Origin of the sequence: Citreicoccus inhibens (assembly GCF_019039035.1) — a bacterium.
Taxonomy (GTDB): Bacteria; Myxococcota; Myxococcia; order Myxococcales; family Myxococcaceae; genus Citreicoccus; species Citreicoccus inhibens.
Genome location: NZ_JAHNZT010000005.1, coordinates 1 through 56393, shown reverse-complemented (window position 1 = coordinate 56393; position 56393 = coordinate 1). Strand labels below are relative to the sequence as shown.

The window sequence follows — 56393 nt, the reverse complement described above, 5'->3', positions numbered from 1 at the left end:
GGAGCACGTCCACGTCGGGCACGCCCTGGGCAATCTGTACGGCCTCGTTCTCGCCCGGGAGGTTGCCGCGGTCAGCCCACTTCGTGGGGTCCGCATAGTCCGCGAGCCACGAGTCCGCGTTGCTGGCGTTCCCGGTGGGCTGCTTGTCCGGTCCACTGTGAATGGCCACCACGATGACGTCAGCGCCCGCCCTCTTCAGCCGAGGCACGTAGGTCTTCGCGGTTGCCAGCGGAGCATCGAACCGCAGGTCCGGGATGTTCTCCGAGCGCTCCCACGTGGTGACACCTGGGGTAACGAGTCCCAGGATGCCCACGGTGACGCCACACACATTCCGGAGGACATAGGGCGTGAAGGCCTCGGAGCCGTCGAGCGCGTGGCGCACGTTGGCGCCAAGGATGGGGAAGTGAACCTCGCCCTTGAATTTCCCGAGGACGTCGAGCCCGTAGTTGAACTCGTGATTGCCGAGCGCCATGGCGGCGTAGCCCAGCTCGTTCATGGCGGTGGCCATGGGGTGCTGGGGCTTGTTGTCGACGAGGGCGTAATACGTGCCGAGCGGCGTGCCCTGGAGGGTGTCACCGGTATCGATGAGCAGGGTGCAGTCGGGGTTCCTGGCGCGCTCTTGCTTGATGAGCGAGGCGACCTTGGCCAGGCCACGTTTCGCGTCGGCGTTCCCGGTGAAGTAGTCCCACGCGAAGATGTTGGAGTGCAGGTCGCTGGTCTGGAGGACGGTGAGCGTCCGCGGCGAGAAGTCAGCCGCCTGGGGAACGACGGTGACGGGCGGGGGTCCTCCCGAGTCGTCGCATCCGGTCAGGAGGGGACAGACACCGACGAGACAAGAAATCGTGGCACGCAGTGAACGCGCCAGACGGGGGGAACGCATCATGAGACCTCCGAGGATGGTGACTCGGAACCCTACGTGTCCGTCGGGCAGTGTCTCGCCAACACTCCGCGACGCAAGGGTCCCGGCTCCGTCACATCCCCGAGTGTTCGATGTCTGGCTTCACCCCCACGTCCGAGCGTGTGCTTTCAATCGACAGCGGCTCAGACACTGCCTGAGTCATCTCGCGACTCGTGGCGTCCCCGGGCGCAGCACCTGTCCGAGCCGCCACACCTCGCCACAGGCGAAGCGGCCGGCCCGCCGCATCGCCTACCCCTCGCGCCTGTCCTGCTCGGCGCCCCGAGGGAGTTGAGCGTGGGGCGCCCAGGGACCACTGGACCCCAGACATCGCCGACAGGTCTCCAACGGTGTCTCTCGCTCCAGATAGCCGAGCATCCGCGCGAGCAACTCTGGACCGTCCAGGGATACGCCATCCACCTCCGACAACGCAGGCAACTCCGGATGCTCGCGCCGCACCACGGTCTCGACATGCGGAGGCCGCGTGCACAGGTAGAAGCGACCTTGGTGCACCAGGTGGCACCGCGTCTTGAGCCAGCAACGCGCGAAGACCTCTCGCGTCTGTGCCTCCGAGGCCCAGGGTGAATCGGGGGTGAGCTGCTGGAACGCGTCGATGCGCTTCACCGTGAGATAGATGCCGTGCTGCTCGCACCGCTCCGTGATGCGCGCAATGGAGCGCTCCGGCAACGGCCGCGACGAATAGACAGACAACGTCATCCGGTCGAGCCGCTCGTAGACCGCATCCGGCGCGCTCTGCGCGAGGAACCCGTTCGTGGTGACGGAGAACTGCTCGCTGATGCCCGAGGCCCGCGCCACATCAAGCAACGCCGGCAGGTCCGGATGCAGAAAGGGCTCGCCTCCCGTGAACTTGAACACCTGCGGCTTGAGGACACGGGCCAGGGTCCGCAGCTCATCCCCGAGCCGCTCGGGCGACACGGTCCAGGCAGGCAAGTGGGGAGACAAGGGGCAGCACTGCACGCAGCGCAGGTTGCAGTGCGTGGCGGCGTGCGCCTCCAGCGCCCAGGTGAGGATGCGACCGTCGTGGAGGTCGTAATGCACGGCCGCATCCTGCCAGGGTTGCCCTGAACCTCGCGCGCCTGCACCATCGCCCCGTGCCGCATCCTCTCGGAGAAACGCGCGGGCCCCTCGCCCGACTGCCCTCGTGGCGAGCCACCGAAAGGGCCGAGCCCGGGCTCGCCCCCGCGTCCGTCGCGGCCCTCCTGCGTCACGCGCTCCCTCCCACCACGAGCCTGTTCCGAGGCTCCCAATGCCTCCCAGTCCCTCCTCCCGACATCGCGCGAAGCGAGGACACGCCACGTGACGAGGACGCGCTGGCCGATGCCCTGCTCGCGCACGCCGAGCAAGCCGTCCGAGCCCAGCTCGACACAGGCACGCGCGACGTGAGCCTCAGCGGCGGGGTCGACAGCGCGGCGCTCTGCGCCATGGCCGCGAGCCACGCTCCGGGACGAATCCGCGCGTGGACCATGGACGTCCACTTCGCGGATGCAGCCGAGCGCGCCAACGCCCGACTCATGGCCCGCGTGGCCGGAGTCGAACAGGTGGACGTGCCCATCCCCGATGGCTGTCTGCCCGACCTGTTCGAGCCCGCGGTGCTCGCCAACCGACGCGTCATCCTCAATGCCCGCGCCATCGCCAGCTTCGCCTTCTACGCGGAGGCCAAGCGACGCGGTGTCGGTCCGGCCCTGCTCAGCGGCGCGGGCGCGGACGAAGTGATGCTTGGCAATCCGAGGGCCCGCGCCAACACCCGCGCCCAGGTGGAAGAGGACCGGAGGCTCGCGTCCCAGGTGCTCCGCCCCAGCGCGCATGGCCCCGTCTCGGACGCCGCGACCATGCCGTGGGACCTCGCGCCGTGGGAGTCGCGGCTCTCCGACGAAGTCCGCCACGCGGCCTGGATTCTACAAGAGCGGGTCTTGCCGCCCGAGCTGTGCGGCGCCCGCGCCCACGGCCTCACCGTCCACACGCCGTACCTGGAGGAGACGTTCTCCCGCTTCGTGCTCGCGCTCCCGACCTCGGCGCTGATGCGAGGTGACCTGGGCAAGTGGCTCTTCCGTCACGCGGTGCGCACGCGCGTCCCCGACGAGGTCCGGCTCGCGCGCAAGACGCCGCGTTATGCCCACACGGCTCTCTCCAGCCCCATGCGCCACCGCTGGCTGGAGCTGTACCGCGCATGGCTCTCGCCTCATCGGCTGGAACCACTCCAGGTCATCGACCCGGTCGCGGTGCTCGCGCTCTTGGATGACCATGCGCGGCTCGCTCCGGAGGACGCCCGCGCGGCGGCGGTGGATCGCCTGTTGATGCGACTGGTGTCACTCGCCATGCTCCAAGCTCACCCCGAGGCATGTCTCGCATGTCCCGAATCCTGATCGCCACCTCGCCCGAGAAGGGCCACCTCAACCCGATGGTCGGCGTGGCGCAGTGGCTGCGCCGCATGGGCCACACCGTCGGCTGGCTCTGCCTGCCCGAGCCCGCGCCACAGCTCGAACACCTCGGCGTCGAGCTGCTCCACCTCCCCACCGCGCGCCCCGCCGCTCCCGCCATCGAGACCGGCGGCGAGGCCCTGGCGAGGCTCGTCCAAGACGAAGCCGCCTTGGGTGCGTGGATCCGCGGGCTGCTCCTGGACGCGGTGCCCGCGCTCATCCCTTCCGTGCGCGAGGTGGTGCGCGCCTTCCGCCCCGACGTGATGGCGCTGGATGGAATGCAGTACGCGGCCGTGCTCGCCGCGCACGCGGAGGGCATCCCTTGGGCGGGAGTGTCCTCGGCGCTGACGCTGCTGGAGCCGGAGCTGGACCTGGCGCTCTTGCGCAACGTGAGAGCACTGGCGGCAGACCGTCAGGCCTTGTTCGCCCGCTACGGCTTCGACGCGCGCTTCCGCACCTGTGAGTGTCTGTCACCGCGCCTCAACACCGTCTTCGCGACCGAGCACCTCGTCGGCGCCGACGCGCGTGTGCCGCCCGCCACGCACCTCGTGGGCCCCTCGATTCCGCCCGAGGGCCGAGGCGACGAAGTGGACTTCCCGTGGCACCGCCTGGGCGACAAGCCCGTGGTGTATGCCTCGTTCGGCAGCCAGATTTCATGGCAGCCCGAGCTGTTCCGCCTCATCGCGGAGGCCGCCGCGCCGTTGGGCGTCACCCTGGTCCTCACCGCGGGAGAGCTCGCCGGCACGGACTTCCCCGACACCCTGCCCGGTGACGTCGTGGCCGTTCCGTATGTGCCGCAACGCCAGCTCCTGCGGCGCACGTCCGTGTTCATCTCGCATGGCGGCGCCAACTCCGTGATGGAGGCGATGACCGCGGGCGTTCCGCTCCTCTTGCTGCCCGTCTGTAATGATCAGCCGGTGCAGGCGCACTTCCTCGAGAAGGCAGGGGCCGGGCGAGCGCTCTCCCCCTCGCGAATGACCGTGCAGGAGTGCCGCGCGGCGCTCAGCCAGCTCATGGCGCCGGAGTCCGCCATCCGGAGCAAGGTGTCCGCCATCTCCGCGGCCTACAACGCACGCGACGGGGCCCGAGAAGCCGCCGAGCGCATCGCGGGTCTGGTCGCGTGACCGACGCTCGACCCTGGCTCGCGCGCCGGCATCACCCTCCGGGCGTCACGCCGCTGGAGGTGTGGAACCTGCCCGTGCTGGGACAGGAGTTCTGGGAGCTGGCGGGAGCGGTCCGAGTGGACGCGACCCGTCGCGCGGGAGTCCCCGAGCCCCTGCTCACCACGAGGCTCGTGGCCACGGTGCAGGCCGCGCTGGAGCTCCTCGTGCGCCAGCACGCACCGGACGCCGTCTATCTCAGCGGCGGGCTCGCCTGCCTGGAGGGCTTCAACGCCGAACTCGCGCGTGTCACCACCGCACTGCCCTGCGCCGTGCACGTCGCGGAGGCCCCCCGCTTCGCGCCCGTGCACGCGGGGCTCGCCGTGCTGCAATCCCTCTCGGCACGCGCCCCCCTCTCCGTGGACGTTGGACAGACCAGCATCAAGTGCGCGAGCCCCCATGTCTCGTGGCTCGTCGAGCGCAGCCCCGTGACCTTGCCGTGGCTGTTCATCGGCATGCCCCGCCCGAAGGATGGGCACCACCTCGCCGCGGCCGTGAGATTCATCGCGGGCACGATGCACACGTTCATCGAGACGAACGCCGAGGCACCGGACGCCTTGTGCCTCGCCCTGCCCTGTCCACTGGATGAGGCGCTGCGCCCCGGAGGTTGCACCTACGGCTGGGAAGGACACGCCTCCCTCATCACAGACATCGTCACCCAGGCGGGTCTGCCCATGAGCGGCGGTACGGTGTGGGTGCTCAACGATGCCGAGCTGGCCGCGGAGTCCGCGCGACGCGACGCGCGCGTGAAGGGCCGCAAGGTGTTGTGCCTCACGCTCGGCTTTGGGCCTGGCGGGGCCCTGCTCGAACGAACGTGACGCCCCCTTCGGATGGGGAGGGACCTGTCCGAACGGACAGGTCCACGCCCTAGCCTGTCCGCCGATGTGGCGATTCCTCGCGGCCTTTACCTTCTGCCTCGAAAGGAATCTCCCATGTCCGCCGACTCCCTCGTCTCCCTCTCTCAATCCATTGCATCCGTCGTCGAGCGCATCGCGCCGAGCATCGTCCGCGTGGAGGCCCGTCGCCGCCGTGGCGCCACGGGCCTCGTCTTCGGTCACGACGGGCACATCCTCACCACCAGCCATGCCGTCGAGCATGAAGGCCACATCCAGCTCGGCCTCGCCGACGGGAGGACGGTCTCCGCCGAGCTGGTGGGCCGCGACCCCAGCACCGACCTCGCGCTCCTGAAGACCGAGACCTCGGGTCTCACGCCGCTCACGCCCACCCTGCTCGACGACGTGAAGGTGGGTCACCTCGTCCTCGCCGTGGGACGTCCGGGTCGCACCGCGCGCGCCACGCTCGGCATCGTCAGCGCGTTCGGAGAAGGTTGGCGCACGCACGCCGGAGGCCGCGTGGACCACTACCTGGAAACCGACGCGGACCTCCCGCCTGGCTTTTCGGGCGGCGCGCTCGTGGATGCCCAGGGGCGCTTCCTCGGGCTGCTCACGGCGGCGTTCTCCCGCTCGGCCGCGGTGGTGATTCCGGGCAGCACGCTCACCCGCGTGGCGAATGGCCTCGTGGAGCACGGAGGCATTCGCCGGGGCTACCTCGGCGTGGGAGCCCATCCCGTGCGACTGCCTGAGTCCCAGGGAGAGACCGGGCTCATCCTCCTGTCTGTCGACCCCAACGGCCCCGCGCACCGCGCCGGGCTGCTCCTGGGCGACGTGCTGGTGAGCCTGGGCGGCCAATCACTGCACGGCGTGGAGGACCTGCTCGGCTACCTGGGCGACGAGAAGGTGGGCACCACCGTGACGGCGAAGGTGCTGCGCGCGGGCGAGGCACGCGACGTGTCCATCACCATTGGCAAGAGAGCGTAAGGGAGCGCCGCGATGAAGTTCCTGCAACAACTCTCCGAGGACCTCGAGAACCTCGTGGCGCGGGCCTCGCCCGCAGTGGTGGGCGTGGAGCACGCGCGCGGCCACGGCACGGGCCTCTTCCTCACGCCGGATGGCTACGTCCTCACCAACCGCCACGTGGTGATGCGCAGCCCTCGCAAGCTCCGAGTCCAGCTCTCCACGGGCGAGGAGCGCGGCGCATCACTCGTGGGCGTGGACCTCCCCACCGACCTCGCGGTGGTGCGCGCGGAGGGCGATGCCTTCCCCACGTTGCCCCTGGCGGATCCAGAGAAGGTCCGCGTGGGTCAGCTCGTGGTGGCCATCGGCAATCCCTTCCGCCTGGAGCAATCCGTGTCGCTGGGCATGGTGAGCGCCATCAACCGCTCCATCACGTTGCCCAACGACGTCATCTTGGAGGGCATGCTCCAGACCGATGCGGCCATCAACCCGGGCAACTCAGGCGGCCCGCTGCTCAACACGCAGGGGCAGGTGGTGGGCCTCAACACGCTGGTGCTGCCAGACGCACAGGGCATCGGCTTCGCGGTGAGCGCGGCCACCGCTGCCTGGGTGGCCAGCCTGCTGATTCAGCGGGGCAAGGTGGAGCGGAAGTTCCTGGGCATCGCCGCCACGGCGGTCGCCTTGGAGGCCGGGCTGGCCAGGGACATTGGCCAACCGCGCGCGGTGCGCGTGCTTCAGGTCAAGCCCGGCGCGCCCGCGGATGATGCGGGCCTCGTCGCCGAGGACCTGCTCCTGAGCATCAACGGTCGGCCCGTGCAGAGCGTGGACGACCTCCAGCGTTTGATGGCGCTGTCCACGGCGGACGTCGTCCAGCTCGACGTGCTCCGCAAGGGACGCCGCAAGACGACGACGGTGCGGGCCCATCCGCGCCTGGAGTCCGCCGCCGCGTGACGAGGGGACCGCGGCTCCGGCGCTCGACCGGAGCCGCGCGTCCTCACACGCGCGCTTCGTCCGCCGAGGGTCGCTCGTCCACGAAGACCTCGTCCTTGAAGCACCACAGCCAGTCCTCGCCCGGCTCGAAGGACTGGACCACGGGGTGCTGGGTCGCGCGCCAGTGCTTCGTCGCGTGCTTGTTCTTGGACGAGTCGCAGCACCCCACGTGCCCGCACGACAAACAGCGCCGCAGGTGCACCCAGGTGTCGCCCATCTTCAGGCACTCCTCGCAGCCCTCGGTCCGCGGCTCCGGGTCGCCTGCTTGCAGGATGTGCTCACACATCTCGGCCATGGCCCACCTCCCTCGCGCCACCAACTTCCGCGCGCGACTACCGTGCACACGGCCCGAGGACACCCCATCCCCTCGGCGGGCGGGCTGGGGCTTCGCCGTTCCCTCGCCCCAGGCGAAGTGTCCCGAGCGCCCGTCGGGTCGGCAACGCGATGGCTGGCACATGGTGCGCGCGCGTCCCACGCTGAGCGCATGGCCCGGTCATCCACCGAACACCGCACCGTCGCGTATGCGAGCAGCCGAGGCCGCGGCGTCCTGCTCGCGAGCATCGTCGGCAGCGGCATGGCCTTCCTCGACTCGACAGCCGTCAACGTGGCCCTGCCCGCGTTGGGGCGCGACCTGGGCGCGGGGATGGCGGGCCTCCAGTGGGCCGTGGATGCCTACCTCCTGACGCTCGGCTCGCTCGTCCTCACGGGTGGCGCGCTGGGCGACGCATGGGGCCAACGCAAGGTCTTCCTCCTCGGCCTCATCGCCTTCACGGCCATGTCCGTGGTGTGCGGACTGGCGCCCACCGCCTCGGTGCTCGCGATAGCCCGAGCCGCACAAGGCATCGGCGCGGCGATGCTCGTCCCCACCAGCCTCGCCCTCTTGCGCACCGCCTTCCCCGCGGTGGACCGGCAGCGCGCGGTCTCCGCCTGGGCTGGCTTGTCCGGCGTCAGCACCGCGGTGGGTCCGCTGCTGGGTGGCTGGCTGGTGGACACGGCCTCCTGGCGCTTCGTGTTCTTCCTCAACCTGCCCGTGTCACTTCTCGCGCTCTGGGCCGCGATGCGCTTCGTGCCGGACATCGCGCCCGAGCGCGACGCGCGCACCCTGGACCTGAGAGGCGCGGTCACCGTGGCGTTCGGCCTGGGCGGCGTCATCTACGCGCTCATCGAGGGCCCGGCGCATGGGTGGACCTCCCTGTCCGTGAGCGCGGCGGTGGGCGGAGTCCTCTTGCTCGGCCTCTTCTTCTACCTGGAGGCGCACGAGCCACATCCCATGCTGCCGCTGTCGCTGTTCCACTCCCGCACGTTCTCGGGCGCCAACCTGACGACGCTCGCGGTGTACTTCGCGCTGGGCGGCGCGTTGTTCCTCGTGGTCATCGCGTTGCAACAGCAAGCAGGTTACTCCGCCCTGGCGGCGGGGGCGTCCATGCTTCCGCTCACGCTCCTCATGATGCTGTTGTCACCGCCCGTGGGTCGGCTCGCGGAGCGCATCGGCGCGCGTCCGCTCATGGTGGCGGGGCCGCTGCTGGCCGGCGCGGGGCTCGCGCTGCTCACGCGCATCCACCGAGGGGGGGATTACGTGACGACCGTGCTCCCGGGCGTCGTGGTGCTGGGCATCGGGCTGGCGCTCACGGTGGGCCCGCTGACGGCGGTGGTCCTCGGCAGCGTGGACGACAAGCATGCGGGCGTGGCCTCCGGGGTGAACAACGCGGTGGCGCGCATCGCGGGCCTGCTCGCGGTGGCACTGCTGCCCATGTTGGGCGGCATCACCGGCCAGACCCCCGAGAACTTCCTGGGCGGCATGCGGCGCGCGCTGTGGATCTCCGCGGCCCTGTGCGCGCTGGGGGCCCTGTGCGCGCAGCTCATGCTGCCGAAGTCGACCGGGAAGGTGGAGCGCCCTCGCCCCAAGGAGGACCGCGCTCCCGTGCGTCCGCCCCTGGGTCGCACGCCCGCGCCCTCGGGCGGTGGACGCTCCTGACACGCACATCCCTCGTATCGAGTCCCCCGCGACAACATGCCACGCAGGCCATGGTCCCAAGCCTCGGTAGCCTCGCGCCGGCATGCCCACACCCTGGAAGTCATCCCTCTCGTCCTCGCCATGGAAGCGCCTGCTGCCCCTGGGCCTCTTGCTGCCCTGGGTTGCTTGCGGTGACTCGGAGCCCACCGCGCCGGACCCCGGCCCCAACGCGTTGCCTTGTGACGTGAAGGACGTGCTCGCGCGGCGCTGCGCGCAGTGCCACGCCTCACCGCCGACCTCGGGTGCCCCCGCCCCGCTCCTGTCGCGCGCGGATCTCCAGAAGGGCTCGTCGCTGTATCCCGGCACCACCTGGGGCGAGCGCAGCGTCGCGCGGATGAAGGACTCGGGCGCCCCCATGCCGCCCACCTCCGAGCCCTCCCTCACCCACGAGGAGCGCGACCTCATCGAACACTGGGTCCAGGCGGGCATGCCCGCGGGGAGTTGCGGCGCGCTGCCCTCGGGACAGGTCGCCACGTCCTGCGGCAGCGGCAGCTTCTGGACGGACTCGGCCCAAACCAGCGCCACCATGGCCCCGGGGCTCGCGTGCCGGGATTGCCACCTGCGCCTCGCGCCCGACCGCGCCTACTTCTTCATGGGGACGGTGTTCCCCTCCTTCCACGAGAAGGACGCCTGCAACGCGCCCCCGCCCGCCGATGCCCGCGTGGAGATCCTCGACAGCGCGGGGCGCGTCCAGCTCACGCTCACGCCCAACGCGGCGGGCAACTTCCTCTCCGCGGGACTCCAGCCCGCCTTCGCCCTGCCCTACCGCGCGCGCGTCACGGCCCAGGGCCGTGTGCGTGAGATGAACACCCTGCAACGCAGTGGCGATTGCAACACGTGTCACACCGAGCAGGGGAACCACGACGCGCCGGGGCGAATCGTCTGGCCATGACCCGGGGAGCGCGCTGCGACAAATGACCGCATCCAGGGAACCCGGGACGCTTTGCTAAGCCGGCCTCTGTCGGTTCTCTCGCCAGGAGGCATGGACGCATGAAGTTCCCGGTCGGCACGCTGTTCGCTCTCGCAGGTTCCCTCCTCGCCACGTCCGCGCAGGCGCACGTGTCCGTCACGGGCCCGGGCCCCGCCGTCGCGGGTGCGAGCTTCGACGCGGACTTCACGCTCAGCCACGGATGCAGCGGCGCGGACACCTTCCGCGTGCGCATCGCCATCCCCGAGGGCGTCACCTCGGTGCGCCCGATGGACTCGGTGTTCGGCAAGGCCGTAGTGGAGAAGGACGCCGCCACCGGCAACGTGACGGCCGTGACGTGGACCAAGGCGAGCGCGGACGTGCTCGCGGCCGACACGCAGCTCTATCGCTTCACGCTGCGCGCGAAGATGCCGGGCAAGCCCTTCACCACGCTGTACTTCCCCACCACGCAGACGTGCCGCGCGGCGGATGGAACGGAGTCGACGGTGGAGTGGGTGGGCACCTCGGGAGGCCACGACCACGAGGGCGGCGACGCGGGCACGACTCCCGCCGCCGAGCCCGCCCCATCCCTGTTCCTGGTGCCCTCGCGCCTGCCGGGCTGGAACAAGTACACCGTCACGGAGCACGTCCACGACCTCACGGTCTTCAAGGACGCGCTCATCGTCTGGTCGGGCACCGCGGCCTACAGCTTCAACCCCGTCACCCAGGCGCAGATTGAACAGGAGCCCGGCGTCCAGCCGCTGGCGGAGATTCATCCCGGCACGGACATCTGGGTGAAGTACTGAGGCGGGAGACAGCCACGATGCGAACCTGGCATGTCGTCGTCATCGCCGCCGGACTGCTGTGCGCCTGCGCGGAGAAGCACCCCACGCCGCCCGCGACGGCGGATGCAGGCACCGAGTCTCCCTCGGGACTGGAGCGCCCCGCGACCCGGCTCGAACGTCCTCCCTCGGGCCCGGGACTGCCGGCGGACTTGAAGCCGCCGGCGCCCTGAGGCCGCGAGCGCTAGCCCTTGTACTTCACCGAGCAGCCGTAGGGCTGGGACGTGGCGGTGGGCACCTGCTTGCCGGTCAGCAGCGCGTCCACCGCGCCCTTCACATAGTTGGTCTTCGTCTCGTTCTTGCCGCGCGGGTCGTCGTCGATGGCGCCCGCGTAGCGGACCACGCCCTTCTCATCGATGACGTACATGTGCGGCGTCGTCTTCGCGCCGTACGACTTGCCCACGGTGCCGGCCGTGTCCAGCAGCACCGGGTAGCTCAGCGCCTCCTTCTTCTTCCACTCCGACGCGGTCTGCGCCGAGTGCGTGGAGGAGGAGTCCACCGCGAGCCACACGACCTTCTTCGCGTCGAAGCCCTTCACGGTGTCCTGCATCGTCTTGGCCTCGTAGTGCCGCTGCACGAAGGGGCACTCCGGGTTGGTCCACTCGAGGACGACGACCTTGCCCTTGTACTCGGCCAGCGAGTGCTCCTTGCCGGACTCGTCCTTCAGCGTGAAGGCGGGAGCGGGCTTGCCCACCTCGGCGGTGTCGGCGGCGAACACGGGGGCGCCCACGAAGGCCGTGGTGAGCGCGAGAGCGGTGAAGACCTGCTTCATGACGTTCTCTCCTTCAGCGAGGGAAGACGACGACAGCGTGAGACTTCATCAGCGGCGCGGAGAATCCGCGGCGCACAGCGCTCCAGAACCCTTGCGGTCGGGCCCGCATTCCGCCGCGCGACGCACCGCCTCGATGACGGAGTCCGTGGTGAGCAACTCCGAGAGCACCTCGGGCTTGTCCGGTGAGGAGGGGCTGAGCACCAGGTACATGGGCACGCCCGCGCGACCGTGGTCCGCCAGCTTCGCGGTGATGCGCGCGTCCCGGCGCGTCCAGTCCGCCACGAAGAAGGCCACGCCGTACTTCGTGAACGCGGCGCGCACCTCCTCGCGCGACAGCACGGTGCGCTCATTGAACTTGCACGTGAGGCACCAGTCCGCGGTGAAGTCGATGAACACCGGCTGCCCCGCCTCCAGCGCCGCCGCCACCGCCGCCTCGTCCCACGGCTGAGCGGAGTGCGCCACCGCCGCGCCCGCCGCGCCGCGCGAGGCCTGCGCCTCATCGAAGCGCAGGGCCAGCGCGCCACAGGCCACCAGCAGCAGCGCCGCGATGCCCACCGTGCCCAGCTTGCGCGCGCCCTCCATCAACTGCGCCTGGCCATACAGCCACGTCCCCAACCCGACCACGACCAGGAAGGCCAAGAGGCGCGCCATGCCATCCACACCCGCCAGCCCGCCCATGACCCACACCAGCCACACGGTGGTGCCGAGCAGCGCGAACCCGAGCAACTGCTTGGCGCGCTCCATCCACGCGCCCGGCTTGGGCAGGCGCTTGACCAGCCCCGGCACCATCACCAGCACGCAGAAGGGCAGCGCCAGACCCAGGCCCAGCGCGAGGAACACGGCCAGCACCGTCGCCGGGCCCGCCGCGAAGGCGAAGCCCACCGCGGTCCCCAACAGCGGCGCCGAGCACGGCGTCGCCAGCACCACGGCCAGCACACCCTCGCCCGCGCTGCGCAAGAGGCCGTGGCTCTGGTCCACCTTGCCGGCCAGCGCCGTCCCATCGGTGCCCAGCGTGAAGAGTCCGAAGAGGTTGAGCGCGAACACCACCAGCACCGCGCTCACGCCCGCCACGAAGAGCGGCTCCTGGAACTGGAAGCCCCAGCCCACGCTGTGTCCGCCCGCGCGCACCGCGAGCACCGCGCCCGCCAGCAGCATCATCGTGCCGACAATGCCGCCCGCGTACGCCGCCGCATGCGGGGCCACGCGCCCCTTCTCCTCCTGCACCATGCGCGTGAAGCCGTAGGCCTTGAGCGCCAGCACCGGAAACACGCACGGCATCAGGTTGAGCAACGCCCCCCCGAGGAACGCGAACAGCAGCGCCAGCCCGAGCCCGAACGGCGCGGCCTCCGCGGCGGGAGCCACCGCCACGGGCTTCACCTTGTTCATCGCGTCCTGCACCGAGGGCATCTTCAACGGCGCGGGCGGAGTCGGCGCGACCGCGGCAGCCGCGAAGGGCGCCAGCGGCAGGTTCACCTCCACCGCGCGGTAGCCCTGGCTCGCCGTGCCCAACCGCAGCACCCCCGTGAGCCGAGGCTCAGCCTTGGGCGCGACGGAAGAGGTCTTCCCCTCCAGCGTGAAGCGCCCCGCGCCCAGCGACTTCAACGCCACGGTGTCCACGCCGTCGATGCGCTCGGGGACGAAGAAGTCTCCCTCCACCGGGGGAAGCGCCTGCGCCGAGCCCACCGTGAGCGTGCCGGTGAAGGGCTGATCCGCGGTCAGCGTCTTCGCATCCAGCGCCACCGACAGCTTGAGGCCCGCGGCGCCCTCGGCCTGAGGAACGCGCGCCTGCGCCGCATCGAAGAGCGGAGTGAACTCCGGGTCGGGCTCCGTGCGAGGGCCCACGGGGAGGGCGCGCGTGAGCATCAGCTGCGCGGGGATGCAGTGCACCTTGCACACGAGCGCATCCACCGCGGCCGACAACGTCAACGCACCGGTGGCCTGCTTCGACGCGTGCGCGGGCGCGAACAGCAACACCTCGTCGTGGTAGCCGTACGTGGTGATGAAGCCATCCGACGTCCGGAAGGTGGACGGGAAGGGCCAACGCACCGCCTCCACCGTGACGCCCGGCGTGTCCCACGCCACGTCCGTGGCCAGCCCCGAGTCGCCCGGATTCTTCCAGTAGATGTGCCAGTCAGGATCCAAGCGGAAGCGCACGCCCACTCGGAAGTCTCCGCCCGCCTGGACCTGGGTGGAGTCCACCACCAGCGCGGCCTCCACACGTGGATCGCCCTCGTCAGGAGCACCACTGGCCACGGCGGAAGGAGGCAGCGCGGCATTCGCTCCCGTTGCCAGGAGCAACGCACCCAGACCACCACTCCACCCAAGCCTCTTGAACCACGGACGCGACATGCGCCTCCCGTTAACCCACTGACGACAGACCCGCCACACTGGCGGGCCCTCCACCGGGGGACCGGTCAACCCTCCGGGCGGGCATGCATTCCCCTCATCGGGAAGCGCTCAGGACTCCTCGCCCACCTTCCAGGGAACCATCGCGGACACGGGCGCCGGAGCAGGGCCTACGCGGCTGATGGAGACGCGGGACACCTCGGACTGCGCGCGTCGGATGCCGAGCGGAGGAAGCTGTGAGGCCCGCCGCTCCACCGCGCGCCGCAGCTCCGCCAGACGGTCCACATGCCGCTGCGCGGGGACCGCGGGAGAAGCCAGCCGGGCGAGCTTGAAGAGCGCTCGGTCCGCGCCGTCGAGCGCTCGGTCGGCCGCCTCCACCTGTCGCTTGCCGAGCGCCTTCCACGCCGCGGCCTCGCACGCCACCAGGTCGAGTTCGGCGGACACGGCGCGCACGAAGCGCCCCTCTTCGCTGTCGGGCAACAGCCGCGTGACGGGGAGGCTGACGCGGCGCGCGTCGTTGTCCTGCGTGTAGGACGCCGTGACGCTCAGGCTCCACTCGGCGCGCTCCAACGTGCCCGTGAAGAGGACGCGGCGCGGGAAGGCGCGAGACACCGAGCCCAGCGTCGCGCTCATCGCGTCTCCCTCCACGCGCGACGGATAGCGGTGGCTGCACCGCACCGCGGAGAAGCCCGTGGGGAGCACGTACACGCGTGCATCCGAGACGACCTCACCGAAGAGGTCCGCGCCCACCACGTCCACGGCCAGGGGCAAGCCCTCGGCATCGTCCACGTGCGTGAAGCCCGTGCCGGACGGCCCCGTGAGCGCCTCGAGGATCTCCGGCAGGTAGTGGCGCCCCAGGCCCAGCGCCTGCAACGACACGCCGGACTCTGCCACCTTGCCGCCCAGCGCGCGGAAGTCGGGCAGCAGCGTGGTGCCCACGGAGGGCTCGCCATCGGTGAGCACCAGGAGCTGCGGTCGCGCGCCGGGCACGAGCACGCGGCGCACGGCCTCGGCGCCTCGCTCGATGGCCTCGTGCAACGCGGTGCCTTCACCGCACTCCAGGCGTGCGAGCGCCTGAAGGAAGGCGGCCTTCGCCCCTGGCTCCATGGCGCGCAGGGGCAGCACCTGCTCCGGCTCGGCGTCGAACGTGAGCAGTCCCAGGTAGTCTCGCGGGCCGGCGCGCTCCACGAGCGACCGGGCGGCATCCACCGCCGCGGCCAGCGGGGCCCCGCGCATGGAGGCGCTGCGGTCCATGACGAGGTTGACCGCGACAGGCGCGCGCGGGGAGTCCGCGTCCGCCTCCAGCACGACGAGCAGGAGCACCTCGCGGCCGGGCTCCGCGTCGCGCTCCACCGCCCAGGCTGTTTGCATCAATGCACACCCCCGCACGAGGTCGTGAGGCATTCTGCGTGATTGCCGCCAGGCCGAGGGGGCCTCGCCCGCGCGGAAGTCTCATGGCCCACAAGCCCCCAGAGAGCGCGGGCTCACGGGAGGGGGCACTTCCACCGAGCATGTCGGGGCTTCGCCCCTGGAGCAAGCAGGCCGGGGGAGCCGCCACGTCGGACCTCACGGCCGGCTCGCCCGGGCCAGCTGAGTCCCCTTGGGGGGTTTACGAATTTACTTCAGGCCAGCGTCCACATGCCTCGGGCCCCGGGGACCGTCCGCGCGGCGCGGCGGAGCGCCGGGGACCCACGGCACCTCACTCCGCGTCCCAGCCTCCCCAGGCCTCCTCGCCCAGGTTGCCCCAGTCGCCCCGGTCGTCCGCCAGGACCGGAACCACGGTCTCGGATTCTCCATCTTCACCCAGGTCCAGGTAGTTCGACCGCTCATCCAGGTACGTGGTGTCGTCGTGGCCCATGGGATGCTCCTGGGGCGCTCTGCATTCACGGAGTGTGCGGCTCTTCGCTCGCATCTCCTCAGGCGTCCCGCCGGCCGGTCAAGGGAGCCCCGCGCCATGCGGTGCCATTTACAAATCAGCTATTGACCGATTTACGAATCAGGTTGCCCATGCCGCTTCGCGTTGTAAAGCCCCCGCTCCAGGAAAGTGCGGCGAGCGTCAGGAAGCGCACGTCTGCCCGGCTGGCCGCAGCTCCGCCCGCGCGACAGGCACCGCCTTGCGTGGCAGACTTCCGGCCCCCGTTGCTGCCGCGCCCCGCCAGCGCCTCACCCTGCCCTGCTCCAGCCTCGCGCGGTGACGGACAGGGGTTTCAGCAGCGTGCTTGATTCGCGAATCACCCCTGTTAGGGTTGACCCGAACTCAAGAATTGCCGCGACGCGGCAACCGGGCCTTTCGCCGCGCGCCCACGAGGTCTCCAAGATTCCATGAGTCCCATCATCACCGGCCTGCTACTCGCCGTCGCCGTCTCCCTCTTCGTCATCACCATGTCCGGCCGAGCCGGCGTGCTGCTCGCGATGAAGAAGGAGAACCGGCTGGACCAGATTCCCTACCGCGTCGCGCAGCTGGTGCGCTTCGGGTTGGGCCAGAAGCGGATGGTGGACCCGGAGGAGTTCACCCCCGGCCTCTTCCACATCTTCATCTACGCCGCCTTCATGGTGCTGGCGGTGCGCACGGTGATGCTCTTCACCATGGGCTTCTCGTCCACGGCGCTGGAAGTGCTGACGGACTTCAGCCACCCGGTGTGGGCGGACGTCCCGGCGCTCGCGTGGGTGTACCGCGTCTACCTGCTCATCAAGGACGTGGTCGCGGCGCTGGCGGTGCTGGGCGTGGTCTTCTTCGTGTGGACGCGCTGGAAGGTGAAGCCGGACCGCATGTCGCAGTCGTGGGAGGCGTACCTCATCCTCGGCTTCATCGCGGGCCTGATGGTGACGGAGTTCATCTTCGGCGGCGGGCACCTGGTCACGGCGCACGCGGCACAGGGCGCGCAGGCCACGGCGCCGTCCCTCGCGTGGTACGAGCCGGTCACCAGCGCCATGGGGCTGGCGATGATGCCCCTGGGCCCCTCGGCCGCGCACGCGCTGGGTACGGCGGGCTTCTGGCTGCACCTGACCATCATCCTGGCGTTCCTGAACTTCCTGCCGCTGGGCAAGCACTTCCACATCATCACGGGCCTGCCCAACGTCTTCTTCCAGCGCACCCACTCCACCGGCAAGCTGCCCACGCCGAACCTGGAGAAGGAAGAGTTCGGCGCGGCCACGGTGAAGGACCTCACGTGGAAGCAGGGCCTGGACCTCTACTCCTGCACCGAGTGCGGCCGCTGCCAGACGCACTGCCCCACGTACATCACGGGCAAGCCGCTCACGCACAAGGCCGTCAACCAGGACCTGAAGCACTGGCTCTGGGACCACGAGCAGTGGGTGGAAGAGGGCTACCACGACGGCATGAAGCAGCCCCTGCCGGAGATGATCGGCAGCGCGCTGAAGGCCGAGACGGTGTGGGCCTGTACGAGCTGCGGCTGGTGCGAGCAGGCGTGTCCGGTGTTCATCGAGAACGTCCCGCGCCTCATCGACATGCGCCGCTACCAGGTGCAGGTGAAGGCCGAGTTCCCGCCGGAGATCCAGCGCGTGTTCGAGGGCATCGAGCGCCAGGGCAACCCCTGGGGCCTGGGCCAGGACCGGCGCGACGAGTGGGCCGAGGACCTGAACCTGCCCACGTGGGGTGACGGCGGCGGGCCGTACGAGTACCTGTTCTTCGTGGGCTGCGCGGGCAGCTACGACGACAAGCAGAAGAAGGTGAGCCGCTCGCTCGTGAAGATCATGCGCGAGGCGGGGGTGAGCTTCGCCACGCTCTCCAAGCAGGAGATGTGCAACGGCGACCCGGCGCGCCGCATGGGCAACGAGTACCTGTACCAGACGATGGCCAAGACGAACGTCGAGTCGTGGAACTCGATGGGCGTGAAGGCGGTCATCACCCAGTGCCCGCACTGCTTCAACACCATCAAGAACGAGTACCCGGAGTTCGGCGGCGAGTACCGCGTCATCAACCACACGCAGCTCATCAACGAGCTGCTGAAGGACAAGCGCATCAAGCTGTCCGCGGTGATGAATACGAAGCTCACGTACCACGACCCCTGCTACCTGGGCCGCCACAACGGCGTGTACGACGCGCCTCGTGAGGTGCTCAAGAGCATCCCCGGTCTGGAGGTCGTGGAGATGCAGCGCAGCAAGCGCGAGGGCTTCTGCTGCGGCGCCGGTGGCGGGCGGATGTGGATGGAGGAGCACATCGGCACGCGCATCAACCACAACCGCATCAACGAAGTGGCGCTCACGCTCAAGCACGCCGAGGACCCGTCCACGCCGTTCCCCGACGCCACGGACAAGAAGAAGCCGGGCCAGGTGGGCGACTACAAGGAGACGGGCGGCAGCGGCGTGGTCGCGGTGGCCTGCCCGTTCTGCTCGACGATGCTCAACGACGCCGTGAACGACACGGGCCGCGAGCAGATCAAGATCAAGGACATCACCGAGCTGGTCGCCGATGCGATGGAGACGCGCGGCGGCACCGTGGCGCCCGGCGTGACGGTCAGCGCCAAGCCGGAGTAGTCACGCGTCAGGCGCCGGGCACGCTCCCGGCGCACTGACGACAGGGCCCGGTCCGCTTCTCTTCCAGGAAGCGCCGGGCCCTTCGTGTTTCCAAGCCACAGGCGCGAGGACTCAGGGCTTGCGCTGCTTCTCCGCGCGCAGCGCGCGCTCCAGCCGCTTCGCGGGGCCGTCATCGCCCAGCTTCCCCGCCACGTAAGCGCCCGCCGAGGCGAGCTTGCGGCGGAAGCTGTCCGGCGGCACGGCCGGAGGATCCATCGGGATGTGTCCCAGGCCGAGTCCCGACAGGAGCGTGCGAGCCAGGTCCTTCTCGTCCGCGCGAGCGTGGGGCAGGAGCAGGCGGCACACCTCGGCATGACCATGGGCGGCGGCCATGATGAGCGGCGTCTCGCCGATGGAGTCCGTGAGGATGGGGTCCGCACCGGCCTCCAACAGCAGGCCCACCAGGTCCGTCTGGCCCTCGCGAGCAGCCAACATGAGGGGCGTGCGGCCTTCCAGGTCAAAGGGATTGAGGTCCGCGCCCGCATCGAGCTGGGCCAGCACGGCGGCGCGGTCTCCCGCGCTCACGGCATCGAACAAGGACATCAGCCACCTCCAGCGGCGGCAAGAGCATCGCGCCCCCAAGGCCCCGCGCGCCAGAGGCCCCCGACTCCTTGGGCAGGGCTGCCCGTCAGCCGAGCGACACGCGCCACGCAGACACCACGCCCACGGGCACATCCCGTGAGCCTCGTGCCGTCAGGCAGTGAGCGCCAGGCGTCGCGCGCCTGGATGCTTCAGTTCCCCGGCAGGGCATCCAGCCACGCGAGCAGGGCCCCTCGCACGAAGGAGTCCGCCAGCAACCACGCGTGGCCCTGACCGGGCACCTCATGCAGCTCCAGCAAGAGGCCCGCCGCGAGCCAGGGCCCGCGCGCCTCGCGCCACAGCGGCGCACTCCCATCCTGCGCCCCAATCCAAGACACCAACGGCACACGCGCGGTGGCGAGCCCGACGGGCGGACGGCGCTCATCCGCGCGAGAGATGCGCGGCGAGCCGGCGACCAGCGCCAGTCCACCCAGGACCTCCGGACGCGCAGTCCCGAGTTCGAGCGCCATCTGCGCACCGGCGCTGAAGCCCAACAACACGGGACGTCGCGCATCGACCCCCGGCACCCGCGCCACGTCCGGTACCACGCCGAGCATCAAGCGGTTCGCCTCCGCGCCGCTCCACCCCTCCACGCGCTCGCGAGGAAGCGTCAACAAGGCCCAGCCATGCCGCGCCAGCTCCTCGGCCCACGGCTCCACCAGCGTGAGCCCATCGGTGCCCGTCGGGTGCAGCCACACGAGCAACCGGTGCGGCCGCACGGGCGTAGCGCTGTCGGAGACGAAGAGCCGATACGGCAACCCGGCAAGCGGCGCCCCCGTCATGAGCCTCACACCCGACGGGGGCGAGGGCCGCGGTCTACCCGTCGCGCACGCCGCGAGGCCCAGGAGCCCCGCGGCGAGGAGGCACCGCGCCCCCGACCTCAGATGGGCCCGTAGGACGGCTCCGCGGCCGTGGGCACCGCGAGGCTCACCGAGCTGGGGATGGCGCTCACCGTCGCACGGTAGATGCTGGGGTCTCCGCCCGCGTCGGAGAAGAGGAAGCCCAGACCACTGGACCCCGTCCAGTTGGGGAAGGTCTCCTGCACGGTCGCCGTGGTGTAGTCCGACAGACGGCGGAGCTGTCCGGTGCCCGTGGACGTCAGCGGCCCCACGAAGATGCGCGTGCTGCCCGAGGACAGCTTCCCATCGAGCGCCACCTGCGTGCCGTCCGGAGACACCACCGCGCGGTTCACGATGAACAACACCTCGTTGCCCAGCGAGCTGAACGTCGCGGTCCCGCCATTGAGCGGCACACGCGCGAGCTGGTTGAGCTGGGTCAGACTGTTGCCTGCGGGCGCCAGCACCACCGACCCATTCGGGAAGAAGGACGGCGCGCCGTAGGAGATGGTGGCGCCCGGGGTGAGCGACTTGAAGCTGCTGCCATCCGCGTTCACCTGCCCCAGCTCGCTATTGGAGCCAGAGCCCCGGTCGAACACGAAGACGACGGTGCGAGAGTCCGGGCTGAAGGTCGGATAGCGGAAGTTGCCGCAGCCCCGGCAGGCCTGGTCGGTGGACGTGAAGAGGGTCGCCGTCACGCCGCCCGAGGTGGGCACCGTCTGCAGCGACGTGGTGCTGCCCGACTTCTGCACGAAGACGATGCTGCGCCCATCACGCGACACCGAGGGCTGGAACGCGCCGCCACCGGATGTCAGCCGCTGCGGGCTGTTGGGGTCTCCGTTGTCATCCACCACGTAGACGTTGCGGTCGTTGCGCACGAACGCGAAGCCTCGGGTGAAGAGGACATCGCCCGCGCCACCGCCGCCGCCTTCGTCCAGGGGCTGGCACGCGCCCAGAAGTCCCACCGCCACCATCCCGCCGAGAATTCGCCGGATGCCACGCATCGCTGTCTCCACTGTCGGCCCTGTTGGCAAAGCGCCCGCACTACAAAGGGCGAAGGCTCCGACGTCAACGCGGACAGCGGATTCAACTTCCGGTGGGGGTCAGCGGTTGAGCTTCTGCAGCTCGTTGCGGCACAGGTTGCAGAGCGACAGCTGCTTGCGGTCACAGTCCTGTGGCGCCTGAGCGAAGAACATCACGCAGCGGAGGTCCTCGCAGTACGACAGGCCCAGCAGGTGGCCGGCCTGATGCACTACCTCCACCTGGAGGCGGCGGCGCAGGTGCTCTCCCTCCGCGCCATGGCGCATGCGGGACAGGCTCACCACCGCGACCTTCGACTCGCGGTCCGCCTCGCCCAGGACAAAGGGCGAGTCCGGGACGAACAGGTCCACGTCCGTCACGCCCATCACCAGGTGCTGCCCCGGCTCCATCAAGGGCGTGAGCCGGCGCATGATGGCGTTACAGTGGTATTGGCCGCGATCCTTGTTGAAGGCGTAGGTGGGAGCTGGCAGCGCCGCGCGTCCCACCACCGCCGTGACGCCCATGTGCGTCGCCAGCGGATCCTGCAGTTCCCTCAACAGGGTGGCCGGAGGGCTCCCTACGGAGAGCAGCAGGAGTGTCTTCTGCGGCATCGGCCCACCGTCCTTGTTCCCGATGGGGGACGCTCTACCGCGTCCCCCCGGAGCGGAGTGGCTGGGGCGCAAGGATTCGAACCTTGATAATCAGATTCAAAGTCTGACGTCCTGCCATTAGACGACGCCCCAGCAGGTTCGCACGCGTACCTTCGAGCCGATTGTACGGCATCCCGACGGGCTCGGGAACCCACCCTGACGCGCTCCCCCTCACGCGGAGCGTCCGTCCCGTGAGGAGGAAGCACAGCGGATTTCACTTTTCGTGAAATCCGCCCAGCCGGTCAGCCCTTGAGGACCGCCAGCGGGGTGAGTCGTACCCGGGGCACGGCGAGATCTGCCGCGTCCTCCAGCACCTCGGAGATGTCGCGGTAGGCCGCCGGGGCTTCCTCCACGAGCGAATCGAGGCGCCGAGGGTCGAAGACGACACGACGCAGGGCGTGCTCCAATGCGGCGGGGCGGATGCGCTGGCGGGCTTCCGTGCGGGTGAGGACGCGGCCGGCGCCGTGCGCGCAGGAGCGGTAGGCCCGGGGCGCCCCTCGGCCCGTGACGAGGTAGGAGGCCGTCCCCATCGAGCCAGGAAGAAGGCCCACCGCGCCCTCCTCCAACCCCACCGCGCCCTTGCGGTGCACCCACAGCGCGCGGCCGAAGTGCGCCTCCCGCGCGACGTGGTTGTGGTGGACGTCCACGGTGGAGTCAGGCTCCGGCGACACGCCGAGCACCTCGTGAATCACCGCGAGGGCCTGGTCCGCGAGGGCCTCCCGATTGGCGCGCGCGAAGCGGCAGGCGAGCGCCATGTCCTCGAGGCACGCGAGCCCCTCGGGGGTGTCGGTCCGGAGACCGGGGAGTGAGCCCTCGCCGCTCGCGAGCGCCGCCTGCTGGTGGTGCGCGCCCACGGCGGCGCCCACGCCCCGAGAGCCCGAGTGCATGAGCAGCCACAGGTCTCCCGCGCCATCGCGGTCCAACTCCAATGGCCGCGAGGTGCTCGACGACATAGGGCTGCGCCGCGAGGTGCTGAAGCTGCTTCAGCGCCTTGGGTGGAACGGCGCGGGCCCACGCGAGGATGGGGATGCCGCTCGGCGAGTCATCGAGGACGCGCGGCATCATGACGCGTCTCCGTCCTCGTCGGACGCGTCCTCATCGTCTGACCAGGGAACGGTGCCCAGGTAGACGAACCGCAGGTACGGCACGCGCTTGAGGTTGAGGTGGGCCGCGAGCTGCGCGCGCAGGTAGCCCTGCGCTCCCTCCAGCGCGTCCTCCACCGAGGACGCTTCATGGCGAGTGGCGTGGAGGGTGTAGCCGATGCGGATGAGCCGACCATCCGGGGACAGCTCGAAGGACTTCAGCGCGAAGCCCTCCAGGCGTGGGTCGGACAGCTCGGAGCGGAACAACAGGTCCACCTCGTGGAACAAGGTGGACTGCACGCGCAGGTGACGCGCGGTGAACGGCTGCGACTTCAGCAGCGAGGAACCCGAGCGCCGATGCGGCGCGCGGGGACGACGGGGCGTGGAAGGTGACATGAAAAGGGACGGTTCCCAGACAGCAGGGTGCACGCAGACAGCGGCTCCGCGCGGCGCACGCGTGCCCGAGTTGGCGAACCCGTTCCCATGCCCGACTCCCCACGGGGAGCCCGGCGAGACGACGGATGAGCCCGGCTAGGCGCGCGACGACGCGCGAACACACTCCGAGACACCGTTGAAGACAGCATCCATGGCACACCTCCCGCCGCGCGCATCGGCGCGGCTCGCACCGTCGCGTTCAGTCACCAGCCAGCGCGACGGGCCGCGCCGACGAGTTGGCTCCTGAATTCCTGACACGGCCTCTGTCTCTCGTCCCGGCGCGCCAGGGTCGGCGGTTGTCCACCGGTGACCATTCGCTCGGTCCACCAGCCGACGCGTGGGGCCCAGGTGCATTGGCGGACCGCTCGCCTCCAGGCAAGCAGTCACCTGGGAGGACCCATGTCCGAGACATTCGATGTCGTGGTCATCGGAGGCGGCCCCACGGGCGAGAACGTCGCGGCCCGAGCCGCCGCGGGCGGCCTGTCCGTGGCGCTGGTGGAGCACGAACTCTACGGCGGCGAGTGCTCCTACTGGGCCTGCGTCCCCAGCAAGGCGCTGCTGCGCCCCACGGAAGCCCTGTGGCTCGCCCAGCACACCCCGGGCGCTCGCGAGGCCCTGAAGGGCCCGTTGGTGGCGAGCGCGGTGCTCGCGCATCGCGATGCCTTGGTGAAGGGCTACGACGACTCGTCGCAGGTGAAGTGGGCCGAGAACGCGAACCTCACGCCCGTGCGCGGCCACGGACGGCTCGCCGGGGCCCGGCGGGTGAGCGTGACGGCCAAGGACGGCTCGACGCGCGAACTGGAGGCGCGCCGCGCGGTGGTGCTGGCCACGGGCAGCCACCCTCGCGTGCCGGACCTCCCCGGCCTGCGGGCATCGAAGCCCTGGGACAATCGAGACGCCACGGCGGCGGCGCGCGCGCCTCGGAGGCTCCTGGTGTTGGGCGGTGGCGTGGAGGCCGTGGAGCTGGCGCAGGCGTGGCGCGGGTTGGGCTCGGAGGAAGTCACGTTGGTGCAGCGCAGTCCGCGCGTCCTCACCCGCTTCGAGCCCTTCGTGGGAGAGCAGGTGGCCCAGGCGCTGCGAGACTCCGGCGTGCGCGTGGTGCTGGAGACGGAGGCCGCGCGAGTGAGCCGCGCTGGCACCTCGGGCGAATACGCGGTGACGCTCACGCACGATGCGGGCGAGGTGCGCGCCGATGCGCTGCTCGTGGCGATGGGCCGCGTGGCCCGCACCGATGACCTGGGGCTGGAGACCGTGGGCCTGAAGCCGGGGGGCTCGGTGGAGGTGGATGATCAACTTCGCGCCAGAGGCGTGGCGGGAGGCTGGCTCTATGCGTGCGGCGACGTGAACGGCCGCAACCTGCTCACGCACATGGGCAAGTACCAGGCGAGGACCGCCGGAGACGTCATCCTCGGCAAGCAGGCAGCGGCCTGGGCGGACGCGCGCGCGGTGCCCCAGGTCGTCTTCACCCATCCCCAGGTCGCGAGCGTGGGGCTCACGGAGGAACAGGCTCGCCGCGCGGGTCTGCCCGTGCGCGCGGTGCAGTACGAGTTGGGAAACGTGACGGGCACCGTGCTGCTGGGCGAGGGCCTGAAAGGCACCGCGAAGCTCGTCGTGGACGAGAAGCGCCGCATCATCGTAGGCGCCAGCTTCACTGGGCCCGAGGTGGGCGAGATGCTCCACGCGGCCACCATCGCCGTCGCCGGCCAGGTGTCCCTGGACACGCTGTGGCACGCGGTGCCGTCCTTCCCCACCCTGAGCGAGGTGTGGCTGCGCCTGCTGGAGACCTACGGCCTCTGATTGCGGCCCGGCGCCGCCCATGGAATGACGCCGGCTGCATGAACGCCGTCACGCCTGGGCACGCCCCTCCCTCTCCCCGCGCCTCCCCCGCCTCACGCGATTGGCGTGAGGCGCCTCAGGTGGCTCGCTGGGTGGGCTGGGGAGTGCTCGCGGTGCTCGCCGTCATGGCCGTGGCGTTGGGACAGCATCCTCGGCGCGGGGTCGACTTCCGCGTCTACCTCACCGCCGCGGAGCGCTTCCTCGAAGGCTCTGACTTGTACCGCGTCGCCGACGGCACCATGCCGTTCAAGTACGCCCCCGTCACCGCGCCCCTCTTCATTCCGTTCCTCGTGCTGCCCGCGCGGCTCGCGGTGGCGCTGTGGAATCTTGGATCCGTGGTGGCGCTGCTGGCCGTGGCGCGCCTCACGGCCCGCGCGCAACCGTCTCCGGGGGAGGCTCCTTCCTGGGCGTGGGCTCCCATGCTCGCCACGCTCGCGCTCTTCCCGGCCTTCTCCTTCGAACTCTTCTATGGACAGGTGGATGCCGTGCTCCTCCTGTTGCTCGCGCTCGCCGCGGCCCGTGCGGAGCGTGGTGAGGCCTGGGTGCCTGGGGCGGCGTTCGCCGTCGCCTGTCTGCTGAAGCCCCCGGCCGCGCTGGTCGGCTTGTTCTTCCTCTGGCGTCGACACTGGCGCGTCGTGGGCACGACCGCCGCGGTGGGCAGCCTGCTCGTGCTGCCCACTCTCGCGCGCTACGGCGTGGCGGGGACGCTGTCTCAGCTCCACGCGTGGACCGAGACGCTCGCGCGCACCACGCCGCCCTGGGCGCTGGGCCACAACCCCCAGGGGCTCCCCACGCTGTTGCTCTCGCTGGTGTTGCCCGCGGAGTCAGTGCCGCCGCCTCACGCGCTCCCGCTCGCGCAGGGCGTGGCGCTCGTGCTGTTCCTCGCGGCCATCGCGTGGGCTCGCCCTGGCCCCGCGGATCTGCTCGCGATGTGCTGCCTGGGCGTCACGCTGCTGTCGCCCCTGGCCTGGCGCGCCAACTATGTCCTCGCGTGGCCCTTGCTCCGCGGACTGCTGGAAGGGCGCACGCGCCTCGGCGTCGCGCTCGTTGCGCTGGTGGCGTTCACGGGGATGCTGGTCTCGGACACCGCGTTCGGGCCGGAGCTCTCGCGGCAGGTGCTCCTCTTCCGCCCCTTCGCCCTCGCGCACACGGCCCTGCTTCTTGCCACGGTGTGGCAGATACATCGCCGTGGCGCGCCCACCGCCATGCTCTCGAGTGGAGAGGTGACGCAGCTGCCGCGTGGGCTCGCAAGCAGCCGCGCCCCGTGACGCATCCCCGCTCGCGGGCCACTGGGCCGCGATTCACTGCGCAGGCGCGAGGCCCATCCGAGGAGCGCTCGCGCTCCTGGCAGTGGGCCCTTCGTGGCGCGACGCGCCCGAGTGAGGGCTCAAGCCGACGGCAGCATTCCGTTGGAGGACTCTTCGTGGACCGCGGCGATGAGCTCCGCGGAGGCTCCGTCCGAGAACAGCGGGGCGCCATTCAGGGGCCGCACCTTCGGCGGACGGCCACGGCGACGGGGCGCGTTCTCCTCGGAGCCAATGGACGGCGCGACGGGCTCCGCGGCGAGCGTGCCCTCCGCCTTGCTCGCCTTGCGCATCGGGCGCGGCAGGTGGATGCCCTCCAGCTTCTCGGTCAGCGCGGCGTCGTCCTCGGCGAAGACCCGCGCATAGGCCAGCGCCCGCTGTCCCTTCTGGAGCAGCGCGTCCTGGCTCTCCTGCAACCCCTGGCGCGCCGCCTCCAGACCGGCCTGCGCCCGCGCCACCACCTCGGCCCGCTCACGCACCAGCGCCGCGGCATCACCCAGCACCGCCGTGTCCAGGTCCGGGAAGCGAACCTCGGCCAGGTCCGTGGCGAACAGCTCGAGCAGCGCGCGCAGCGAGGGAGAGATGGAGTCGTTGTCGGTCGGATCGAACATGTGGGTGCCTCCTCACAAGGCAGGGGAGCCACCATCTGCCCAGATGTTCAGTGTCCTTTCAAGGGGGTTCGCTCCGGAGCCTGAAAGTCGGGCCTCGGCGCACGTTCACCAGCGGACCACCAGCGCGAAGTCCGTGAAGGGCTCCGCGCCGGACTCCAACTCGGCCACGAAGCGCTGCCCGGTGGGTCCACGTGACACCCCGCCCAGCGTCAGCCCCGTGCACCAGGAGGGCCCCAAGAGGTCGCCCCGGAAGGTGAGCCGCGCGCTTGTGTCCGAGACGCGCTCGTAGTCCCGCTCACCGAACGTGCACGTCGCCCCCGCGAGCCCTGGCACGTTGGACAAGCCTCGGTGCGGATCATCTCCCGCGATGGCCAACACGAGCTGCCCCACCGCCGAGGAGAACACCCGCGCGGAGGCCTCGCGCGCCACCTGCTCGACCGCACTCGCATACCCCTGACCGCGCCGCTCCAACTCGCGCGCCGCCAGGTCGAGCACGCTCAGATACTCCAGCGCGGAACACGACTGATGAGACTTGAGCTTCGCCAGTCCTCGCGTCATCGCGCGCGCCTCGCGCAATGTCTCCTCTCCCGCGAGCCGCTCCACTCCTTCCAGCAGCCCCTCGAAGAAGAACCCCATGAGCGTGTGCTCCGGCTGGCACAGCGCCATCCGGGCTCGTAACGCCTGCGCGGAATCCGTCATCACGGGCTCAGTCTACGCGCACCAGCCCCACATCCCGAACGCCCTCGCGGGGTGACACCTCCACCGCGAGGTAGTGCCGACCCACTCCGTCGAAGCGCTCGGGGATGGCACCTCCGCCACCGGAGATGAACGCCGGAATTCCCGCGTTCGAAAACGAATAATACGAATGGATGTGCCCATACAGCGTGAGGTCCACACCCGCGCGCGCGAGCTTGCCCACCAGCCCCGCGGCCTCGTTCCGGCTGGCGAACCCGCCTCCGCGAACCCCCACGGGATCCAACGGAGGCACATGCATGGCCACCACATGCACGGCATCGCGTGCCTCGTCGAGCCACCCGTCGAGTTGCGTCTCCACGATGGGGTCCACCGTTCCGTTACCCGAGTCCACCAAGCTGAAGTGCACGCCGTGGAAGACGAAGTGCTGGCTGCCTCGACCGACCCGTTGGTGGTACGCCCGCGCGTCTTGCGTGAATGTCTCGTGGTTGCCCAACGTGGCGAACAACGGGATGCGGGCGCCGAACTCCAGCCGCTGCTGGAACTCCTCCAGTTCCTCGCGCTGGCCCCGCTCCGTCAGGTCTCCCGCGAAGAAGATGAAGCGCAGCGAAGGGTCCTCGGACATGCGCGCGTAGACATCCCCCACGCGCGACAATGCCTCCTGAACATCCGCCAGCGCCGCGAAGCGGAAGGGGGCATCGGCGTCCCAATCGGGCGGCGACACCGTGAGGCGCGCCACGCTCCCTGGGCGAACCCCTACACGCCAGACCTTCAACGTGGGCCGCACCGACGGGAACGGCTCCACGGGCACCCCGCCGCCGCTGTCGTCCGTCGCGGTCAGCTCCGCATCCGGCATCGCGTTGTGCACGGTGAGCAACAGCCCCGAGGGCGCGTCCGCCGCCGTCGTCACCTTCGCGGAGAAGACAGGTGCCTGTCCCCACAGCTCCAGGCCACCGGGCGCCAGTGCGCGCACCGACGCCAGCCCGCCCTCCACCTCCACCGACACGCCACCGACCTCTTCGCGCCCCACGGCCGCATCACGCGTCGCGCGCTCCTCCGCAGGACGGACACAGGCCGTAATCAACAGCGCCGCGAGGACACCTTGCCACATCGCACCGTTCACGCCGCGCCTCCCCTTGCACCCAGGAGTGACACACGCCCTCCGCCCGCCGCGCGCTTCCGTGGCGCGGCCGCGCGCGGTGAGCACGCATGGAAACATCGCACCGCTCGCGCCTCCCACTGCGTCACGGGGAGACGCTCGCACCCGGTCCTGTGCGCGCGCCACGCGCTTGTTACCGAGCACGCCGTGCTTCATTCCGCCGCTCACGTCTCGCCGCCCAAGGCGTAGAGGAGCGACAGCCGTCCGACGAGCGCTCCACCTGCTTGCGCTTCCGCGGCGATGCCCCACGAGTTGGACAGCAGCACGCGCCCTCGCAACCCGACCGAGCCGACCACGCCTCCGCCCAGCGTGCGCATGCCGCCCGCGAGGTCGTCCTTGCGATGGTCGTAGAAGATCATCGCCTCGCCTCGCAGTGGCCCTCCTCGGCCCAGCCACACGCCGTAGCCGAAGGTGAAGAGCAGTTGCTCATGCAGGTTGTCGTCCGAGGGCGGCCCTGGGTAGCTGTAGCCCTGGAAGGACATGCCCAGGCTCGCCTCTGCGAACGCCCCCTCCAGCCGCGGACTCAGGCGCGCCATCGCGTAACGTCCGCGCAGCCCCGCCTCGCCACCGCCCACCGTGAAGCCCTCCGTGGGGAAGCGGTGGTAGAGCGCGAACAGCTCGGCGTCCAATGACGTCCCGTCTCCCTGGCCCAGCGTCTGCTCGGGTGCGCCCATCAACCGGTATGCACCGCCCGCGCGCACTCGCGTGTTCCCTTCGCCTGGGGCCATGCGCGCCGCCGCCTCCAACCGGAACGCGGACACTCGCGCCACCGCGCCCAGCGCGACGAAGTGGTCGTATTGGAACGCGGGGTCGTGCACGTACTGGTAGCCCATCTCCAGCTCCAGCGGCGGCAGTGACGCCGGCACCACACCGGGCTCCACCACCGGAGCCATCACCGCATAGAGATTCGAGAGCGCCGAGATGGAGAACAGCCCCGCGCCCGCGAGCGTCACCGCGTACAGCGGCCCGATGGTCCGACGCGAGGCCCCCGTCAACACGATGGGCACACCGCCCACCGCGATGAGCCCAAGTCCCGCGCCCTCCAGCGCGAACAACTGGCGCCCGGTCTTCGCGTCTCCCGCCAGCCACGGCCCGAGGCCATGCAACACCAGCCCCGGCACCACCGCGGCCACCGCCGGAAGCGGCTTGAACGTAGGGCGCTCCGCGGGACTCCACCGCGAGGGCGGCACGGCCACCTCGGCCATGGGCTCAGGCAAGGAGGAATCCGAGGAGACCCTCTCCGGAGGCTTCACGGGCGGATCCGCCAGCGTGCGCGACGTGATGTCCGCCGCGGCCTTCCTCGCACGCGACTCGCCTGGCACGTCGGAGGCGCCCAGCTCCGGCCCGCGCGCCAGCAGGTCGAGCGCGGAGAGGGAATCACTCCCCAGGTCCTGAGCTCGCGCGGGACGCGCGGACACCAGCAGCGCGAACACCGCCGCCAGGACTGCCCACCGACCTGGGAGGTGGAGCGCCGATGCCATCACCGCTGCCTCGATTCCCGGGAAGGCACGTCTTCAGTCCGCCCGGCCCGGCATGGGGCCGTACATAACGCCGAGCCCCGCCCAGGCCGCATGAAGCGCCGTGAAGAAGTGTGAAGTCCCCCAGCAGCGCGCCTCACCATGCCTCGCGCGGCAACGACCGGACGTCAAACAACCCTAAAGAATCCAAGTGGTTGCCGAGCTTCTCCAGATACTTCACCCACCTGAACCAATCATTCCGAGACAGCACCGGCTCGCTTCGAGAAGGACCCGGGTTTGAAATGACATCGCATTTCACGGGGCGACAGGTGGGCGTCACGGCGCGGACTGCACCACCACCAGCGAAAACTTCGCGTGAGATGCGAGCGCTAACGGGACTTTCCGGTGAAGGGGAGTATGCTCCACATCCCTTTTCTTCCCCCGAACCAGCACCCGTGGCGGACCCCAACAGCCTTCAGCCATTTGGCAAGTACGTCCTGCTGTCGAAGATTGCCGCGGGCGGCATGGCCGTCACGTATCGCGCTCGACTGACGGGCGCGGCAGGCGTCACGAAGCCGTGCGTCATCAAGCAGATCCTCCCGCACTTCGTCGACGACACCGACTTCGTCGAGATGTTCATCAGCGAGGCGCGGGTGGCCGCGGGGCTGACCCACGGGAACATCGCGCAGGTCTTCGACTTCGGAGAGGTGGACGGGCAGTACTTCATCGCCATGGAGCTGGTGCACGGCCAGCCCCTGTCGAAGGTGCTGCGGCGCGCGGCGCGCGCGGGCATGGGCTTCTTCCCCATGCCCCTGGCGCTGCACATCGCCAGCAAGCTGTGTGACGGGCTGGACTACGCGCACCGGCACGTGGGCGAGGATGGACGGGCGCTCGGGCTCGTGCACCGCGACGTGTCCCCCGACAACGTCCTCATCTCGTATGAGGGCGAGGTCAAGGTCATCGACTTCGGCATCGCCAAGGCCACCAGCGTGGTGGAGGCGAAGACGTCTCCCGGGACGCTCAAGGGCAAGTACCCCTACTTCTCCCCCGAGCAGGCGCAAGGCCGGCAGGACCTGGATCCGCGCACGGACGTCTACGCCGCGGGCGTCGTCCTCTACGAGATGGTGTGCGGACGCCGTCCGCTGGAGGGCGAGTTCGTCACGGTGCTGCCGCGCATCCTCACGGCGGACTACCTGCCCCCCTCCGCGGTGAATCCTGGCGTCAGCCCGGAGCTGGAGACCGTCATCGGTCACGCGATGGCGCTCGACCGGGAGTCGCGCTACCAGACGGCGCAGGACCTCAGCGAGTCCCTGAGCGAGCTGCTGTACCGGGACAACACGCGCTTCTCCACCGCGATGCTCAGCCAGCTCATGGCCTTCCTCTTCGCCGAGGAGCTGGCCGCCGAGGGGCGCAAGGTGGAGATCTCCCCGAGCTTCCGCGAGCTGCTCGCGTCGTGGCAGAGCTCCGCGGTGGAGCCGTCCCAGGGGCGCGCCAAGCTGCCCTCGTCCGCGGGCTCCGCGCGCCCCTCCAGCGCCAACATCCCTCGCGCGCCCGCCGCGGGTGGAAGTCGTCCGCCCAGCGCTCCCGGTTCGCGCCCCGGCAGTGATGGCGGTGGGAACTCCGTCACCAGCAACGCCTCCGCGCGCCGCAACACCACGTCCGGCATGCGTCGGGTGACCAATCCCAACATCCCGCGCGGCGAGAACACCGGCACGGGACGGCGCCCGCTCCCGCCCACGCCGCCAGAGCTTTCCGTCGAGCCGGATACCGACTCGACGCTGGCGAAGCAGCCGACGGCGATGCCCACGCTGGCGGCTCCGCGCGACACGCCCGTGGAGATCCCCGCCGTCATGACGGAGACGGCCACCGCGAGCCCCGCGGCCTCCACCGAGGTGCACGCGCCGCCCACCGTGCTCCGCCCGCCTGTCGGCGCGAAGGCCCACGCGGACAACGCGCGCGAGGTGATTGCCCGCGAGGAGGCCGAGCGCAACGCGCAGCGCCAGAAGCAGATGCGCACCCTGAGCCTCGGCATCTTCGGGGCCACCATCACGGTGCTCTTCGTCTGGCTGTTCTGGCACTTCGTCATCCCGCACGAAGGTGCGACGCAGGACCCCGAGGTCGTCACCGTCCTGTGGATCACCTCCAAGCCCGAGGGGGCCACCATCCTCCTCAATGGCCAGGAGCGAGGTCGCACGCCGAGCAAGCTCGTGGGCGGAGATGTCCACGCGCCGCACACGCTCGTGCTCTCGCTCCAGGGGTACCAGCCCTGGACCAAGCGCTTCGTGCCCATCAACAGCGAGGTCCACCTCAACGCGGACCTACAGCGCCTGCCCTCGGAGCCAGCCGCAACGGCCCCCGCGACCACGGGCGCGGGAGATGCCGGCACCGCGCCGCAGGCCGTTGCCCAGGCCGCCACGGCTGGCGGCACGGCTCCGAGCGATGGCGGCGCCGCGGTGGCGGTCGCGCCGGCGCCCGCGGGTGACGGCGGCACGGGCGACTCGCTCGACGGCAAGAACCGCGACATGTACGAGGTGGACTACCCCACGCGCCTGCTCGTGCTGCGCCCCATGTTCAACGCGATGCCCGTGCCGGAGTACGCCACGGCCAACATCGACGTGAGCCCCAACGCCGCCTACTCCGTCTGGACGGATGGCAGCGCGGCGCTCGCGGACGGCGAGGGCACGACGTCCAACACGCTCGTCTACTTCGCCGAGGGCGACGTCCCCGCCGACAACTCCTTCGGCCTCGTGGGCGCGTCCCCGCGCACCGTGAAGGGAGCCAAGCGGCTGCACTTCTTCGTCCTCGACGAGAACGGCCCCGAGGACAACCGCGGCAGCGTGCGCGTCCACCTGCGGCAGTCCGCGTACGTGCCCCCGCGCGCGCTCGTGTTCGACGCCGAGAAGAACGCGCTCCAGCTCAAGCCCGAGCACCAGGTCATCCTGCGCGGACTCAATCCGCGCTCCACGTACCTGCTCACCGTGCGCGATGACATCGCGGAGCTGCACCCCGGCGCCAACGGCCGCGTGCATCAGGTGCTGTGCGTGGAGCGAGGTCCCACGGCGGAGTCCGTGCGGCGCTCCCATCGATTGTTCGAGACGGGCAAGCGCTATCAGGTGACTGGCGCCGAGGACCTGCGCTGCACCTTCCCCGACACGCGCGCGAGCGACAACCAAGGCGCCATCGACGTGGACATCGTCGACGTCACCACGATGAACCGGAAGCAACGCGCCGAGGCCCTCAAGGGCTCCAGCCGCTCCGAGCGCTGACGCACGACGCAACGCGACAGACAAGAAGACGGGCCCTGCGTGTGCGCCTCGTCCCTCGGGCATCCACGCGCCACGCGGGCGGACTCGCTCGCTGTCCGCCGCGGCGCCATGGCTACCTTTCCCTGGCGACACCCCCTCCCCGTCCTCGACCTGGAATCCGCGCGGCGACCCGGAGGGGGCTCTCTTGGACGGTTCCTTCCGTAAGGGCCAGCAGGGCCGCGGAACACGGACGGCCCGGCTCAACAAGGACGGGAAAGGCACGTGGGCGCGGCGCCGAGGAGGGCACCGGGCCCACGGGCCTTTTCACGCACAAAGTCTCTCCGCCCTCTCACCGTCCGGGGCCGTTTTCACCCCATCGGATATGACAATCCATTGCTCACGGCCGAATCCCTGTCAGGGGTAGAGTCGGACTCACGAGCGGGCGATTGTCACCCACTGGACACATTTTCGAACTCTGATACTTCAATCAGCGCATTTTTCCGCTGTGACTGCTTGCTTGCCTACCGAGCCTCCTTGTCAGCCACCTGATGCGCCTCCGTTTCGGTTGTCGATTCGGGTCCCCTCCGATGTGGCCGTCGCGGCGGCGCTCACCCGGCGGTTCGCGCGCGAAGCGGGGTTGGCGGCCGCGGGCAGCGCCGAGGTGGCCGTGGTGGTGAGCGAGCTGGCCAGCAATCTGATCCGCCACACGCGCTCGGGCGGCACCGTGGACCTCTGGGTGGATGCGGAGTGGCTCTGGATTCGCGCCTGGGATGACGGCCCGGGGATGGTGGAGCCGGAGCGCCTCTTCGCGGGCCGCGACGGCCGTCCGGGCCCCTTGCCGGGCGAGAGCCTGGGCGAGGGCGGCGCGGCGGTGCGCCGGCTGATGGACGCGGTGCGCGTCACCAACCGCGTGGGCGGCGGACTCGAAGTCGTGGCTCGCAAGCGATTGACACCCCCGGGCGAGAGGAGACTGTTTTGAACGCAGACGGGCTACACGCGCAGCTGCTGCGCGTGCTTCAGGGCTTCATGTCGGAGACGGCGGCACGCCTGGTGCTTCGCGGCACCTTGGAGCCCCTGAAGCTGTCCGCAAGCTCGCTGCGCGCGGAAGACCTGCCGCGCATCATCGAAGCGCTCGAGCCCGCGTCGCGGCACTTCATGCACCCGGCCCAGCGCCCTCGGCTCGCGGCCGAGCTCAAGGGCATGGCCACGGGCGTCCCCGCGGCGCGCGCCAGCGTGCCGGGGCTCGGCACGCGGCCCACGCCCAGCGCGCCCATGGAGGCCGCGCCCCCCGCGCTCGTGGTCCGTCCCGCCACGCTCACCATCCGCTCGGAGGCGGACGCGAGCAGCGCGCGACTCACGGCGCGAACGCTGTGCGAGGAGTTGGGAGGCCGAGGCTTCGAGTGCCAGAAGGTGGCCACCGCGGTGAGCGAGCTGGCGCGCAATCAGCTTTCGTACGCGGGCGGCGGCATCATCCACCTGCACCCCGAGCGCACGCCCAAGCGGATGTTGCGCGTGCGCGCCGAGGACAAGGGCCAGGGCATCCCCAACGTGGAGCTGGTGCTGTCCGGCAATTACCGCAGCAAGACGGGCATGGGCCTGGGACTGCTCGGCGTGAAGCGGCTGGCGGACCGGTTCGACGTGCGCACCGGCCCCGCGGGCACCCAGGTGGAGTTCGAGGTGTGGCTGTGAGGTGGTCCGCCGCCCACCGCTCACGCCCCCGCCACGGCGAGACGGCGAACGGTGACAGCGCGTTGATCCGCGAGGACGGCGGACACACGCTGCTCGCGGTGGTGGATGCGCTGGGCCACGGGCCGCTGGCGGCGGACGCGGCCCAGGCGGCGCTGCGCTGCTTGGAGCAGGTGCCGCTCACGGCGGGCCTGGCCTCCGTGCTGGAGTCGCTGCACCAGGCGTTGCGCGGCGGACGCGGCGCCGCGGCCATGCTCGCGCTGTATGACGGACGCACGCTGCGCTGTGGTGGCGTGGGCAACGTGGAGCTGCGCGCGATGGGCACGAAGATTCCCGTGCTGCCCACGCCCGGAATCCTCGGGCAGCACGTGCGCGCGGTGCGCGAGGCCGAGGTGACGCCGGCGCGCGGAGACCGACTGGTCCTCTTCAGCGACGGCGTGAGCTCGCGGCTGGAGCTGGAATTGACGCGCGGGCTCTTGCCCGAGGCGGCGTGCGCGCTGTTGCTGGAGCGCTACGGCCGCGAAACCGATGACGCCACCGTCCTGGTGGCGGACGTGGAGAATCCATGAGCTACCCGGACGAGAACCGGCCCACGGGGCCCTCGCGCGAGACCTCGCGCATCCCCATCATTCCGCTGTGGGGACAGCTCATCGTTCCCCTCCAGGGCGACATCACGGATGCCCAGGCGGCGCAGCTCTGCTCGGACGTGCTGCGCGACATCCAGCGCAGCGGCGCGCGCGGCATGGTGGTGGACATCTCCGGACTGTGGCTGGTGGACAGCCACCTGTGCGCGGTGCTCGCGCGGCTGGCGAACGCGGCCCGGCTGATGGGCACGCGCACGGTGCTCTCCGGCATGGGCGCGGACGTGGCGCTCACGCTGCAGAGCATGGGCATCCAGTTGGAGGGCGTGGAGACGGCGCTGGGGCTGGAGGAGGGCCTGGCCATGCTCGGCGTCCAGGTGACGGGCGCGCGCACCGCCGAGGCCGAGCGCGCGGCCGCGCAGCAGCTCGCCGACGAGATGCTCGGACTGACCACCCCCGCCCCGATGAAGACCAGCGCCTGAGGCTTGCGCGATGACGACCTCGCCCACACCCCCGCCCGACCTGACCGTGCGCCCCGACCGCGTGAGCCGCATCATCGACGTGCTGTCGATGATCTCCGTGGGCCAGTACGACGCCGCGCGCACCACGCTGTCCATCCAGGAGCAGGACGAGTTCGCCGCGCTGGAGGAGACGCTCAACGTCTTCGTGCGGGAGCTGTCCGCCACCCGCCGGGAGAACGAAGACGCCCTCGCGCGGCTGGAGGCGGGACACCGCGAGCTGCAAGAGAAGCTGACCACCATCGAGCAGCAGCGGCTGGCCATCCGCGACCTGTCCACGCCCATCATCGAGCTGTGGGACGACATCGTCACGCTGCCCATCGTGGGCGTGGTGGACACGCAGCGCTCGGTGGAGATGACCGAGCGGCTGCTCCACCGCATCGTCCAGACGAAGGCCCGCTGCGTCATCATCGACATCACCGGCGTGGAGGTGGTGGACACAATGACGGCCAACCACTTCATCAAGATGGTGAACGCGGCGCGGCTGCTCGGCGCGTACTGCGTGGTGACGGGCATCAGCCCGCTCATCGCCCAGACGCTGGTGCAGATTGGCGTGGACCTGCGCGAGGTGCGGACGCTCAGCAGCCTCAAGGAAGGCCTGCGCGACTGCTTCCGCCACTTGAGCGAGCGCGCCTCCGCACCGACCGCGTCGCGCCGCTGAGCCTCCAAGCCACGGCCTCTTCGAGCCACCACCACACGGGAGCACGACATCTTGGGAGCAGAGTGGACCTACGGCGCGCACACGCTGTCCTTCGAGGAGCCCGACATCGTGCGGCTCACCCTGGTGGGTGAGCTGTCCGAGAAAGACATGCGGGAGATGATTGTCGGGGTGCGGGCCTTCCACGAGGGCAAGCCCGCCATCTACCTGCTGGCGGACGTGCGCCACGGCACGGGCTTCTCCGCCGAGGCGCGCAAGGCCGTCAGCGACGACCCGAGCCTGGCGCCCTACGCGGCCACCGTGTTCTGCGGCGCCAGCTTCGCCATGAAGACCATCGCCAACATGATGATGCGCGCCATGGCCCTCCTGGGCCGCGCGGCCACGGGCGAGATGGTGTTCCTCGACACCGAGGACGCGGGCCGAGCGTGGCTCGCGAATCACCGCGCCCGCGCCGAGGCGGCGCGCAAGGCCACCTGAGCCCCGAGGTGCCCGCGCGCCAGCGGCTGGCTGGCGCGCTCGGCCCGTGTCTCAGATGTCCAGGTTCTGCACATCCAGCGCGTTGCGCTCGATGAACTCGCGGCGCGGCTCCACCGCCTCGCCCATCAGCAGCGAGAAGATTTCGTCGCTCTCCACCGCGTCCTCCACCCGCACCTGGAGCAGCGTGCGCGTGGCCGGGTTCATGGTGGTGTCCCAGAGCTGCTCCGGGTTCATCTCGCCCAGACCCTTGTAGCGCTGCAGGCCCAGGCCCTTCTGCGCGTCCTTGCGCACCGCCGCCAGCACCTCCTGGACGGAGTAGGCCGTCACCACGCCGGCCTCCACCTTCACCTGGTAGGGCGCCTTGCCCAGCGCCGCAAAGACGCCGCGCAGGTTCACCAGCTCCAGGTACTCGGGCGAGGACAGGTACGCGTGGTCGAACACGGACTCGCGCATGGCGCCGTTGACGTCCGTGGTCACCACCAGCTTCTTCTTCTGGTTCTCGGGGTCCACGTCCAGCCGGTGCGACAGGCGGGCCAGCACGTCCGGCATGCGGCGCTGGAAGTAGTCTCGCATCACGGTCATCTCGGCCTCGACCGCGGCCTCGTCCCCGAGCAGCTCCGCGCTCAGCCGGGTGGCCTGCGCCAGCGCATCCACCACGCGCGCGTCGCGGCGCTTGGCCTGCTTCTCCAGGCGCTCCTCGTAGGTGATGACCTTCTCCAGGAGCGCCTTGAACTCCGCGCCCCCCAGCTCGCCCGTGGGAGTCGTCACGCGCGCGTGCTCGGACGCGGCCTTGAGCAGGTACTCGTTCAGCCCGCGCTCGTCCTTGACGTACAGGTCCTTCTTGTTGCGCGTCACTTTGTAGAGCGGCGGCTGCGCGATGTAGATGTAGCCCTTGTCGATGAGCTCGCGCATCTGCCGGTAGAAGAACGTCAGGAGCAGCGTGCGGATGTGGCTGCCGTCGACGTCGGCGTCCGTCATCAGGATGACGCGGTGGTAGCGCGCCTTCGCCGGGTCGTAGTCCTCCGCCCCGATGCCCGTGCCCAGCGCGGTGATCAGCGTCACGATTTCAGCGCTGGTGAGCATCTTCTCGAAGCGGGCCTTCTCCACGTTCAGGATTTTCCCGCGCAGCGGGAGGATGGCCTGGTTGCGCCGATCACGCCCCTGCTTCGCGGAGCCGCCTGCGGAGTCGCCCTCCACGATGTACAGCTCGCTCTCCTCCGGGTCGCGGCTCTGGCAGTCCGCCAGCTTGCCGGGGAGTCCACCGCCATCCAGCACGCCCTTGCGCCGCACCGTCTCGCGCGCCTTGCGGGCCGCGATGCGCGCGCGGCACGCGTCGCCAATCTTCGCCACGACCTTCTTGGCGAGGACCGGGTTCTCCTCGAGGAAGGTGGCGAGCTGATCATTCACCATCTGCTCGACCAGGCCCTTCACCTCGCTGTTGCCCAGCTTCGTCTTCGTCTGGCCCTCGAACTGGGGGTTGGCCAGCTTCACGGAGATGACGGCGGACAGGCCTTCACGCGCGTCCTCGCCCGTGGGCGTCTCCTTGAGGTCCTTCCACTGACCGCTCTTCTCCGCGTAGCTGTTGAGCGTGCGCGTCAGCGCGGACTTGAAGCCAGACAGGTGGCTGCCACCCTCGTGGGTGTTGATGTTGTTGGCGAAGGTGAAGATGCGCTCGTCGTAGCCATCGTTCCACTGCATGGCGATCTCCAGCGACACGCCTTCGCGCTCGGACTGGATGTAGACGGGCTTGTCGTGCAGCGGGGCCTTCGCCTTGTTCAGGTACTCGACGAAGGTGGAGATGCCGCCCTCGAACTTGAAGTCGTGCTCCTTGTTCGTGCGCTCATCCCGGATGGTGATGTGCAGGCCGGCGTTGAGGAACGCCAGCTCGCGCAGGCGCTGGCTGAGCGTCTCGAAGTTGAAGTCCACCGTCTCCATCACCGTGGAGTCCGGCTTGAAGTGGATGACCGTGCCGCGCTTGTCGGTGGTGCCGACCTCGGCGGGCGGAGCCGTGGCCACGCCCCGCGCGTAGCCCTGCTCGAACACCTTGCCGTTGCGCTGGACGCGGACCTTGAACCACTCGGACAGGAAGTTCACGCACGTGACGCCCACGCCGTGCAGACCGCCGGAGACCTTGTACGCGCCGTTGCCGAACTTGCTGCCGGCGTGCAGCTCCGTGAGCACGACCTCCAGCGTGTCCTTGCCCTTGAACTTGGGGTCGGGGTGGGGGCCCACCGGAATGCCACGGCCGTTGTCCTGGACGCTCAGCGACCCATCTACGTGGATGACGACGTCGATGTCCGTGCAGAAGCCCGCGAGCGCCTCGTCCACGGAGTTGTCCACGACCTCGTAGACGAGCTTGTGCAGCCCGTAGGTCATGGTGTCGCCGATGTACATGCCCGGGCGCTTGCGTACCGCCTCCAGCCCCTCGAGCTTGGTGATGCTGTCCGTCCCATACTCGACGGGCGGCGGCGTCACGGACGCGCCGGTAGCGGGGGTCTTTTCCATGTGAAGCGAGTCCTCGGAAATGCGCCGTTGAGACAGGGCCGTGCCTACCACCTCGAGGCACACCGAACAAGGCTGACGAGCCCGCGCAAGGCGGCGGAAACATTCGTGAAAGTGGCTCGGCCGCCGGCCTGCGCGACCGCCCCGGAACCCGGGGGTTTCAAGCGTCGAAACGCGACGGCGGGAGGCGATCCTCCAGCGCGGCGATCAACTCTTCATAAACAGCTTTGCGGGCGAACAGATGCCGGGTGACGAGCACCCTTCCCTCCTCTTTCAAGAACAGCCCCAGCACGCCTCCCCGGCGACCGAGGCGGCGCACGGATTCAATCTGGCTCCAGGACAACTCCAGCGGGCTGCCGCTGAAGGGGCGGGCCACGCGCACCCCGGAGGCATCCAGCGTGACGCCCCAGTCCGTCCGGGGGCGCAGCCGGTGGAGGGCGAAGAGGAAGGCGAGCATCAACCCCGCGCTGACGCCCGCGCGGGCCACGGACTGCAGGCCGCCGCCCGCGCGCGCGTCAGCGAGGGCCCAGGCGGACAGCACGGCCAGCACGCACGCGCCCAGGAAGAGGGCGGCGCGGGTGGGCCGGGGGTCGAAGGAGAAGAAGCGCGGGCTCGTGCTCATGGCGGGCGGCCACGCACCCTAGCCGTCCATGCGCTCCCCTGCCTGTCCTTTCCGCGCTTCATGTTCTCCGTCCGGCGACGCGCGGCCTAGGCTCGGCCACCGCATGACGGATGCCGAACTGACCACGCGACTGCACAGCAACCTCCTCGCCTTCAAGCACCTGCAATGTGAGCGCGGCCTCCTGCGCCACCTCGCCCTCCCGGGCCTGGAGTCCTTCGCCCTGCCCTCGCATCCCCACGAGGTCCACTTCCAGCAGGTGCTCTTCGCCCACGCCGGCGCGCTGGACGCCCACCTGCCCGCGCTCACCGCGTTCTACCGGGGCCTCGGCATCCCTCGCTGGCGCATCACCGTGCTTCCAGGTGAGCCCGAGGCCGTCCGGCTGCTCGAAGCCCAGGGGTACCGTCCGTCGGAGTCCCTGTGCGCCATGGGGCGTGGACTGGAGGACGTGCCCGCCGTGTCCTCGGACATCCCCGTGGTGGACGTGGACGCGCTCGGGGCCGTGGTGGGGCTCAACGCCGAGGCCTACGGCGAGCACTGGCGCGACATGCTGGCGTCCTGGGAGCGGGCGCCCCGGCCTCCCGTGCACGCCGTGGTGGCGCGCGAGGCGGGGCGGGGGCTGGCGTGCGGCGTGGCGCTCGACACCGAGGACCTCGCGGGCATCTACCTGGTCGCCACCGCGCCCGCCGCGCGCAAGCGGGGACTGGCCTCGGCGGTGATGCAGGCGCTGCTCGCGGGCGCGCGGGCCCGGGGGCGCGTGGCGTCCGCGCTGCACTCCACGCCCTCGGGGCACAGCGTGTATCTGCGCCTGGGCTACCGCGACCTCGGCCCCTGGTGGCACTGGGTGCCGGGCGGCTGAGCGCGGGCGTCAGCGCAGCGCTTCAAGCTCCGCCAACCGCTCGATGACCTCCGCGGGCTGGCGCGCGTCCATCAGCCAGTCCGCCATGCCGCGCCCCGCCAGCCGCGCCACGTGCGCCAGCCGCACCAAGCGCGCGCGGCCGTGCAGTCCATCCAGCAGCGCCACCACCAACCGCAGCGGCTGCCCATCCGGCGTGTCCCGCGACAGGGGCTGGGCCAGCGTCACCAGCACCGCGGCAGGGGCCGCGCCCGCCGAGTAACCATGGGGCGTGGCCACGCCGTTGCCCACCGCGCTCGCGGACTCCTCCTCGCGCTGCCGCAGGTGCGCGGCCAGCCGCGCCGAGTCCACGCCCGGGCACGCCGCCGCGAGCCGCCCCGCGACGACGTCCAGCGCGTCCTCCCAGCTCTCGCAACCCAGTTGCAGGACGACGCGCTCGGGCGACAGGAGCGAGGAGAGGGCCGGCACGGGCTCGTCGCCGCGCGCCTCGCGGACCGGGAACTCGGCGTCCAGGAAGGTCCGCACCCGGGCGAGCTGGGCGGCGGTGAGCCGGCGCCGCGCGATGTCCAACAGGAGCGTCCCCGCCGCGGGCACCTCCTCCAGGTAGCCCGTCACGTAGGGGCTCACCTTGTTGGCCACGTCCATCAGCAAGGCCGCGGGCACATCCAGCTCGCGGGCGATGGCGGACAGACGCTCCTGCGTGGGCGGAGCGTCGAGCCCGTTCTCCACGCGGCTCAGGTACGCGCTGGAGACGCCGATGCGGCGCGCCAGGTCACGCAGGGACAGTCCCGCGTCGACGCGCAGCAGGCGCAGCGTGGCTCCCATGTGCATGCCTTGGGGGACCTTTCCCATGATGGAGGACGGCGGGGCTCAGCCTCCCGCCGAGACGATGTCCGCGGTTCGGGTGCTGGCCACGGGGCTCGCGGCGGGCTCGACCTCGCGAACAGGCTCCGGCTCGCGGACCATGATCAGCGAGCCCGGGGCGTCCCGCACGATGCGCTCGCGCTGCAGGCCGAACAGGCGCCCTTGCAGGCCCCACTCGGCGCCCACGCCCACCACCACGAGGTCATAACCGGTGCGCGCCTCCTCCAGCGCCGCGTCCTCCGGCGACTCGTGGCGGACGACCTTGAACCGCACGCGGGAGCCCTCGTCGCCCGGGAAGAACTCCTCCACCACGGCCCGCGCCTGCCCCTCGCGCTCCGCCGAGGTCACGTGCAGCACGGTGACCTCCGCGCCCGAGTGCCGCATCAACCGCCGCGCCAGCCCGAGCGCCGCCTTGTCGTGCCGGCCTCCCGCGAAGGGCACCAGCACGCGCTTCACCTCGGACAGGCCGCGGTCCACCAGCACCGCCACCGTGCCCGTGGCGCCCTGCATCACCTCGTGCACCGTGCCGCCCAGCACCGTCTGGCTGAAGAGGGGCTTGTGCATTCCGAGCAGCAGCAGGTCCGCGTGCTTGGCTTCGGCGGTGCGGCAGATGTCCACCGCGGGCTCGGTCGACACGAACGACAGCGGACGCACCGACAGGCCCAGCGCCTGCGCGCGGCCCAAGAGCGGGGCGAGCGCGCCGTCTCCCGCGGGCTCCTGCCGCGTGCGCAGCGGGCGCTCCGGCGACAGCAGGTGCAGGGCGTAGAGCCCGTCCTGCGGCGAGGCCAGGGCCTTGGCCAGCGCGGCCATGCCCGCGCCCACCTGCTCGTGCGACACGCACATGAGGACCGTGAAGCCCGGCGCCTCCGTGGCCGCCGGGGGCGCCAGGGACACGCGGTCGCGCGCCAGCTCCTCGGGCGAGTACATCCAGCGCAACAGCGGCGTGGTGATGAACGTCGTCACCAGCGCCATCAGCACCATCATGGTGAAGAGCGTGGGGGAGATGACGCCCAGGTCCAGGCCCAGGTTGAGCACGATGAGCTCCATCAGGCCCCGCGTGTTCATCAGGATGCCCACCGCGCCCGCCTCGCGCCAGCGCAGGCCCGTGAGCCGCGCCGCCACCGCGCTGCCGCCGAACTTGCCCAGACACGCCAGGACGATGATGGCGCCGCAGGTGACCCAGGCCTCGGTGCTGTCGAGCAACCCCACCTGGGTGCGCAGGCCGCTGAAGGCGAAGAACACGGGCAACAGCAGGACGACCGCCACGTCCTCCAGCTTCTCCAGCAGCGCCGCCGCGAGCCCGCCCTCCTTGGGGATGACCGCGCCGAAGAGGAACGCGCCGAACAGCGCGTGGATGCCAATGAGCTCCGTCACGAACGCGGAGCCGAGCAGCAAGAGGAGCGTGCCCGCGACGATGTTCTGCGTGAGCCCCTCGCGGCTGGCCACCCGGGCGCCCAGGCGCGCCAGGAACGGGCGCACCAGCATCAGCATGAAGGCGATGTAGAGCAGCGCGAACACCGTGGTGAGCGCCGCGTGCGTCAGGTCCGACGCGCGCACCAGCGAGACGACGAAGGCCAGGAGGCACCACGCCGTCACGTCATCCACGGCCGCGCAGGCAATGGCGATGGTGCCGACCTTGGACTGCATGAGCCCGCGCTCGGTGAGGATGCGCGCCAGCACCGGGAACGCGGTGATGCTCATGGCCACGCCCGTGAAGAGCAGGAAGGACGAGAACGGCACCGTCGGGCTCGACCAGTCCTTGTACAGCCACAGCGCCGCCGCCCCCGCGCCCAGCGCGAACGGCACGATGATGCTCGAGTGGCTGATGGCCACCGACGCGTGCCCCCGGCCCTTCAACAGCTTCGGGTCCAGCTCCAGCCCGATGAGGAACATGAAGAGCACCAGCCCCACCTGGCTGAGCATCTTCAGGACCGGCAGCGAGTCCGTGGGGAACAGCCAGTTCATCGCGTCCGGCGAGACCCAGCCGAGCAACGACGGCCCCAACACGATGCCCGCCACCACCTCGGCGATGACCAGCGGCTGCCCCAACCACCGCGCCCCTCGCCCGATGAGCCGGGAGAGACCGATGATGACGATGAGCTGCACAATCAGCAGCGCGAGTGCATTGGAGTGCATCGGTCTTCCCCTCGTCGGAATGGGTGTTAAGTGAGCGCTTATCAGCCGTTCGCGCGCAGCGTCAACGCGCGCGAACTCGCTCGCCTGCTTCACCCGCGACCGGGGGCCACGCTGGGTCTGCTCAGCTCCAGGACAGGTCGTACTCGCTGTCGAGCAGCGCGAGCTGCCGGCCATGCACGGACACGTCTCGCGCGCCCACGGCCTCCAGGACGCCCTGGAGCACCCCCTCGTGGTAGGCGGCGGGCATGAAGTCGCGGCGCATCACGAAGCGCGCGCTGCGATCTCCCGTCCACTCCACGTGGCGCTCGCCGTAGCTCACCGCCGCGCGGTAGCCCTCGATGAGGTGCGGCAAGAGCCGGCGCGGGTTGCCCGCCGCCGCCTGCATCAGCTCGCGGCCGAACATGGACGCCAGGTAGTCCACCGTGGCCTGCGTCCCCATCCGCCGGAGCACGCCCTCCCACCCGTCCAACTGCGGCCACAACAGCCGCGCCGCGGTGGAGGTCATCTTCAGGAAGCGCGCCACCGGGTACATGTGGAAGGGGTCCAGTTCGCGCGTGCCGCACTCCTCCATGCACCGCTCGGCCACCGCGTCTCCGCCCACGAAGCCCACCACGTCCAGAACGCCCAGGAAGAACATGCCCCGCGCGGTGTCCTGCTCACTGGCCGCAAGTCGCCGCAGCTCCATCTCCCAGCCCGACCCGCCTCCCACCGCCCGCTCCAACGGCCCGACGTGCATGGTGACCTCCTTCTTGTCGTTGTCGTCGCGACGCGCCGCCCCGCCGCTCCCGGTGGGTCCGCTCGCGCCTCCTCCCCCTCACGCTCGCCGGCGCTCACGCCGACCCGGCGCCCTCACGCCCTTCCGGATAATTACGACTTTGTCGAATAATTCAGTAGAGCCCGGAAGTCATGTATTCCGTTTGAAGAGTGGACGGAGGGGACGTCCGTCTCCGTGGGCGCGGGTGGTCAGCGCGGCCACGGAGTCGCGGGTGAGGCAGGGCTAGGCGGCGCCGAGCGCGGCCTGAGCGGCGGCGACGGCACTGCCCGGGGCGGCGTGGCGATGACCCGCCTCCACCAACGCGCGCTCGATGGCGCCCACCGTGGTGAGCACATCCGAGGCGTTCACGCGGTTCATGTGACCCACGCGGAAGTAGCGCGCCTTGAGCTCGGGGTGGAGTCCACCGGCCACGGTCACCCCCTGTCCGCGCACGCGGGCCACCAGCCCCGCGTCCACGCCCTCGGGGTAGTAGACGGCGCTCAAGGTGTGCGCGGCGACGGCCTCCGAGGTGGGCAGCATGCGCAGCCCCAGGGCGCTCCACGCGGCGCGGAAGGCGAGCGCCATGCGGCGGTGCCGAGCGAAGCGCGCGGCCATGCCCTCGGCCAGGATGAGGCCCAGGCTGACATCGAGCGCGCAGATCAACGAGGTCGGCGGCGTGGCGAAGTAGGCGTTGCGACCCGCCTCGTAGGCGTCCATGACCGGGAGCCACTCCGCCCAATCCGCGTACACGCTGGCCACGGGCGCCTTGCGCGCGCGCCAGACCTCCAACGCGCGGGGGCTCGCCGTGAGCAGCGCCAGCCCCGGCGGCACGCCGAGCGCCTTCTGGCTGGCGGTGAAGTACACGTCCGCGCCCCAGGCGTCCTGGTGGAAGGCCTCGCCCGCGGTGGCGCACACGCCATCCACCACGGACAGCGCGCCGTGCTGGCGGGCCGCGCGCAGCAGCGGCTCCATGGGCGCGAGCACCGCGGTGGACGTGTCCACGTGGGTCACCGACATCAGCTTGAAGCCGCCGCGGGCCAGCTCGGCCTCCACGCGCGCCACGTCCGGCGCCTCCCCCGGCGGCGCACGCACGTGCGTGACGCGGGCGCCATGGCGCTCCAGGATGTGCGCCATCCGGTCGCTGAAGTAGCCGGTGTTCACCACCAACACGGCGTCCCCGGGCTCGACCAGGTTGGCCGCCGCCAGCTCCATGGCCAACGTGCCGCTTCCCGCCACCACGAAGGGCTGCGCGCCGGGCGCCAGACACACCTCGCGGAGTCGGCGCAGCACGCGGCCAAAGGTGGCCACGAAGGTTGGATCCAGGTGTCCGGGCACCGGCGCGCTCAGCGCCTGCAGCACCTCCGGCTCCACTTCCACGGGGCCGGGAATCATCAGCAGGTCTCTCACCCCGCCACTGTCGCCAACCCGGGGCGCGGCTGTCCACGTCCACGCGCGACGGTGTGCTGGAAACGACGACGCCGGAGCGACCTGGTGGTCACTCCGGCGCCGACTTCACTTCAGGCTGCGTGAACGCTGATTAGCGGTACGTCGCCATCAGGCTGTCCGCCCGCGTGACCTGGCCCGCGGTGAACGAGTTCATGCAGTTGTCGTCGGTGTAGTCCATGAAGTTGTAGATGGGGTCCACGCCGCCGCCGGAGCAGGTGTCGCGACCGGCCGGGCAACCGAAGGCCGCGGAGGCCTCGGGCGGGGTGTCGCTCACGCTGTCACCCGTGCCGGTGCAGCCGCCCTGGAACGTGTGGTACAGGCCGACCCAGTGACCAACCTCGTGGGTGATGGTGTCGCCCTCGTTGTACGGCGCCGCGGTGCCGCCCGGCACGCTGGTGTACAGGAACGCCACGCCGTCCATGCTCGGCTGCGACGCGTAGCTGGAGGGGAAGGTCGCCCAGCCCAGCAGGCCGCCGCCCAGGTTCGCGGAGTAGAGGTTCAGCGACTCCTTGCCACCCTTGCGCAGCGCCGCCTTCATCTTCTTCTCGGCGCTGCCGCCCTGGCTCAGGTTGAACCAGGTGGCGTTGGTGGTGCGGTCGGTGCCCTGGAGCACGAACTTGAACGGGGTGCCGCTGTACGCCGCGTTCAGCACGTTCATCTGCGCGGTGATCTGCGAGTCGGGGATGTCGCCGTTGGCCAGGCCCGCGCCCTTGTTGATGACGTGGAAGTAGACCGGCACCGTCACCGAGCCCACCGCGCGCATCTCGTGCTTCTGGGTGCGCACGAACGCGTCGATGGCCTCGCGCTCATCGGCCGACGGCTCAATGGTCGCGCAGCCGCGGTGCGGGGTCTCCTGCTGCGTCGCGGCAGGCGGCTCCGCCGGCTTCTCCTCGGAGGCCGGGGCCGCGTTGTTACAGCCAGCCAGCGCCGTCAGGGCACCGACAACCATCGCGAAACGACCACTGCGACGCGCAACGATACCAAACATTTCCCGACTCCTCGGAAAAGGGGGAGTACGGAAATACCCTTCCGTGAATTATCTGTCAACTCCACATTAGCTGGTCTTGTCGCGAATCACGTTATCGGCATTACCCGGTACGCACTGCTCACGGATTTGGCGTGACTTCGGCGGGAACCTGAGCCTCGCCCTCGGTCGCCGGGGAGGTGGGGCGCGCGCCCAGGCTGTTCGTGGGCGGGGTGGGGACAGGCTGCTCGCGGGGCTTGCCGACCTGCTCGAGGCTCTCGCGGTTGTCGAGCGAGAAGCGGACCAGCGCCCGGAGGATGCGGTTGCGCTTCACGTTGCCGAGCACCTCGCGGATGTCCTCGTAGATGGTGGGGTCGGAGATGAGACCGCCGACGGTGCCCTCGCCCTTGGCCACCGTGGCGGTCACCTTGCGCAGGTCCGCGGCGGCACCGCCCAGGTTGGCGAAGAGGTCGCGGGCGTCCCCGTAGATGAGTTGGTGGACGGCGCCGTTGGGGCTCTTCTTCGCGTCCTCGAGCAGGCCCGCGAGTTGGCCGGCCGCCTCGCCCAGCTCATGGAGCGCGGTGGTGCCCTCGTTGCCGTAGATGAGCTGATGCGCGGTGCCGTCGCCCCGGTGCACCTCGGCGAGGATGGCCTCCACGTGGCCCACCGCGCCGTCCAGCCGCTCCGCCGCGCTCGCGGTGCGAGACAGCAGGGCCCGCACCTCGCGGCCAGACGCCTTGTCGAAGATGAGCGCGTGCAGCGCGCCGTCCCCCTTCTCCACTTCCTCCAACACGGCACGCAATGACGCCACGCTGCGCGCCAGGTCCCGGCCCAGGTCGGGGTTCGAGTAGATGGCGACCGCCTCCTTCAGCGACTCGCTGATGGCCACGGAGTTCTCCATGACGCGGCTCGCGCTGCGCATGAGCGAGGACAGGTCTCCGCCCTCGGCGGTCTGGAGCACGCCGCCGGGCGGCACCTGCGGCGCATCCGCCGTGCCCATGGAGATGTCCACGGCCTTGTCCCCCAGCACGCCCATGCTGGTGAGGCGCACCACCGAGTCTCCCCGGACGCGCTCGGCGTACCGCGAGGACACATCCAGCTCCACCTCCAGCCGGGCGTCTCGGATGTCCGCCGCGAAGTTGACCCCCGTGACGTGGCCCACCTCCATGCCGCCGAGCCACACCGGCGACTTGTCGCTCAGGCCATCCACGTGGCTGAAGAAGGCGCGGTAGCGCACCTTGCTCTGGAACAGGTGCGACTCCTGGCCGATGAAGAACACCACGACCCCGGCCACCGCCAGGCCGATGGCGACGAAGAGGCCCGCGCGGAGGGCCAGCCGGCGCTCCTTCGTCGAGACGGAGGTGAACAGACTCATGGCATTCCTCGGGCGCCCAGCTCCAGGCGGCGCGCGTCCAGGAAGGCCCGGACCTCCGGCACGGTGGAGCGCCGCATCTCCTCCGGCGTCCCCACCGCCACGATGTGGCGATTGGCCAGCATGGCCATCCGGTCCCCCACCGTGAAGGCACTCACCATGTCGTGCGTGACGACGATGGAGGTGCAGCCCAAGCGGACCTTCATGGAGTTGATCATCTCGTTGATGGTCTGCGTGGTGACCGGGTCCAGCCCCGTGGTGGGTTCATCCCACAGGATGACCTCCGGGTCCGTGGCGATGGCCCGCGCCAACCCCACGCGCTTCTTCATGCCGCCAGAGAGGTCCGCCGGCATCATCGCCTCGATGCCCGGCAGGTCCACCAGCTCCAGCTTCTCCGCGACGCGGCGGCGCAACTCCTCGCGCGACAGCTCCGGGAAGTGCTCCCGCAGCGGATAGGCCACGTTCTCGCCCACGCTGAGCGAGTCGAACAGCGCCGCACCCTGGAACACCATCGCCACGTGGCGGCGCACCTGGATGAACTGCTCCTCGGAGAAGTTCGTGACGTCGTGCCCCTCGAAGAGGATGCGCCCCGAGTCCGGGCGCATGAGCCCGATGAGGCACTTGAGCAGCACGCTCTTGCCCACCCCCGAGCCGCCCATCACCACCATCGTCTCCCCGGCGCGCACGTCCAGGTTCACGTCGTCGTAGATGTGCTTGGCGCCAAACGCCTTCACCAGGTTCTCGAAGCGGATGAGCTGCTCGCCCGGCGTGGGCCGGCGGAACTCGAAGGAGGAGGGCGCGTAGCGGCGGGCAGGGGGCATGGCGCGTCAGAAGAAGAGCGTCAGCTTGGTGATGAAGAAGTCCGCCAGACACACCGTGACGGAGGTGATGGCCACCGTCTGCGTGGTGGCGCCGCCCACGCCTTCCGTTCCGCCCTGCACCGTCAGCCCCTTGAAGCACCCCACCAGTCCGATGATGAGGCCAAACACCGCGCCCTTCACGACGCCAGAGATGAAGTCGTTCATCAGCACCGCGTCCAGCGCGCCCTGGAAGAAGAGCTCCAGGGTGATGCCGTACTGCAGCCGCACCACCAGCGCGCCCGCGCACAGGCCCACCACGTCCGCGAACACCGTGAGCACGGGCATCACCAGCAGGCACGCCTGCACGCGCGGCACCACCAGCTTGCGCAATGGATCCGCGCCCAGCGCGCGGATGGCGTCCACCTGCTCCGTCACGGACATGGCGCCCAGCTCCGCCGCCATGCCTGAGCCGATGCGCGCGCCCACCGTGAGCGCGGTCAACACCGGCGCCAGCTCGCGGAACAAGGTGAGCACGACCACGCGCCCCACCGTGTACTGCACGCCGAAGCGCGCCAGGAAGTAACCAAACTGCAGCGAGATGACGAGGCCCGCGAACGTCGCGGTGAGCAACGCGATGGGCAGCGAGCGAACGCCGAGCGACTCCGTATGATAGATGAGCGCGCTCCAGCCGTACGGCGGACGCACGGCGCGGCTGAACACCTGCCCCGTCATGCGGGTCAGCTCGCCCAGCGACTCCAGGCTCGCCCTGGCGCGCATGCCCAGCGGCAACCGCGACGCGAGCGAGCTGGCGCCGGCCTCGACCTCCGAGTTCATCGCTGTGGCTCCGCGTGGAAGCCCGCGAGCAGCGCGTCGAAGTCCGGCATGCGCGCCTCGGCCATTCCGGGGGGCGCCACGTAGGTGAAGTCGAAGACGCAGCCGTCCTTCTTCAGCACCACCAACTCCAGCTCCACGGGAACGCCGTCCAGCTTCGCCACGTAGCGGCTGCGCAGCGCCTCGCGCCCGTCCAGGGGAATGGTGCGCTGAGCGAGCTCCTGTCGCTCGGTGAAGCCCATCAACAGGTGGCGTGTGAGCACGGGCAAAGGCGGGTCATCGTGGCCCTTGCAGGTGGCGTTCACCGACAACACCCGACCTGTCTCCGCGCGCTCCGAAAAGGCCAGGTCGTTGTCATTGAAATAGACGCGCTGCCAATCCTTGGACACCTCGCCCACGCGATAGCGAACGTCCGACTTCTGGAACACGGAGTCCTCGAAGCTCACGTGCCGACAGCCCGTGAGCGAGGCGAGCAGCACGAGCATCCCCAACGTCCGCGACATGGCACCGTTCTTCGGCAGTCCCGAGTCTCCCGGCCCGACGCCAGAGTCATGGTGCAGCGGCAGCGCAACCGCAAGGAATTCGTGCGCACAAACGTCCACTTCCCCGCCGAGCCCGCACGGCCTGCGCTCGTCTCCTTCCTCGCCATACCTCGCGAGGGCGCGCTTCATTCCCACGCACGCGCCTCGTCGCTCTCCCGCTGCGTCCCCGGTCGGTCACGTTGCGCGGCGGCGCGCGGGGAGTCCCGCGCCTGGGATGAACACCCCATGTTCCTGCCAGGACGTGGGCTCGTGACGCGAGGTGGCGCGCGGCGTCCTGTCAGCGGCGCCTGGCAGCGACGCTCTAACTCGAAAGGAGGCACATCATGGACGGCGGACTCGCGGTGTTTGGCTTCGGGTTGTTCATCCTGTCGATCGCCAATCTGTACGCGCGCAGCGCGTTCTGGCTCGCGTGGTCGACGCTGGCGCTGTCGCTCATCGCGATGGGCATGGCCTTCAGCGAGTCGAAGCGGCTGCGCGAGTGGTCGCTGGGCATCGCCGTGGCGCTTGGTGTGCTGACGCTGGTGGCGTTGGTGACAGGGACCGCGTGGTGGCTCACCCTGGCCACCTTCTTGTTCGCGGCGGCCTTCGGCATCCTGTGGGCGGAGTACCGCTTCCCCTACTTCGAGCACGTCTCGCCCACGGAGGCGCACTCGGAGCGGCGCTTCCACGTGCACTGGCCCTGGCACCGACGGCACACGGCCTGAGCGTCAGGCCGGCACGTCTGGCAGCCCCTCTCGCACCTGCCCCGTGCTCACGGAGAGCCAGAGGGTGTCCTGGGCCGCGGCGGCATGCACCAGCGACGCATCCGTCGTGGTGAGGAACACCTGAGCGCCACTCTTCGCCAGGTAGTTCATGAGGTACGCGTTGCGCTCGGGGTCCAGCTCGCTCGACACGTCGTCGAGCAGGAGCAGGGGCAGGAAGCCCATGGCGCCCTCCAGGTTTTCGATCTCCGCGATCTTCCACCCGAGGACCAGGGCGCGCTGTTGTCCCTGGCTCGCGTAGGCGCGCGCGCTGCGGCCTCCGAGCGTCACCGTCACATCGTCCGCGTGCGGTCCCACCGACGTGAAGCCACGGTCCAGGTCGCGCCGCAGGCGCGCGGTCAGGGCCTCGCGCAGCGCCCCCGCGAGCGCGGCTTCGTCCGCTTGGGAGAAGTCTCCGCTCAGGTGCGCCGGGTGATAGCCATACACGGCGGGGTCTACGGTGCGGCCAATGGACGCGAACGTGGCCTGCGCGCGCGGCGCCAGCTCGGCCATCAGGGCGCGGCGCCTCGCGTAGAGGCGCGCGCCGGCCTTCGCCAGCGTCTCGTCGTAGGCCTCCAGGTAGGCGGGCTCCACGGCCGCCCCCTCGCGCAGGAGGCGGTTGCGATTCTTGAGCGCGCGCGCGTACTCGCGGCTCTCGCGCAGGAAGGCGGGGAAGCGGTTGAACACCGCGCGGTCCAAGAAGGAGCGACGCGCATCGGGCCCGCCCTTGATGACCTCCAGGTCATCCGGCGTGAAGGCCACCACGGACACGCCGCCGAAGTAGTCCTCCAGGCTCGCGGCCTTCTTTCCGTCCACGAAGGCCTGCCGCGTGCCGCCGCCGACCTCCACGGAGATTTCCCGCTCGGCGCCCTTGAGGAGGAAGCGGCCTGTCACTCGCGCATTCGAGGCGCCCCACTTCACCAACTCCGACAGCCGGCCCGCGCGCAGGGGCTTGAGGGTGGCGAGGAAATAGAGGGCCTCGAGCAGGTTCGTCTTCCCCTGCCCGTTCTGGCCCACGGCGATGGTCGCGTGGGGACTGGGGAGGAGCTGCACCTGAGAGAGGTTGCGGAAGTCTTGAAGCTGAAGCCCGAGGAGACGCAAGCCGGCACACCCTACTGTGATTCGATGCGACAGATGCGCTCGCGTGACAACCCCCGAGCGCGGACCCAGTCCTCCAGCGCGGCGTCCTGGCGCGCGGCCGCCGCCGCGTCGAGCCGTGTAATGTCCTCCAGTCGCCAACCCCGAGGCATGTTCCCCGAGTACCCGTTCACGGTGGGAACGCCCGTCTCCATCGCGGCCCAGATGGCGTCCACCTGGTACTTCCAGGAAGGCCACTCATCGGACGTGGGGCTGTAGAAGAAGCTGTCGCAGCCGGAGGGGATGCGCGCGGAGAGCGCTCGAATCGCCGCACGGGACGCGAAGCGATCGAAGGTCGGGCCCGTCAGTCCCTGCTCCAACAGACAGAGCGCCCCGAGCCCCACCGCCAGCACGACCCGCCCCGCGTCCCACTGGCGCTGAAGGAACAGCGCCAGCCCCACCGAGGCGGGCAAGAGCAGCCAGATGCCCATGCGGGCCACCGCGCGGATGGCCGAGGCGCCGGGCACGACATGGAAGATGAGCTCCCACGGCATGATGCCGCCCGCGTAGCGCGTGGAGAGCAGCACGGTCACGACGGTGACGAGCAGCAACAGGCGAATCCCCGGACGGCTCCGCGCCTTCCACAGCCCCACCGCTGCCACGCCCGTGGTGACGAGCCCCAAGCCCAGACGTTGCTCCCAGGGAATGGGGAGCCGCTGAAAGCGCACGAAGGGATTCGTCCAGCCATACAGCCAGCTGTCCTGGCCCAGATAGAACCAGCTCCAGAAGCGGGGAATCATCGACTGGGCTTCGGAGAAGTCGCGCAGGCCGACCTCTCGAATGACCTGCCGCGCGTGGAGGACCAGCGGCGCGAGCACCGCGAGGCCCACGATGCCGAAGAGCACGAGCGCGGGCGCATGCGTGCGCAGCGCGGACACCAAGCGGGGGCGCAGGTCGCGAAGACAGAGCGCGATGACCGTGGCGAGGAGCAGGAAGAAGAACAGGAACCAGCCCCAGTAGAAGCCCCCGTAGAGCTGCGCCACACCCGAGGCGACCAGCAAGGCCGCCCACGGAGCGCCCTGACGGCGCGTCATCTCCGGACGCAGCAGCGCGAGCACGGCGGCGATGGCCAGGAGGGGATAGAACTGGGCGAGGAGCTGAGGATGGTTGGCCTGGTTGATGCGTGACGCGCCGACGGTGAAGAGGATGGCGCCCATCACCGCAGGCCCCAGACGCAGCCCCAACGGCCGAGCGAGGAACCACGCCGCGACCAGGAAATTGAGGGACCCCATGGTCAGACACCACGCCTGCCAGGCGAGGTCTTCCTCCAGGCCCAGGGCGCGCCAGACCCAGTACGCAGGAGCCACGCCGAGCATCACTTCCGAGTACGCCGCGGTGTTGAGGGCCGGGTGGAACATGTTCGGGTCCCAGAAGCTCGCATTGGCGGGGACGCCCGTGATGTTCCGCCAACCGTGTTCCAGGACGTAGTGGACGAAGCGAGCGTCTCCCTCGTCGCCTTGCATGAGCCGCAGCCCGGAGAAGATGACCGGATGCTGGGAGATCAAGAGCGCCACGGCCCAACCAGCGACGACGAGCAGGGCGCGACGGGTGTGGGACGAGGAGGACGGACTCATGACAGCCGGACCGTTAACACAAGGCGGCACCGGCGCGTACCCTTCCGCCCCACCGTCCCCAGCGACGACAAGCGCTCAGGGACTGCCGGCGTCCGCGCTTCGACGCGGGTTCGGCGCGACGACCGGGGCCAGGCTCTGGCCCGGGACAAGCCCCTCGGTACCGCCATCGGACATCCACACCCTCTGCGGTGAAGAGCCCGCATCGGCCTCGCTGGGGCTGCCCCCATCTCCAGGGGTCACCGCGAACCAATTCGCATCATCCTCATCGAGGCCATCCACGACTCGGCGGAGGATGCGGCCATCGGCCCCGATGGCGTACTTCGCACCCGAATCCATGGCCGGGAACCGGCGCCCACAGGCAGCCAGGTTCTCCTCGATGAAGACGAAGATGACGTCTCCCTTGCGAACAACCCGGTACGTCTGAGCCTCCATCCGCTTCGGGCACGAGGCAGCGCGAGTGCCCGGAGGGAACAGATCGTTCGCGACAATGACCAAGGCGCGCAGAACATCGCCATCGAGCGAATATGACACACCGGGCTGTCCCACGGTGATGGCCTCCGCCTCTGATTCCCCGGGAAAAACCACGGACCTGTCATTCACCACGGCAGCGGACAGCGGCTCCGGACGCCGAGCGCACGCGCTCACCATGAGCATGAGGAATACGCCTCCCAGAGAGCACAGCCCCGGTCTATTGCGGCTCAAGGCGATAGGTCCTCTCGTTGATCCACGTCACGATCCCGTGCACATCCAACTTCCATTGCCCATTCTGCCGTGTCCACAGCATCATCTCGCGGGTAGCGGGAACATATTGGTAGAACCCATCACACGTTGGCGCCGCAGGGTCTTGCGACTTTGAGAAGAACGCGATGATGGAGAGGCGAACCTTTCCATTTCGCGTCATCACCTCCCAATCATGAACTTCTGCCATCGACTCGATGAACCGAAGGTCGTTCGCCGAGAGCCGTGTGCCAAACGGATGATTGTGCAACGCAAAGATATGCTTGAGCTGTTCAGCTGAGTAGCGCGGGTCATCAACAAATGGAGGGAGCGAGCAACTGCGCATTCCGCTCACGAAGTCCCCCGGACCTGACTGATCCGCCAACATGCTCATCTCATAGAGTTCGCTGGGTGTGTAATACAACCAAGCGCAATACTCTGTCGCCGCGCGCCGAGCGACGTCAGGCGAGGAGTCCTGCAGATGAACAACGGTCGCGTTCGGCTTCGATAAGATAAGCGGACACGCCGCGTTGAGCGCATCCGCATAAGAATTGAACGGCCCGAAATTCTTCATGGGCCCCGGAATATGTGCTCCATCTGAATTGGGGCCTGGGCGCCAAACGCCCTCAATGGCGGTAGGAGATGAGCATCCAAACCCTACAGCCACCATTGCACTCAGGAGGAGCAGTCGCGCGACGCTGCGGAATCTCGGACTCAGGCCGATGCCAGTATCACACGCCTTAACTGAAAACCAATCCATCCCTGCGTTGCCAGAACTGGGCACACTTGCCCGACAAGCCCTTGCCCCCCGCAAGGAACAAGGGTCGTCCGCCTCCGTGTGACGACGATGTCCCAGGCTAGGGGCTGTCCCTGATTAATGCAGCCACAGAGTCATGGCCGCGACGTGGAGGACGGCGAGGTAGCAGGTCGCCGTCTTGTCGTAGCGGGTGGCGACGGCGCGGCATCGCTTGAGGTCGTGGAAGCAGCACTCCACCCGGTATCGCAATCGGTAGAGCGCT

Annotated in this window: 53 protein-coding genes and 1 tRNA gene (1 of these 54 running past the window's edge); 21 read left to right on the top strand and 33 right to left on the bottom strand. The window is 70.0% G+C overall.

Going from position 1 to position 56393, the window contains the following annotated elements; genetic code table 11:
- Window positions 1–883, bottom strand: partial view of a bifunctional metallophosphatase/5'-nucleotidase gene (locus KRR26_RS08600; protein ID WP_236068428.1) — the 5' portion only. Its footprint begins 977 nt before the window's first position; only the first 883 of its 1860 coding nucleotides appear in the window; its start codon is at window positions 881–883; the stop codon falls past the left edge of the window.
- 264 nt (window positions 884–1147) lie between these two features.
- Window positions 1148–1954: a radical SAM protein gene (locus KRR26_RS08595; RefSeq protein ID WP_217079581.1), complete on the bottom strand. Its 807-nt coding sequence runs from the start codon at window positions 1952–1954 to the stop codon at window positions 1148–1150.
- A gap of 53 nt (window positions 1955–2007) precedes the next feature.
- Here KRR26_RS08595 and KRR26_RS08590 point away from each other — a divergent pair, with 53 nt between their 5' ends.
- From KRR26_RS08590 to KRR26_RS08570, 5 genes are all read left to right on the top strand, one after another.
- Window positions 2008–3279, top strand: coding sequence for an asparagine synthase C-terminal domain-containing protein (locus KRR26_RS08590; protein WP_328707088.1), 1272 nt, complete (start codon window positions 2008–2010; stop codon window positions 3277–3279).
- Window positions 3264–4457 carry a glycosyltransferase gene (locus KRR26_RS08585; protein WP_217079580.1) on the top strand — a complete coding sequence of 398 codons (1194 nt, stop codon included), beginning with the start codon at window positions 3264–3266 and terminating at the stop codon, window positions 4455–4457. The genes KRR26_RS08590 and KRR26_RS08585 overlap by 16 nt, the downstream gene beginning before the upstream one ends.
- Window positions 4454–5311, top strand: coding sequence for an ROK family protein (locus KRR26_RS08580; RefSeq protein WP_328707087.1), 858 nt, complete (start codon window positions 4454–4456; stop codon window positions 5309–5311). Before KRR26_RS08585 ends, KRR26_RS08580 begins: the two co-directional genes overlap by 4 nt.
- 114 nt (window positions 5312–5425) lie before the next feature.
- Window positions 5426–6310 (top strand): S1C family serine protease, encoded by an 885-nt coding sequence (locus tag KRR26_RS08575; protein WP_217079579.1) that lies wholly within the window; start codon window positions 5426–5428, stop codon window positions 6308–6310.
- A 12-nt stretch (window positions 6311–6322) separates the two neighbouring features.
- Complete coding sequence (locus KRR26_RS08570) at window positions 6323–7237, top strand: S1C family serine protease (protein ID WP_120207333.1); 915 nt, start codon at window positions 6323–6325, stop codon at window positions 7235–7237.
- A 43-nt stretch (window positions 7238–7280) separates the two neighbouring features.
- Here KRR26_RS08570 and KRR26_RS08565 read toward each other — a convergent pair whose 3' ends face one another.
- Window positions 7281–7571 carry a ubiquitin carboxyl-terminal hydrolase 14 gene (locus KRR26_RS08565; protein ID WP_120207331.1) on the bottom strand — a complete coding sequence of 97 codons (291 nt, stop codon included), beginning with the start codon at window positions 7569–7571 and terminating at the stop codon, window positions 7281–7283.
- Window positions 7572–7760: 189 nt separating this feature from the next.
- Here KRR26_RS08565 and KRR26_RS08560 point away from each other — a divergent pair, with 189 nt between their 5' ends.
- The 4 genes from KRR26_RS08560 (at window position 7761) to KRR26_RS08545 (ending at window position 11212) form a co-directional block, all read left to right on the top strand.
- Complete coding sequence (locus tag KRR26_RS08560; RefSeq protein WP_217079578.1) at window positions 7761–9251, top strand: MFS transporter; 1491 nt, start codon at window positions 7761–7763, stop codon at window positions 9249–9251.
- A gap of 82 nt (window positions 9252–9333) precedes the next feature.
- Window positions 9334–10182, top strand: coding sequence for a carboxypeptidase-like regulatory domain-containing protein (locus KRR26_RS08555; RefSeq protein ID WP_217079577.1), 849 nt, complete (start codon window positions 9334–9336; stop codon window positions 10180–10182).
- A 98-nt stretch (window positions 10183–10280) separates the two neighbouring features.
- Entirely contained in the window at window positions 10281–11003 is a 723-nt protein-coding gene (locus tag KRR26_RS08550; protein ID WP_120207326.1) for a YcnI family copper-binding membrane protein, read from the top strand.
- Window positions 11004–11020: 17 nt separating this feature from the next.
- Complete coding sequence (locus KRR26_RS08545; RefSeq protein WP_217079576.1) at window positions 11021–11212, top strand: hypothetical protein; 192 nt, start codon at window positions 11021–11023, stop codon at window positions 11210–11212.
- Window positions 11213–11223: 11 nt separating this feature from the next.
- Here the strand turns inward: KRR26_RS08545 and KRR26_RS08540 are convergent, their stop codons facing one another.
- The 4 genes from KRR26_RS08540 to KRR26_RS08525 form a co-directional block, all read right to left on the bottom strand.
- Window positions 11224–11811, bottom strand: coding sequence for a thioredoxin family protein (locus tag KRR26_RS08540; RefSeq protein ID WP_120207322.1), 588 nt, complete (start codon window positions 11809–11811; stop codon window positions 11224–11226).
- A gap of 48 nt (window positions 11812–11859) precedes the next feature.
- Window positions 11860–14160 (bottom strand): protein-disulfide reductase DsbD family protein, encoded by a 2301-nt coding sequence (locus KRR26_RS08535; protein ID WP_217079575.1) that lies wholly within the window; start codon window positions 14158–14160, stop codon window positions 11860–11862.
- 108 nt (window positions 14161–14268) lie between these two features.
- On the bottom strand, window positions 14269–15531 hold the full coding sequence (locus KRR26_RS08530; protein ID WP_217079691.1) for a vWA domain-containing protein: 1263 nt from the start codon (window positions 15529–15531) through the stop codon (window positions 14269–14271).
- Window positions 15532–15856: 325 nt separating this feature from the next.
- Window positions 15857–16015 carry a hypothetical protein gene (locus tag KRR26_RS08525; RefSeq protein WP_158611510.1) on the bottom strand — a complete coding sequence of 53 codons (159 nt, stop codon included), beginning with the start codon at window positions 16013–16015 and terminating at the stop codon, window positions 15857–15859.
- Between the two features lie 464 nt (window positions 16016–16479).
- Between KRR26_RS08525 and KRR26_RS08520 the strand changes: the two genes are divergently transcribed.
- The gene (locus KRR26_RS08520; protein ID WP_120207319.1) at window positions 16480–18654 is read left to right on the top strand and encodes a (Fe-S)-binding protein; all 2175 of its coding nucleotides are present in this window, start codon (window positions 16480–16482) and stop codon (window positions 18652–18654) included.
- Window positions 18655–18765: 111 nt separating this feature from the next.
- Here the strand turns inward: KRR26_RS08520 and KRR26_RS08515 are convergent, their stop codons facing one another.
- The 7 genes from KRR26_RS08515 to KRR26_RS08485 all read right to left on the bottom strand — a co-directional run bounded on the left by KRR26_RS08515 (window position 18766) and on the right by KRR26_RS08485 (window position 23256).
- Window positions 18766–19236, bottom strand: coding sequence for an ankyrin repeat domain-containing protein (locus KRR26_RS08515; RefSeq protein ID WP_217079574.1), 471 nt, complete (start codon window positions 19234–19236; stop codon window positions 18766–18768).
- A 188-nt stretch (window positions 19237–19424) separates the two neighbouring features.
- Window positions 19425–20054: a hypothetical protein gene (locus KRR26_RS08510; RefSeq protein WP_217079573.1), complete on the bottom strand. Its 630-nt coding sequence runs from the start codon at window positions 20052–20054 to the stop codon at window positions 19425–19427.
- A gap of 98 nt (window positions 20055–20152) precedes the next feature.
- Window positions 20153–21112 (bottom strand): TolB family protein, encoded by a 960-nt coding sequence (locus KRR26_RS08505; protein WP_120207313.1) that lies wholly within the window; start codon window positions 21110–21112, stop codon window positions 20153–20155.
- A 99-nt stretch (window positions 21113–21211) separates the two neighbouring features.
- Window positions 21212–21739 carry a non-proteolytic archaemetzincin-like protein gene (locus KRR26_RS08500; protein WP_120207311.1) on the bottom strand — a complete coding sequence of 176 codons (528 nt, stop codon included), beginning with the start codon at window positions 21737–21739 and terminating at the stop codon, window positions 21212–21214.
- 58 nt (window positions 21740–21797) lie between these two features.
- A tRNA-Gln gene (locus KRR26_RS08495) sits at window positions 21798–21871 on the bottom strand.
- A 149-nt stretch (window positions 21872–22020) separates the two neighbouring features.
- Window positions 22021–22731 (bottom strand): RtcB family protein, encoded by a 711-nt coding sequence (locus KRR26_RS08490; protein WP_236068427.1) that lies wholly within the window; start codon window positions 22729–22731, stop codon window positions 22021–22023.
- Window positions 22732–22839: 108 nt separating this feature from the next.
- Window positions 22840–23256 carry a ribosome-binding factor A gene (locus KRR26_RS08485; protein ID WP_120207309.1) on the bottom strand — a complete coding sequence of 139 codons (417 nt, stop codon included), beginning with the start codon at window positions 23254–23256 and terminating at the stop codon, window positions 22840–22842.
- Window positions 23257–23694: 438 nt separating this feature from the next.
- Here KRR26_RS08485 and KRR26_RS08480 point away from each other — a divergent pair, with 438 nt between their 5' ends.
- Both KRR26_RS08480 and KRR26_RS08475 read left to right on the top strand, forming a co-directional pair.
- Window positions 23695–25092, top strand: coding sequence for a dihydrolipoyl dehydrogenase family protein (locus tag KRR26_RS08480; RefSeq protein ID WP_217079572.1), 1398 nt, complete (start codon window positions 23695–23697; stop codon window positions 25090–25092).
- Between the two features lie 119 nt (window positions 25093–25211).
- On the top strand, window positions 25212–26399 hold the full coding sequence (locus KRR26_RS08475) for a glycosyltransferase family 87 protein (protein ID WP_328707086.1): 1188 nt from the start codon (window positions 25212–25214) through the stop codon (window positions 26397–26399).
- A gap of 119 nt (window positions 26400–26518) precedes the next feature.
- Here the strand turns inward: KRR26_RS08475 and KRR26_RS08470 are convergent, their stop codons facing one another.
- The 4 genes from KRR26_RS08470 to KRR26_RS08455 form a co-directional block, all read right to left on the bottom strand.
- Window positions 26519–27046 (bottom strand): hypothetical protein, encoded by a 528-nt coding sequence (locus tag KRR26_RS08470; protein WP_217079570.1) that lies wholly within the window; start codon window positions 27044–27046, stop codon window positions 26519–26521.
- 105 nt (window positions 27047–27151) lie between these two features.
- On the bottom strand, window positions 27152–27745 hold the full coding sequence (locus KRR26_RS08465; RefSeq protein ID WP_236068445.1) for a TIGR02265 family protein: 594 nt from the start codon (window positions 27743–27745) through the stop codon (window positions 27152–27154).
- Window positions 27746–27752: 7 nt separating this feature from the next.
- A complete protein-coding gene (locus KRR26_RS08460) occupies window positions 27753–28850 on the bottom strand; it encodes a metallophosphoesterase family protein (RefSeq protein ID WP_120207299.1) in 1098 nt (365 codons plus the stop codon).
- Between the two features lie 212 nt (window positions 28851–29062).
- Window positions 29063–30379, bottom strand: a complete 1317-nt coding sequence (locus KRR26_RS08455; RefSeq protein ID WP_217079568.1) for a serine/threonine-protein kinase — start codon at window positions 30377–30379, stop codon at window positions 29063–29065.
- 431 nt (window positions 30380–30810) lie between these two features.
- On the opposite strand from KRR26_RS08455, the gene KRR26_RS08450 reads away from it, so the two are divergent.
- The 7 genes from KRR26_RS08450 to KRR26_RS08420 all read left to right on the top strand — a co-directional run bounded on the left by KRR26_RS08450 (window position 30811) and on the right by KRR26_RS08420 (window position 37520).
- Entirely contained in the window at window positions 30811–33621 is a 2811-nt protein-coding gene (locus KRR26_RS08450; RefSeq protein ID WP_328707085.1) for a protein kinase domain-containing protein, read from the top strand.
- Window positions 33622–34165: 544 nt separating this feature from the next.
- Entirely contained in the window at window positions 34166–34579 is a 414-nt protein-coding gene (locus tag KRR26_RS08445) for an ATP-binding protein (RefSeq protein ID WP_236068426.1), read from the top strand.
- Entirely contained in the window at window positions 34576–35289 is a 714-nt protein-coding gene (locus KRR26_RS08440) for an ATP-binding protein (protein WP_217079565.1), read from the top strand. The genes KRR26_RS08445 and KRR26_RS08440 overlap by 4 nt, the downstream gene beginning before the upstream one ends.
- Window positions 35280–35855 carry a SpoIIE family protein phosphatase gene (locus tag KRR26_RS08435; protein WP_328707084.1) on the top strand — a complete coding sequence of 192 codons (576 nt, stop codon included), beginning with the start codon at window positions 35280–35282 and terminating at the stop codon, window positions 35853–35855. Before KRR26_RS08440 ends, KRR26_RS08435 begins: the two co-directional genes overlap by 10 nt.
- A complete protein-coding gene (locus KRR26_RS08430; protein WP_120207287.1) occupies window positions 35852–36349 on the top strand; it encodes an STAS domain-containing protein in 498 nt (165 codons plus the stop codon). The genes KRR26_RS08435 and KRR26_RS08430 overlap by 4 nt, the downstream gene beginning before the upstream one ends.
- Window positions 36350–36359: 10 nt before the next feature.
- A complete protein-coding gene (locus KRR26_RS08425) occupies window positions 36360–37046 on the top strand; it encodes an STAS domain-containing protein (protein WP_217079564.1) in 687 nt (228 codons plus the stop codon).
- Window positions 37047–37097: 51 nt separating this feature from the next.
- Window positions 37098–37520: a SpoIIAA family protein gene (locus KRR26_RS08420; protein WP_233577133.1), complete on the top strand. Its 423-nt coding sequence runs from the start codon at window positions 37098–37100 to the stop codon at window positions 37518–37520.
- Window positions 37521–37571: 51 nt separating this feature from the next.
- On the opposite strand, the gene gyrB is transcribed toward KRR26_RS08420, so the two are convergent.
- The gene (gene gyrB, locus KRR26_RS08415) at window positions 37572–40025 is read right to left on the bottom strand and encodes a DNA topoisomerase (ATP-hydrolyzing) subunit B (protein WP_120207283.1); all 2454 of its coding nucleotides are present in this window, start codon (window positions 40023–40025) and stop codon (window positions 37572–37574) included.
- A 157-nt stretch (window positions 40026–40182) separates the two neighbouring features.
- Entirely contained in the window at window positions 40183–40644 is a 462-nt protein-coding gene (locus tag KRR26_RS08410; RefSeq protein WP_120207281.1) for a hypothetical protein, read from the bottom strand.
- A gap of 103 nt (window positions 40645–40747) precedes the next feature.
- On the opposite strand from KRR26_RS08410, the gene KRR26_RS08405 reads away from it, so the two are divergent.
- Complete coding sequence (locus KRR26_RS08405; protein ID WP_217079563.1) at window positions 40748–41500, top strand: GNAT family N-acetyltransferase; 753 nt, start codon at window positions 40748–40750, stop codon at window positions 41498–41500.
- A 9-nt stretch (window positions 41501–41509) separates the two neighbouring features.
- Here KRR26_RS08405 and KRR26_RS08400 read toward each other — a convergent pair whose 3' ends face one another.
- The 9 genes from KRR26_RS08400 to KRR26_RS08360 form a co-directional block, all read right to left on the bottom strand.
- Window positions 41510–42328: a helix-turn-helix domain-containing protein gene (locus KRR26_RS08400; protein ID WP_217079562.1), complete on the bottom strand. Its 819-nt coding sequence runs from the start codon at window positions 42326–42328 to the stop codon at window positions 41510–41512.
- Window positions 42329–42367: 39 nt separating this feature from the next.
- On the bottom strand, window positions 42368–44497 hold the full coding sequence (locus KRR26_RS08395; protein WP_120207276.1) for a cation:proton antiporter domain-containing protein: 2130 nt from the start codon (window positions 44495–44497) through the stop codon (window positions 42368–42370).
- A gap of 121 nt (window positions 44498–44618) precedes the next feature.
- On the bottom strand, window positions 44619–45233 hold the full coding sequence (locus tag KRR26_RS08390; RefSeq protein WP_120207274.1) for a TIGR02265 family protein: 615 nt from the start codon (window positions 45231–45233) through the stop codon (window positions 44619–44621).
- Window positions 45234–45494: 261 nt separating this feature from the next.
- Window positions 45495–46643 (bottom strand): pyridoxal-phosphate-dependent aminotransferase family protein, encoded by a 1149-nt coding sequence (locus KRR26_RS08385; protein ID WP_217079561.1) that lies wholly within the window; start codon window positions 46641–46643, stop codon window positions 45495–45497.
- Between the two features lie 145 nt (window positions 46644–46788).
- Window positions 46789–47646 carry a zinc metalloprotease gene (locus KRR26_RS08380; RefSeq protein WP_328707083.1) on the bottom strand — a complete coding sequence of 286 codons (858 nt, stop codon included), beginning with the start codon at window positions 47644–47646 and terminating at the stop codon, window positions 46789–46791.
- A 157-nt stretch (window positions 47647–47803) separates the two neighbouring features.
- Complete coding sequence (locus KRR26_RS08375; protein WP_120207268.1) at window positions 47804–49036, bottom strand: MlaD family protein; 1233 nt, start codon at window positions 49034–49036, stop codon at window positions 47804–47806.
- Complete coding sequence (locus KRR26_RS08370) at window positions 49033–49854, bottom strand: ABC transporter ATP-binding protein (protein WP_120207266.1); 822 nt, start codon at window positions 49852–49854, stop codon at window positions 49033–49035. Before KRR26_RS08370 ends, KRR26_RS08375 begins: the two co-directional genes overlap by 4 nt.
- Window positions 49855–49860: 6 nt before the next feature.
- Complete coding sequence (locus KRR26_RS08365) at window positions 49861–50667, bottom strand: MlaE family ABC transporter permease (protein ID WP_120207264.1); 807 nt, start codon at window positions 50665–50667, stop codon at window positions 49861–49863.
- The gene (locus KRR26_RS08360) at window positions 50664–51167 is read right to left on the bottom strand and encodes a hypothetical protein (RefSeq protein WP_217079559.1); all 504 of its coding nucleotides are present in this window, start codon (window positions 51165–51167) and stop codon (window positions 50664–50666) included. The genes KRR26_RS08365 and KRR26_RS08360 overlap by 4 nt, the downstream gene beginning before the upstream one ends.
- 362 nt (window positions 51168–51529) lie before the next feature.
- On the opposite strand from KRR26_RS08360, the gene KRR26_RS08355 reads away from it, so the two are divergent.
- Complete coding sequence (locus tag KRR26_RS08355) at window positions 51530–51910, top strand: hypothetical protein (RefSeq protein ID WP_120207263.1); 381 nt, start codon at window positions 51530–51532, stop codon at window positions 51908–51910.
- A gap of 3 nt (window positions 51911–51913) precedes the next feature.
- On the opposite strand, the gene recF is transcribed toward KRR26_RS08355, so the two are convergent.
- From recF to KRR26_RS08335, 4 genes are all read right to left on the bottom strand, one after another.
- Entirely contained in the window at window positions 51914–53047 is a 1134-nt protein-coding gene (recF, locus tag KRR26_RS08350; protein ID WP_120207261.1) for a DNA replication/repair protein RecF, read from the bottom strand.
- Window positions 53048–53058: 11 nt separating this feature from the next.
- Window positions 53059–54657, bottom strand: a complete 1599-nt coding sequence (locus KRR26_RS08345; RefSeq protein WP_120207259.1) for a hypothetical protein — start codon at window positions 54655–54657, stop codon at window positions 53059–53061.
- Window positions 54658–54732: 75 nt separating this feature from the next.
- A complete protein-coding gene (locus tag KRR26_RS08340) occupies window positions 54733–55311 on the bottom strand; it encodes a hypothetical protein (protein ID WP_120207258.1) in 579 nt (192 codons plus the stop codon).
- A 34-nt stretch (window positions 55312–55345) separates the two neighbouring features.
- A complete protein-coding gene (locus KRR26_RS08335) occupies window positions 55346–55948 on the bottom strand; it encodes a hypothetical protein (protein ID WP_120207256.1) in 603 nt (200 codons plus the stop codon).
- Window positions 55949–56393 lie beyond the last annotated feature (445 nt).

Coding starts and splice junctions, on each gene's coding strand:
- KRR26_RS08585 (WP_217079580.1), top strand. CDS start 3,264: ATGTCCCGAATCCTGATCGCCACCTCGCCCGAGAAGGGCCACCTCAAC.
- KRR26_RS08575 (WP_217079579.1), top strand. CDS start 5,426: ATGTCCGCCGACTCCCTCGTCTCCCTCTCTCAATCCATTGCATCCGTC.
- KRR26_RS08570 (WP_120207333.1), top strand. CDS start 6,323: ATGAAGTTCCTGCAACAACTCTCCGAGGACCTCGAGAACCTCGTGGCG.
- KRR26_RS08565 (WP_120207331.1), bottom strand. CDS start 7,571: ATGGCCGAGATGTGTGAGCACATCCTGCAAGCAGGCGACCCGGAGCCG.
- KRR26_RS08560 (WP_217079578.1), top strand. CDS start 7,761: ATGGCCCGGTCATCCACCGAACACCGCACCGTCGCGTATGCGAGCAGC.
- KRR26_RS08555 (WP_217079577.1), top strand. CDS start 9,334: ATGCCCACACCCTGGAAGTCATCCCTCTCGTCCTCGCCATGGAAGCGC.
- KRR26_RS08550 (WP_120207326.1), top strand. CDS start 10,281: ATGAAGTTCCCGGTCGGCACGCTGTTCGCTCTCGCAGGTTCCCTCCTC.
- KRR26_RS08545 (WP_217079576.1), top strand. CDS start 11,021: ATGCGAACCTGGCATGTCGTCGTCATCGCCGCCGGACTGCTGTGCGCC.
- KRR26_RS08540 (WP_120207322.1), bottom strand. CDS start 11,811: ATGAAGCAGGTCTTCACCGCTCTCGCGCTCACCACGGCCTTCGTGGGC.
- KRR26_RS08535 (WP_217079575.1), bottom strand. CDS start 14,160: ATGTCGCGTCCGTGGTTCAAGAGGCTTGGGTGGAGTGGTGGTCTGGGT.
- KRR26_RS08525 (WP_158611510.1), bottom strand. CDS start 16,015: ATGGGCCACGACGACACCACGTACCTGGATGAGCGGTCGAACTACCTG.
- KRR26_RS08520 (WP_120207319.1), top strand. CDS start 16,480: ATGAGTCCCATCATCACCGGCCTGCTACTCGCCGTCGCCGTCTCCCTC.
- KRR26_RS08515 (WP_217079574.1), bottom strand. CDS start 19,236: ATGTCCTTGTTCGATGCCGTGAGCGCGGGAGACCGCGCCGCCGTGCTG.
- KRR26_RS08510 (WP_217079573.1), bottom strand. CDS start 20,054: ATGACGGGGGCGCCGCTTGCCGGGTTGCCGTATCGGCTCTTCGTCTCC.
- KRR26_RS08505 (WP_120207313.1), bottom strand. CDS start 21,112: ATGCGTGGCATCCGGCGAATTCTCGGCGGGATGGTGGCGGTGGGACTT.
- KRR26_RS08500 (WP_120207311.1), bottom strand. CDS start 21,739: ATGCCGCAGAAGACACTCCTGCTGCTCTCCGTAGGGAGCCCTCCGGCC.
- KRR26_RS08490 (WP_236068427.1), bottom strand. CDS start 22,731: ATGTCGTCGAGCACCTCGCGGCCATTGGAGTTGGACCGCGATGGCGCG.
- KRR26_RS08485 (WP_120207309.1), bottom strand. CDS start 23,256: ATGTCACCTTCCACGCCCCGTCGTCCCCGCGCGCCGCATCGGCGCTCG.
- KRR26_RS08480 (WP_217079572.1), top strand. CDS start 23,695: ATGTCCGAGACATTCGATGTCGTGGTCATCGGAGGCGGCCCCACGGGC.
- KRR26_RS08470 (WP_217079570.1), bottom strand. CDS start 27,046: ATGTTCGATCCGACCGACAACGACTCCATCTCTCCCTCGCTGCGCGCG.
- KRR26_RS08465 (WP_236068445.1), bottom strand. CDS start 27,745: ATGACGGATTCCGCGCAGGCGTTACGAGCCCGGATGGCGCTGTGCCAG.
- KRR26_RS08460 (WP_120207299.1), bottom strand. CDS start 28,850: ATGTGGCAAGGTGTCCTCGCGGCGCTGTTGATTACGGCCTGTGTCCGT.
- KRR26_RS08455 (WP_217079568.1), bottom strand. CDS start 30,379: ATGGCATCGGCGCTCCACCTCCCAGGTCGGTGGGCAGTCCTGGCGGCG.
- KRR26_RS08430 (WP_120207287.1), top strand. CDS start 35,852: ATGAGCTACCCGGACGAGAACCGGCCCACGGGGCCCTCGCGCGAGACC.
- KRR26_RS08425 (WP_217079564.1), top strand. CDS start 36,360: ATGACGACCTCGCCCACACCCCCGCCCGACCTGACCGTGCGCCCCGAC.
- gyrB (WP_120207283.1), bottom strand. CDS start 40,025: ATGGAAAAGACCCCCGCTACCGGCGCGTCCGTGACGCCGCCGCCCGTC.
- KRR26_RS08410 (WP_120207281.1), bottom strand. CDS start 40,644: ATGAGCACGAGCCCGCGCTTCTTCTCCTTCGACCCCCGGCCCACCCGC.
- KRR26_RS08405 (WP_217079563.1), top strand. CDS start 40,748: ATGACGGATGCCGAACTGACCACGCGACTGCACAGCAACCTCCTCGCC.
- KRR26_RS08400 (WP_217079562.1), bottom strand. CDS start 42,328: ATGCACATGGGAGCCACGCTGCGCCTGCTGCGCGTCGACGCGGGACTG.
- KRR26_RS08395 (WP_120207276.1), bottom strand. CDS start 44,497: ATGCACTCCAATGCACTCGCGCTGCTGATTGTGCAGCTCATCGTCATC.
- KRR26_RS08390 (WP_120207274.1), bottom strand. CDS start 45,233: ATGCACGTCGGGCCGTTGGAGCGGGCGGTGGGAGGCGGGTCGGGCTGG.
- KRR26_RS08385 (WP_217079561.1), bottom strand. CDS start 46,643: ATGATTCCCGGCCCCGTGGAAGTGGAGCCGGAGGTGCTGCAGGCGCTG.
- KRR26_RS08380 (WP_328707083.1), bottom strand. CDS start 47,646: ATGGTTGTCGGTGCCCTGACGGCGCTGGCTGGCTGTAACAACGCGGCC.
- KRR26_RS08375 (WP_120207268.1), bottom strand. CDS start 49,036: ATGAGTCTGTTCACCTCCGTCTCGACGAAGGAGCGCCGGCTGGCCCTC.
- KRR26_RS08370 (WP_120207266.1), bottom strand. CDS start 49,854: ATGCCCCCTGCCCGCCGCTACGCGCCCTCCTCCTTCGAGTTCCGCCGG.
- KRR26_RS08365 (WP_120207264.1), bottom strand. CDS start 50,667: ATGAACTCGGAGGTCGAGGCCGGCGCCAGCTCGCTCGCGTCGCGGTTG.
- KRR26_RS08360 (WP_217079559.1), bottom strand. CDS start 51,167: ATGTCGCGGACGTTGGGGATGCTCGTGCTGCTCGCCTCGCTCACGGGC.
- KRR26_RS08355 (WP_120207263.1), top strand. CDS start 51,530: ATGGACGGCGGACTCGCGGTGTTTGGCTTCGGGTTGTTCATCCTGTCG.
- KRR26_RS08345 (WP_120207259.1), bottom strand. CDS start 54,657: ATGAGTCCGTCCTCCTCGTCCCACACCCGTCGCGCCCTGCTCGTCGTC.
- KRR26_RS08340 (WP_120207258.1), bottom strand. CDS start 55,311: ATGCTCATGGTGAGCGCGTGCGCTCGGCGTCCGGAGCCGCTGTCCGCT.
- KRR26_RS08335 (WP_120207256.1), bottom strand. CDS start 55,948: ATGAAGAATTTCGGGCCGTTCAATTCTTATGCGGATGCGCTCAACGCG.